Below are 53,634 nucleotides of genomic sequence, written 5' to 3' on the forward strand. Positions count from 1 at the left end.
AGAACCTTGCTCAGCTGTGGAAAATCCCTGCTAGGAAGGAAGAGCTACTGGCTATTACGGATGTCCTCTTTGAGAAGATCGGTCGAGTAACGACACATACAATCCCGCAGATCAGCCATATACCTATCCATTTGCATGCTAGATACAGCAAGGATGAGCTTCTCTCCGCATTTGGTATCGAGAAGCCACGCTCTTGGGTGCAAGGCGTCCGGTGGGTAGAGCATGAAAAATCTGACGTCTTCATGGTTACGATAAACAAGTCAGGCAAGGGATTCAAACCCTCAACCATGTACAACGATCGTGCAATCACTCCAACCATTTTCCAATGGGATAGCCAGAACGAGACGCGTGAGAACTCTCGAGATGGCCAGCGTTACATCAATCATGTCCAGCAGGGCTCATCTGTTCACCTCTTCATCAGGGAGAACAAGGCTGGCGCACCTCCCTATCTTTACGCAGGGCCCATGACTTACGTGAAACACGAGGGCGAGAAGCCCATGAAGATCCTTTGGGAGCTAGAGCACGCCCTTCCTGCAGACGTCTTCCACTACGCCAAAGTCACTGCAAGTTAGGAGAGTCGACCTAGCCTGCGCCATCATGACAACCGACCCCACCGCCAACTGGTATGCGGCCTACGGAATCCAGCACATCAACTTCCTTGCCCAACCCGGCCTGCAAAAAGCTGACTGCCTTTGCGTTCGTCGTCCTCGGCACAGCACCGTTTCTCCTCAAGTCAGGTGACAGGGACTATCTCGGCGGTGAGCAGGCGTCCGGCTTCGATCGTGAGGAGGCCGAGGGTGCCGTGCGGTTGGCGGCGCCTGTCAGTGGGTGAGCCAGGGTTGAAAACGCGGAAGTCGCCGTCCGTCTCGTTCCACGGGATATGGGAGTGGCCGAAGACGACCAGGTCCGCGTCGGGAAAGGCACGGCGCAGGCGGGCGAGACGGCCTGTGGCGGCGCCGCTGTCATGGATCATCGCGACACGCAGCCCCTCCAATTCCAGTTCGAGCTGCTCGGGCGCGCCCCAGGCGGCCACGTCGGGGCCGTCGTTGTTGCCCAGGACAGCGTGGACCGGCGCGTAGGCGGCCAGTTCGTCGAGGACATCAGGGGTACAGACGTCTCCGGCGTGCAGGATCACGTCGGCCGTGCGCAGGTGCTCGGCGACCGCGGGCGGGCAGGATCGCCACCGTCGCGGAGCGTGTGTGTCGGAGATCGCGACCACTCTCATCCGTCCGTCCTTCCTTCACCGTGTCCTCCCCATGGGATCACAGGCCGGCTGGACGATCTGGTGCGCGGCCGTGGAAGGAAATGTCAGTCGGTCAAGGCAGACTTGGGCCGTGGACGGCGAATTCTTCGAGCAGGTGCATGAGGTGGTGCGAGGCGCCCTTCCCCGGGCTCTCGGGGAGCCTCGGATCAAGGTGCGGCACAACGGGATCAAGGTCTGGTTCGGTGAGGCCGTCCGGGAGCACTACGAAGCCCAGGTGATCCGTCCGGACGGGGTTCCGGGGGCTGAGCACTTCGCGCTCGAAGTCGGGTTCCACGCCGAACACGGCAAGGCCGAGGAGAACGACGCGGTCCTGGCCAGGTTGCGGTCCGGCGAGCAGACGTGGCGGGCCGAGCTCGGGGACGACCCCGTGGCGGGGGACTTCCTCGGCCACCGGATCTGGCGTCGGCTCTCGGAGACCTGGCCCGATCCCGCGGATTCGGGCTCCGACCTGGCGTTCGAGGTGGGGGTCCGGTTGGCCGACTACATCCGCGTCATCGAGCCTCTCCGCGGCGAAGGAACCGGACGAGGCCGCCGTTGAGAAGATCCTGATCACTGCACCGGCTCAGTGCCGTTCCAGTTCCCGGTAGTGACGTCTGCGGTCGGCGAGGAGTCGAGCGACCTGCTCGTCGGTGGTGCCGTCCATCCGGTGGAGGTATTCGAGCAGGTGATCGCGCTGAGGATGGCCGCTGTCGGCGACGTACCGGAGGACGGGTTCGACGCCCGCGGCGTAGACGATCCGGTGGGGCATGATGCCCCAGGTGTCGAAGCTCCGATAGGCCGCTTCCCACAGGAGCCAGACGTCCTGGACTCGGCGATGTTCGGCGAGCAGGATCGCGGCGCGCTCGATGCTGGAGTTGAAGCCCCAGATGTGCCCGTGCATGTGCGTCTCCTGGACGAGCAGGAAACGCGCGAACTCGATGTCGGCGAGGCCGGGAAGGCGGATCAGGTCATCGAGCACCTGCTGCCGGTCTTCCCACGCCAGATCAACAGGTAGGCCGTCGTCGTGACCGCCTTCGAAGGCGAGCAGGGACCAGAGTTCAGGGTCCTCCAGCCACCATGCCGGCTCGGGAACCGTGCTGGTGGCTGGAGGATGCCGCGGGACGGACATGTGTGCGCTCCGATCAGGTGTACGCACCCAGCTTCGCACCGCGAGTGGCGGGTCGCCGTCAACGGTCAGGCCGTCGGCGCCAGCGGCATCAGGCATGCTCCTCATCGTCGCCAGGACCGGCGCTCGGTGGGGTGATCCCGATGGCTTCCAGGTTCCGCGCCTCCTGGCTGGCCGGATCGAAGGGCTTCGCCGCGGTGAAGATGACCCGTGCGTTCTCGGGGGTGATCACCTCCACATCGCGGGTGTTCCAGGGGGTGTCCCGTGGGCCGTCGACCGAGTCCGGGCGCAGCGCCCGGCAGGCCTCGACGAGGGAGTCGACCTGGCTGAGCACGCCCGAGAAGCTGAAGCTCACCGCCGGTGTCTGCTCCGGAACGCTCTCCGCCTGGACGAGGAGTACGTCCTGGAACGCCCACCGGCGCAGATGCACCAGCGTGCCGGGGACGCCGAACAGCTCGAAGAATCCGAGCCCGCGAGTCCAGAAGTCCACCGACTCCGCCAGATCGCTCGTGGGGATCGTCACGAACGCGGGCATTCCATAGATGCCGCGGAACGGCTCCGGCGGAACCGCGTCCGGGCCGGGATCGGGCACGGGACTGATCTCGAATGCGTTGTAGTAATCGCTCATGCACCCCACCCTCCAGCCTCACGCGACGTGAGGGTCAAACCCTCACGGGGTGGGGCCGAAACCGTCCGAAGCTCGATCAGACTCGTCGATCCGGCTCATGCCCGCCGTCGTGGCCCTTCGGCTCTGGGTCACCGAGTTCGTCGAACTGCACTTCCAGGTGCCGAACTGTAGGCGGTGTCCGCCGAAGCCTCCTGGCGGTCTGCGATTGCGCTGAGACCACGGCTCATGTTGTTCGGGTCTTCTCTGCCGCATCATCGGCATATGGGCGTACAGCGGCGGGACGCGGCGCGGGTCGTTCTGATCGATTCCAGAGGGCGGGTTCTGCTCTTCAAGTATCTGCTTTCCGAGCCGTGGGCCTGCGAGGGCTGGATGCTGCCCGGAGGGCGCATAGAACCGGGTGAATCGCCTGAGGTCACGGCGTCACGCGAGCTGCTGGAGGAGACCGGGCTGACGCCGGACGAGCTGTGGGGGCCCGTTGCGACGAACTCCGGCGAGTGGTCGCTGGCCGCTCGCCGTTTCACCACAGTGAACTGGTTCTACGTCGCCCGAACCACCGTGACCGCGGTCGACCTGACCGGGCAGTCGGCACCGGAACGTCAGAGCCTTCTCGCCCATCGCTGGTGGAGCTCGGCCGAACTGGAGGCCACACAGGACGTCGTGCTGCCGCCACGGCTGGCTCCGCTGCTGCGTGCGGTGCTCGCCGGTGACCTCGATGCCGAACCGCTGACCCTGCCCTGGCGCTGACCGCCGACCAGGCCGGATCAGCAGGAGGAATCGGTGGACGAAGCCGACGCGAGGGCGAGCTCGATCCGGCGCCTTGTGATGTCGACTTGAACGAGCTTCACCGTGAGGACGTCACCGATCTCTACGGTCCTCCCTGCTGGTGCGGCACCGCTCGACCGGAAACGCCCTCGAACAGAACAGCTCGGCCCCAAGCCCTCACGGGACGGGGACGGCGCCGTCTGAATCCTGACCAGCCCGCCGATCCGGCCCGTGCTCGCTGTCGTGGCCCTTTGACTTCGGGCCGCTGGATTCGTCGAACTGCAGGTCTAGGTGTGAGCTGTAGGCGGTGTTCGACGGATTCGCCTGCCGGTCGGCGGTTTCGTCTGCGGTCGCTACCGGGATCCCGCGAAGACCGATGTTCTTGCGCCCGGACCTAAGCGTCAGGGATCATTGACGATTATGAAGTGGAGATTTGCTGACGTCCCCGACCACGAGGGCTTCGCCGCGCCGATGCTTCCCAACGGCGAACTGCTCCTGTCCGCCGGCGCTTTCACCGACGCCTTCATCGGCTGCCAGGCCGCGTGCTCCTGCGGCTGGATCGACCGGCGCCGTTTCCCGGCCACGCCGGAGGGCGCCAAGAACGCGGAGTACCAGTGGCTGAGCAGGCACATCCCTTCGCTGCTCGCCGCCGCACCTCCTAGAGAACTCGTGATCAAGTCGACCCTCCTGTGCGAGCAGACCATGAAGCTCGCCGCCGAGCGTCCCCTCGCCGCCCTCTCCCTGCTCTCCCAAGTCGAGGCGTGGCAGCGAGCCCTGCTCAACCAGGCCGCCGCTCAAGCCCGGGAGATCGGCGCCTCCTGGGCCGAGATAGGAGAGACGATGGGCATCTCCAAGCAGGCCGCTCACGAACGGTTCAAGGCACACGTGAACACATAAGGACAAGGCGATGGAACAACGGGTCGCCCGGGTCAGGTGGTGGCGAAGGCGGAAAAGGCCTGATCCAGCAGGGCGGCCAGGTCCTCTCCCCCGTTGGACGCGGACCAGTGGGTGACGGCGATGCTCAGGCAGTCGAGAGCGGCGGCGGCGCGGACGGCCGCGACCAAAGGATCGGGCCGGGAAGAGCGGTCGGTGAGGACTCGGGTCAGGGCGGGGAGCCAGCTGGCCTGCTTTTCGAGCTGACGGTTGCGGAGGGCGGGGCTCTCCTGGATGAGGCGGGTGATGGCGAGAGAGCCCGACGGGTCGGCGCGGTAGGCGTCGATGAAGGGGTCGAGGCAGCGGCGGAGGGCCGTCCAATCGCCTTCGCCGTAGGGACGGGCGCAAAGGGCGACGGCGGCTTGTGCGCCCAGGTCGTCCATGGCACCGAGGACCGCTTCCTCTTTGCTGCCGAAGTAGCGCAGGAAGGTGCTGCGTGAGACGCCGGCGGCCGCGGCGACGTCGTTGAGCGTCACCTGGTCGAAGCCTTCTCGGCGGAACAGTTCGATGGCGGCCTGCGCGAGTTCGGCCCGGATCGCCGTACGGGCGATGTCTCTGGTCTTGGCGCGGGTCGGGTCTTCCACCGGCAGAGGCTACCAGCGGTGGCATCTGCTCGCGATATTGAAACTGCGTTGCTACTCTGACACCGAGTTTCACCCTAGATATGTCGATCCAGGCAGGGAATGGCATTTCGCCGGGTCTGGACGCGAGAAGGAGACGATGATGTCCACCGCTGAGGTATCGGGTAGATCGCTGGCCGAGCTCGTCTCCCTTCAGGGGCGGCGCGCGGTGGTGACGGGCGGGGCCCGCGGGCTCGGCAGGGCGATCGCGGAGCGGCTGGCGGAGGCGGGCGCCGACCTGCTGATCGGCGACATCGAGGAGGAGCTCGCCGCGTCCACGGCCAAGGAGATCGCGGAACGCCACGGGGTGCGTGCGATCAGCGCCGCCATGGACGTCACCGACGCGGCGTCCGTGAAGTCGGCCGTGGACCGCGCGGTCACCGAGCTGGGCGGCCTGGAGATCTGGGTGAACAACGCGGGTGTCTTCCCGGCCGTCCCGCTGCTGGAGATGAGCGAGGAGACCTGGGACGAGGTCTTCGCGGTGAACGCGCGCGGCACCTTCGTCGGGGCGCGCGAAGCGGCACGGCAGATGGCCGCCGCGGGCAACGGCGGCGTGATCGTGAACGTCGTCTCCACCGCCGGTTTCCGCGGGAGTGCGCCCGGCCTCGCCGCCTACGTCGGCTCCAAGCACGCGGTGCGTGGCCTCACGCGCGAGATGGCGCTCGAACTCGCGCCGCTCGGCGTCCGGGTGCTCGGAGTGGCGCCGAGCTTCGTTCCCACCGAGGGCAACAAGCTGGCCGCGGCTGCCGCCGGATTCGACCTCGACGGTATCCCGCCGACGGACCTCATGTTCGCGGCTCCGATCGGCAGGGCCGGCGTGCCGGATGACATCGCCAGAGTCGTGCTGTTCTGCGCCTCGGACATGGCGGCCTTCATGACGGGCAGCACGCTGCTGGCCGACGGCGGCACCATGGCCTGACCAGGCCCTGCGTGTCAGCGGTTGAGGTAAGCGAGCACGGCCTGAACCCTTCGGTGGCCGCTGTCGGTGGGAGACAGGCCGAGCTTCGCGAAGATGTTGCCGATGTGCTTGTGGACGGCGTTCAGCGTTATCGCCAGCCGGTCGGCGACGGTCGTGTTGTCGTGGCCCTCGGCCATGAGGGCGAGCACCTCCTGCTCTCGAGGGGTCAGCTCGGCGAGAGGGTCGCGGCTGAGGAGGAGCTGGGAGACGACCTGCGGGTCCATCGCGGTGCCGCCCGCGGCGACGCGGCGCAGCGCGTCGGTGAACTCCGCGACCCGCCCCACCCGGTCCTTGAGCAGGTAGCCGATGCCTCCGCGGCCGTCGGAGAGCAGTTCCCTGGCGTACTCCCGCTCCACGTACTGCGACAGCACCAGCACCGGCAGGTCCTGGTGGAGGCTGCGCGCCTGGAGAGCGGCGTGAATCCCCTCGTCCTTGAAGGTCGGTGGGAGCCGCACGTCGACGATCGTCACGTCGGGGCGGTGCTCGGCGACGGCGGCCAGAAAGCCGGGAGCGTCACGGGCGACCGCGGCGACCTCGAAGCCCTTGGCGGCCAGCAGCAGCTCCAGACCGCTGGACAACAGCACGTTGTCCTCGACGATCACTACCCGCACGGCACCTCCACCTCGATCATGGTCGGGCCTCCCTGAGGGCTGGTGATCAGCACGTCGCCGTCCAGGGCGAGGACGCGGCGGCGGATCCCGGCGAGGCCGGTGCCCAGCGTCTCGTCCGCGCCGCCGACCCCGTCGTCCGTGATCTGAAGCGACAATCCCGTGCCGGTCTGCCGGACGCGCACCTCGGCCCGGGTGGCACGGCCGTGCTTTGCCGTGTTGGTGAGGGCTTCGGCGACCACGAAATAGGCGACCGCCTCCACCGCGGCCGGGACCTTTCCCAAATCCTCGACGTGAACCCGGGTCGGCACGCCGCAGCCTGCGGCCAGCGCTGACAACGCTCCGTCCAGGCCGCGGTCGGCCAGGATCGGTGGGTAGGCGGTGCGGAGCACGTTGCGCAGCTCCGTCATCGCCTCCTCGATTCCCTCGTGTGCCTCTCGCATCAGCTCGGTCACGCCCTCTGGGGCTTCGTCGAGTGCGTCACGGGCCACCCCGAGCCGTATCGCGGTCGCCACCAGCCGGGCCTGTACGCCGTCGTGCAGGTCGCGTTCGATCCTGCGCAACTCCGCGGCGTGGGAGTCCAGGGCTCCCGCGCGGGTCCGGGTCAGCACCTCCACCCGCTGGGTGAGCTGCTGGGCCTCCGACAGCGACAGCACCCTCAGGCAGATCCGGGCGTGTGCGCGTGCCAGCGGCGGACCGCCCCACCAGAACAGCGCGGCCAGCACGACGACCTGCAACGGCGCCGCGGTCAGCGCGGTCGCCCAGTCGTCCACCGGGATCTCGCCCTGCAGCGTCGGTATGGCCTCCGCGGGCAGTGCCCACCACAGCGCCATGGCCCACAGCCCCGTGAAGACGTTGCCCAGGCACAACAACGCGGCCAAGCCGAACGGCAACCCCGTGAGCAGGTGCGTCGGCAACCAGAGCAGACCCCGGCGCGTGGCCGGGGCGGTGCGGATCTCCCATCCGTCACGAGGCTCACCGTGCGGAGGCGTGGGACGGGCCGGGACCGGGACGCCGAGCAGCCGACCGGCGCGTCGCCGGTGCCAGTGCGCCCAGGCGCGCGCCTTCGACGGCCAGACGAGCAGCGGCAGCGCGACGAGGGTGGCGACGGCGGTCACCAGACTGACGAGCAGGTAACCCGCACTGCGCCGCGTCTGCGTCCACCGTTCCCGCATGTCCGATCCCCCGGCCTCTGAGATGAATCCCCAGTATCAGGGCGTATCGGCCAGCGGGCACTACAGCGGGCTGTACCTTCGAGCGGCAGCGGACACCATTCTTCTCCGAGACCGCCGAGCCTAGCTTCGCAGTCATGACGACGAGAAAACCTTTCCGGCGGCTGGCGGCGCTCGCCGCGGCACTGGCCATGGCGGCCTCGGGCGCCGCCGCGCTCGCCACCGCGGACGACCCCTCCCCCGGGCTCACCGCCTACTACGACCAGCACGTCACCTGGACCGGTTGCCGGCAGGGATCGGACGACGAGACCGGCGCCGACCTCGACCGGGCCGGTGCCCGGTGCGCCAAGGTCACCGTGCCGCTGGACTACACCCGTCCGGCGGGCCGGACGATCGAGATCGCCGTGTCGCGGCTGCCGGCGGCCGACCCGTCCCGCCGGATCGGGGTGCTGGTGCTCAACCAGGGCGGTCCCGCCGAGCCGACGCTCAGCATGCCGCTGCAGACGCGCGAGTACATGGACGGAACCGCCGCCCGGTACGACCTCGTCGGAGTGGATCCGCGGTTCGTGGGACGCAGCGAGCCGATCGACTGCGGCTGGCCCACCGGCATCTGGATCCGTTCGGCCGGGACCGACCGGGCCGGATTCGATCGCCAGGTCGCCTTCCAGAAGGACCTGGCCGAACGGTGCTCGCGCCGACACGGCGACGTGCTGCCGTACGCCACCACCCGCAACACCGCCCGTGACATGGACGTCGTCCGCGCGGTGCTGGGCGAGCGCCGGATCTCCTACCTCGGGTACTCCTACGGCGCTTACCTCGGCGCCGTGTACACGCAGATGTTCCCGGGACGCACCGACCGGGTCGTCCTCGACAGCGCCGGTGATCCCAGCCGGTACAGCCCCAGGCTGTACCAGGGCGGCGAACCCGCCCTCGAACAGGCATTGGACGCCTGGGCGTCGTGGGCCGCGGCACGACACCGCGACTACGGCCTGGGCGCGACCCGGAACGCCGTGCTCGCCACCGTGCAGCGGATCGTCAAGGCGGCGGCGAAGCGACCGTTGCGCGTCGGTTCGTACGAGCTCGACGAGCACGTGGTGCCGTATCTGATCTCGGGCGGCGTCGGCAGCGACCGTACGGAAGCCCGCGCCGCGTTCTCGGAGACCGTGAAAGTGCTGGACAGAGCGGCGAGACGGATCACCGTCGCACCGCCCGCGCAGTTGGAGGGACGCCTGCGATTCATCCTCGACGGCGCGAGTTCGCAGTACGGCAGCCCGGCGGCCGCGATCATCTGCGGTGACGTCGCCGCCCCGCACGATCCCGAGGTCTACTGGCGCGACATCCAGCACAACCGGGATCGCCACCCGCTCTTCGGGCCGATCGCCGACAACATCTCCCCCTGCGCCTTCTGGCCCGAGCCGCCCCGCGAGTCACCGACCACGATCGCCAACGACGCCGAGGCGCTGATCGTCTCCGCCACCGGCGACACCGCCACCACCTACCGGGGCAGCCGGGCCCTGCACCGGTCGATGACCGGCTCCCGTCTGCTCACCCTGGACGAGACCATCGCCCATGGCGTGTACGGCGAATACGGCGACGCCTGCGTCGACGGGAAGGTGAACGCCTATCTGGAATCCGGAAGACTGCCCAACGGAAACCCGACCTGCCGGAAGTGACGAGAACGCGGGCCTGCGTCAGGGCTCCGGCTCGGCGCCGGATCCGGTGAGGGTCCAGCTCGCGAGGAGGTCCAGGGCCCGTTTCGAGGGGGACCCCGCCTCCGCGGTGTAGACGAACAGGGTCGTGTCGGGATCCCCTGGCGGAGAAAGGGTTTCGTATTCGACGGTCAGTTCGCCGACCAGAGGGTGGCTGAGCCGTTTGGAGCCGTGGGTGCGCTGGTGGACGCGGTGCTGCTCCCACCAGCGGTCGAACTCGGGGCTGTGTTCACGCAGGTCTTCGATGAGGGCGGCCGTGGCCTGGTCGCCGGGGTCGCGGCCGACCTCCAGGCGTAGGCTCTCGACCGCGGCCCGCGCCTGGTCCTCCCAGTCGACGAACAGGGAGCGGGCGGCCTCGTCGAGGAACATCCAGCGCGCGTAGTTGCGGTGCCGGGGAGCCAGTTGCTCGAAGTCGGTGAACAGCGCTTTGGCCATCCGGTTGGCGGCCAGGACGTCGGTGCGGCGGCCCAGGACGAGGACGGGTTCGCCGTCGAGGGCATCGAGGAGCTGGTAGAGGCCGGGGCGCACGCGCTGGACGCCGCGGGGACGCCGCCGGACGGGGGCCGCGGTCACTCCGAAGAGATCCTGCAGGTGGGCGCGGCCCGCGGCGTCCAGGTCGAGGGCTCGGCCGAGGGCTTCGACGACGGAGGGCGAGGGCGTGATGGGGCGTCCCTGCTCAAGGCGGGTGTAGTAGTCGGTCGACACTCCGGCCAGGAGGGCGACCTCCTCGCGGCGCAGGCCCGGCACCCGGCGGACGCGGCCGTCCGGGGGCAGGCCGGCTCGCGAAGGGTCGCACTGGCTGCGGGCCCGCCTCAGGAAATCAGCCAGCTCACGGTTGGTCTCGGCCACACGTACCAGTCTCGCCGATGCCGGGCGTCCCCGCCTGGACCTGTGAGTCCTAGGTTGCCGCGTCCTCGGTCGCGCAGGGCCCGATATGCGCGTCCACGGCGGGGCCCGGTGGAACACGCTGGAGGCATGCCGCCCCGAGGACTGCTCGGGGCGGCCCCGACACCCGAAGGGCGATCATGACTTTTCCGACAGAGCGACCCGCGATCTGGTTCGTGACCGGCACTTCCCGCGGCCTGGGGCTCGAACTGGTCAGGCAACTGCTGGAGCGAGGCGACAACGTCGCCGCGACGACACGCTCGACCGAGCGGCTGCTCTCGGCACTCGGCGACGACACCGACACGTCCCGTCTTCTCCCGCTCGCCGTCGACCTGCGTGACGAGGCGGCCGTCGAGTCGGCCGTGCGCGAGACCACCGAGCGGTTCGGCGGCCTGGACGCCGTCGTCAACAACGCGGGCTACGGGTTCCTCGCCGCGGTGGAGGAGACCGGCGACCGCCAGGTCCGCGACATGCTCGACGTCCAGGTCGTCGGCGTGTGGAACGTGCTCCGCGCCGCCCTGCCCGTCCTCCGCGAGCGGCGCGGCGGCCACATCGTCAACGTGTCGTCCGTCCTGGGCCTGACCGCCGTTCCCGGCTGGGCGCTGTACTGCGCGGGGAAGTTCGCGCTGGAAGGGCTGAGCGAGGCGCTCGCGGCCGAGATGGCGGAATTCGGCGTCAAGGTCACCATCGTCGAGCCCGGCTACTTCCGCACCGACTTCCTCACCGAGGACTCCCTCGTCCTGTCCACCGAGGCCACCCCGCACTACCCGGCCATCCGCGAGATGATCAGTGACCATCTCAAGCTCCAGGACAGCCAGCTCGGCGACCCGGTCAAGGGCGCCGACGCGATCATCAGCCGAGTTCTGGACGGGGACGGCCCGCTGCGCCAGCTGCTCGGCTCGGACGCCCACTCCTACGCCACCGCCAAGGTCGAAACCCTCCGGGCGAACCTCGACGCCACCGCGCTCAGCGCGCCCGCCACCGACTTCCCCGCCTGACGGGGGCCGCTCCCGCACGCGGACGTCTCCTGCACGAGGCCCGGTGGGGGGCGTTCACAGGCCGGGCTTACGGTGGAGAAAACGCGGTGAAGCGACTCTCTGCCTTGGTGAGGTGCTCCTTTTCATGGGTGCGAAGCGTGCTGTCGTGGTCGGGGGCGGGATCGGCGGGTTGACCGCCGCCGCAGCGCTGCGGACGCGGGGCTGGGACGTGGTCGTCTGCGAGCGGGCGGCGAGTCTGGATCCGGTCGGGTCGGGGCTGAGCCTGGGGCCCAACGCGCTGCGGGCGCTCGACACGATCGGGCTCGGGCAGGGCACGCGGGAGCTCGCCGCCATCGACGGGGTGAGCGGGATCCGGCGCTCCGGCGGGCGCTGGCTGGTGCGCGCGGACGTGACGGCGCCGATGCTCGAGAAGTACGGCGACCTGGCCGTCATCGCGCTGCGGGCCGAGCTGGTCGACCTCCTCTTGACCCGGTTGCCCGAAGGAACCGTGAAGACCTCGACGACGGTCTCCGCGGTCGATCCGGTGAGCGGGTCGGTCACCACCTCCGAAGGGGTGCTGGAGGCCGACCTGGTCGTGGCCGCCGACGGGGTGCGTTCGGTCGTCCGGGAAGCCCTGTTCCCCGGGCATCCGGGGGCCCGCTACTCAGGGGCGACAACCTGGCGGTTCGTGGTTCCGGAACCCGGACGCGGCTTCCGGACGACGGAGACCTGGGGACGCGGAGACGTCTTCGGGGTCATGCCGCTGAGCGGAAAGCGGATCTACTGCTACGCGAGCGCGGTGGCACCGGCCGGACAGACCTTCGCGGACGAGCGGGCCGAGCTGCTTCGGCGGTTCGGTGACTGGCACGACCCGATTCCGGAGCTGGTGGCCGCCGCCGACCCCGCGAAGATCCTGCACAACGACGTCTACTGGATCGCCGACCCGCTGCCCGCCTACCACTCCGGACGGGTCGCGATACTCGGAGACGCGGCGCACGCGATGTCCCCGAACCTCGGACAGGGCGCCTGTCAGGCCATCGAAGACGCCGTCGTGCTCGCGTCCCTGGCCGACCGGCCGGACGGGCTCGCCCGCTACACCGCCGCCCGTCTCCCCCGGACGCGGATGGTCGTCCAGAACTCGCACCGGGTCTCCCGGATGGTCGGCCTCCACTCGCCTCTCGCGACCGCCGCCCGCGACGCGTTCATGTGGGGAGTCGGCCGGTTCGGTTCAGCGGCCCTCATCCGGCAGACGGCCCGCGTCTTCGAATGGACTCCGCCACGGCTTTCGGACAGCTGAGAAGCCCCCGAATGCGAACGGGCCGCCAGACCCGTCGAGCGGGGTCTGGCGGCCCTATCCGGCCGGTCCATGGTCACGCCTTGTCGAAGATGTTCTTGGCCCAGAGGTAGGAGACGGCGGCGAGGCCGACGCACCAGGCGAGGGCGATGTAGCCGCTGTTGCCGATCGGGGTGCCGAGGAGGAGGCCGCGGACGGTCTCCATGATCGGGGTGAAGGGCTGGTACTCGGCGAACCAGCGCAGGACGGTCGGCATGGAGTCGGTGGGGACGAAGCCGCTGCCGAGGAAGGGCAGCAGGATCAGGGGCATCGGGGCGTTGCTGGCGGCCTCGGGGGTCGGGGACTTCAGGCCGAGGGCGACCGACAGCCAGGTGATGGCCACGACGAACAGGGTGAGCAGGCCGGTGGCGGCCAGCCATTCGAGGGCGGTGGCGTCCGGGCTGAAACCCATGGCCAGGGCGACGCCGATCAGGACGGCCATACCGAGGAGCTGCTGGATCACGGCGCCGACGACGTGGCCGGTCAGGACCGCCGGCCGCCAGATCCGCATGGTGCGGAAACGGGCGATGATCCCTTCGTTCATGTCGGTGGCGACCATGACCGCGGTTCCGGTCGCGGCGGTCGCCACGGCCATGAGCAGGATGCCCGGGACGACGTAGTTGACGTAGACGTCGCGGCCTCCGCCCAGGCCGGCGCCGAGGGTGCCGCCGAAGACGTAGACGAACACCAGCAGGAGGATGACGGGCGTGATGACCAGCTGGATGGTCATCGACGGGTAGCGGATCAGGCCCTTGAGCTGGCGCCGGATCATGGTGGAGGAGTCGCGGGCGGCGAGGGTGAGGGTGCTCATCGGTTGATCTCCTGCTTCTGGCCGGTGAGGGTGAGGAAGACGTCGTCGAGGTCGGGGGTGTGGATGCCGAGGTCGGCCGGTTCGACGCCCGCCGCGTCCAGCCGGGCGAGCAGTTCGCGCAGTGACGCGACACCGCCGTCGGAGGGGACCTGCAGCGTGAGCCGGTCGTCGTCGGACGGGTCCACGAAGCCCCGGCCGAGCGCGTCGAGTGCGTCCCTGAGCGCGTCGTCGTCGGCGAACCGCAGCGACACGTGGCCGCCGGGGATGAGCCGCTTGAGCTCTTCGGCGGTGCCCTCGGCGATCAGCAGTCCGTGGTCGAGGAGGGCGATGCGGTCGGCGAGCTGATCGGCCTCCTCCAGGTACTGGGTGGTGAGGAAGATGGTGACGCCGCCCGCGACGAGCTCACGGACGATCTGCCACATTCCGCGGCGGCTGCGCGGGTCGAGGCCGGTGGTGGGCTCGTCCAGGAAGATCAGGCGGGGGTCGCCGACCAGGGTCATCGCCAGGTCGAGCCGGCGCTGCATGCCGCCGGAGTAGGTCGCGGCGGTCTTGCCCGCCGCCTCGACCAGGTCGAAGCGCTCCAGCAGCTCGGCGGCCTTGCGCTTGCCGTCGGCACGGGACAGGTGGTGCAGGTCGGCCATGAGGAGCAGGTTCTCCTCGCCGGTGAGCAGCTTGTCGACGGCCGAGTACTGGCCGGTGACGCCGATCGCGCCGCGCACGTCGTCCGGCTTGCGGGCCAGGTCGAACCCCGCGACCTGGACGGTGCCGCCGTCGGCCGGGATCAGGGTGGACAGGATCTGGACGGTGGTGGTCTTCCCCGCCCCGTTCGGGCCGAGCAGGGAGAAGATCGTTCCTTCGGGGACCGTCAGGTCGATGCCGTCGAGCACCACCTTGTCGCCGTAGGACTTGCGCAGACCGTTCGCTGAGATGGCCGGGTTCGTCATGATGCTGCTCCTCGGGGGGTCGGAGGTCGCGGGTCAGAGGCTGCGGGCGGTGATGTCGCCCTGAATGGTGGTGGCGTGGATGTCGAGCTGGGCGGTGCCGTCGTTCTTGAGGCCGTTGCTGATGCGGCCGGAGGAGGTGCCGGCGTCCAGGGAGGCCGAGACGCCGGGAGCGGCGCCGACCGAGATGTCGCCGGACTGGGTGCGGAGCACGACCTTGCCGCGCACGGCCTCGGCGATCCGGACGGCTCCCCTCATGGTGCTGATCTCCGCGGGGCCGCCCAGACGGCCGACCTCGACGTCTCCGTCGGTCGCGGTGAGGCGGACGCTCGCGGCCTCGTCGATCTTGATCTGGCGGTAGGCGCCGTCGAAGACGATGTCGCCGAGGCGGCCGACGACCCGGAACTCGGTGGCGGCGGCCTTCCCCTCGACCCGGGATCCGGAGGGCAGCTGGACCGTCACCTCGATGGATCCCGAGGGGCCGAGGAGGTCGTTCTTCACCGGGACCTCGATCCGCAGGACTCCGTCGGCGTACTCGACCCTGGTCCGCTCCGCCGTCTTCACGTCGCGTCCCTTCGAGGCGTCCGCGGGCAGGACCTCCACCACGGTGTCAGCGCGGTCTGCGGCGATGAGCTGCACGCGTCCGGCGGGGATGTCGAGGACGGCGGCGATCGGGGCGGGGGTGTCGAACTTCTGCATCGTGCTCTCCTGCGGCTCGTTGTTTCCGATGTTGGAAAAGCTACGTTGCGTTCACAGATTCTTCAAGTAGATCGTTGCCTTGAGGTTGCATACATGCAGCTAGAAAGCATAAAATCATTGCAATAGATCAAGAATAAATGCAACACAAAGAGCCCGATCGTTGCAATGGTGGAGAGTGAACGCTATGCTCGGAGCATCACGGAGCACAAAGGAGAACACGATGCCGGGAGGCAGGCTCACCCAGCAGGAACGCCAGCAGATCGCCTCGGGACTGGCGGACGGCCTCGCCTACGCGGAGATCGCCAGACGTCTCGACCGTCCGACCTCGACGGTCACACGCGAGGTGACGCGCAACGGCGGCCCCACCGGCTACCGCGCCGATCTGGCCCATCGCGCCACCGAACGCCGCACCCACCGGCGCAGGCCCGCCTCGTCCCGGGAGTCGGAGTCGGCCCCCCAGCCGCACGGACGCGACGCCGAGGCCGTCCGCGAGTACGAGGAGACGTTCACCACCGTCATGATGGCCTCGGGCCTGCCCAAGATGATGTCGCGGGTACTGGCCAGCCTCTACACCACCGACGCCGGCAGCCTCACCGCGTCCGAACTCGCCCAGCGCCTCCAGGTCAGCCCGGCGTCCGTCTCCAAGGCGATCACGTTCCTGGAGAGCCAGGACCTCGTCCGCCGGGTACGCGACGAACGCCGCCGCGAACGCTACGTCGTCGACAACGACCTCTGGCACCAGTCGACGATCGCCAGCTCCCAGGCCCTCGTCCAGCTCGCCGAGATCGCCCGGCAGGGTGTCGGCGTCCTCGGCCGCGACACCCAGGCCGCCGGCCGCCTCGAGGTCATCGCCCGCTACCTCGACTTCGTCGCCGAAAGGTTCACCCACGCCGCAGAACAGGCCCGCGAGATCCTCTACACCCAGCCCGGGGAGACCCACGACGGCGAGACCGGCGACCGCCCGGGGTGACGGACCCTCCTCGGCCGGCCGGGCCGCCGCATGACAACGAAGGCGCCGTCCTGGGCGGACGGTCGGCTCAGCGGGGAGTCGAAGAGACCGGGCGGAAAGGCGCGCCGTGCCCCGGGACGATCGACGCGGCGAACTCGAGAACGCGCTCCCGCTGCTTCCGCAGCTCCCCGCGGTCGACCGCGTAGGGGTCGTCCGCGGGGCCCTCGGCCGTCCACCAGAGGTGCGTCAACGCCGCGACGCCGTCGGACGTGCCGACCAGCGTCGTGATGTCCTGCGGCGTGTGGCCGGGAGTGGCGAGCAGCCGCACGCTCGGCGTGAGCTGGACGCCCTCGGCGGGGCGGCCGGTGAAGACGTCGCCTTCGATGACGGACTGGAAGTCGTGCACGGGGACCACCGGGAACAGCGCGATGTTGACGGTGTGGTCGAGGTGGTGGTGGCTGACGACGACGTCGGTGACGTCCTCGGGCCGGACACCGAGCTCGCGCAGCGGGCGGAGGATGAGCTCGCGGTCCGCGACCATCCCGGGATCCACGATGACGACCCGGTCCGCGTCGCGGATCAGGCTCACCGTCCCGGCCACGTGCGGGATGCGTACATAGCCTTCGACGAGGACGTCGAGGCGGGCGGTGGAGGCGAGATCCATCATGCGGTGCTCCTTACCCACTCGCACGAAGCGTCACTCAGCCATGACAGAACGTCACCTGAACCTTCCCCACGCCTGCGGTCCGGCCGCATCGGGGTGTCGGCTCCGTCGGTCCGAAAGCCCGGCCTGTGGACGGGCTGCGAGGGCGCGGCGGTGAGCGGGGACAATGGGTGGATGCGCTACCGCGTCCTCGGCACGACCCAGGCCATCCGTGAGGACGGCTCGTCCGTCCCCCTTGGCGGGGCGCCGCGGCGTGCGCTGCTCACCGCGCTCGCGCTGGAGCCCGGGCGGATGTGGAGTGCCTCGGGGCTGGCGGGCGAGGTGTGGGGGGACGAAGCGCCCGCCGATGCGATCGTGGCTCTGCGGACGCTCGTCGGGCGGCTGCAGAGAGGGCTCGGGCGGGACGCCATCCGGGCGGACGACGGCGGTTACGGGCTCGTCGCCGATCCCGACGACATCGACGCGTACCGCTTCGAGCGGCTGGCCGACGAAGGGGCCCGCGCCCTCGCGGGCGGCGACGCGGAGCACGCCTTCGTTCTACTGGACGAGGCTCTGGCGCTGTGGCGCGGGCCCGCCCTGGTCGACCTGCCGGACGGGGCGGGGTGGAGCGCGCGCTGGGACGCCCGCCGGTCGGCCGCCCTCCGAACCCGGTTGACGGCCGGGCTCGCCCTCGGCCGCGCCGAGGAGCTCCTCCCCGAATTGACCGTGCTGTGCGCCGAGCACCCCCTGGACGAGCCCCTGCACATCCTGCGGCTGCGGGCGCTGCGCGACGTGGGACGGCCCGCGCAGGCGCTGGCGGCGTACGACTCCGTACGGCGTGCCCTCGCCGTCCGGCTGGGCACCCTCCCCGGTCCCGAACTGCGCGCCCTGCACGCGAAGCTGCTGCGACCCCAGCTCGAACCCGAAGCCCCGCCCAGGCCGGAGCCCCTCTCGCAGCCCGGGAACCTCCGCGCCCCTCTCACCGGCTTCGTCGGCCGCGAAGACGACCTCTCCGCCGTCCGGGACGGGCTGGCCCGGCACCGGCTGGTCACCCTCACCGGCGAGGGCGGGGTCGGCAAGACCCGGCTGTCCCTGGAGGTCGCGGCGGCGGAATCGGCCGCCAGGAGCTGGCCCGACGGCGTCTGGACCGTCGAGCTCGCCCCGGTAGAGGCGTACGCCGACACGGTGACCGTGGCGGCGGCCATGGTCACCGCGCTCGGGGCACGGGACACCGCACTCGGAGCACGGGACACCGTGCTGCTCAGCACGAGACCCGAAGAGCTGCGGGCCTCGACCGCGCGGGTCGGTGACGACCCGCGCGTCCGGCTCGCCGAGCACTGCGCCCACCGGCGGATGCTGCTCGTCCTCGACAACTGCGAACACGTCGTCGACTCCGTGGCCGAACTCGTCGTCTGGCTGCTCGCCCGCTGCCCGGGGCTGCGCGTTCTGACCACCAGCCGGGAGCCGCTGGACGTCCAGAACGAAGCGCTGTACTCCGTGGAGCCGCTGCACGGCCCGGCGGCCCTGCGGCTCCTCGCCGAGCGGGGCGCCGCCGCGCGGGCCGGATTCCGCACCGAAGAGGGCCCGGCGGCCTGCGCCGAGATCTGCCGCCGCCTCGACGGGCTGCCGCTCGCCATCGAACTGGCCGCCGCCCGGCTGCGGCTGCTCACCGCACGCCAGATCGCCGACCGCCTCGACGACCGGTTCCGGATGCTCAACGGCGGCAGCAGAGACGTGCTGTCACGCCGGCGAACACTGCGCGCGATCATCGACTGGTCCTGGGACCTCCTCCACCCGAAGGAACGGACCGTGCTGACCACGCTGTCCGTCTTCGCGGGCGGCTGCGACCTGGAAGCCGCCGAAGAGATCTGCGGTTCCGGAGTCCTGGAGGTGCTCGAGTCCCTCGTGGACAAGTCGTTCGTCGTCGCCGTGCCCGACAGCCCCGGCGGGCAGACGCGCTACCGCCTCCTCGAAACCGTCTCCGAGTACGCGGGAGAACGGCTCGACGAGTCCGGCGAGCGGGAGTCCGTCGAGCGCCGTCACCTCGTCCACTTCCGCGAACTGGCGCGCAACACCGACCCGCTCCTGCGCGGGCCGCGCCAGCTCATCGCCTTGGAGCGGCTCGAAACCGAGTACGAGAACCTGCGGGCGGCGCTGCGCCGGGCGATCGCGCTGCGCGACGAGCAGGAGGCGCTGTGCCTGGTCGGCTCCCTCTGCTGGTACTGGTCGCTGCGCAAGTACAAGACGGACGCCCGCACCTTCTCCGCCGCGACCTTCGCCCTGGGGCCCGGCTTCCTCCCGAAACCCGTGCAACCGGGACCGCCGCTCTACGAGAGCTACACCGGCAGCCCGCCCCCGTGGGAACCGGAACTGCTGGAGGAGGCGCGGCGCGGGGCCCGCCTCATCCACCTGGCCAACAGCAACGACGAACACTCCCCGTGGACGGCCGACGCGACCGGCCCGACCCTGCGCGGGATCACCAACGTCTACCGGCCGGGGCTTCCCCAGGTGTGCCGGATTCCGGGATTCCTCTGGTTCTACGCCCTGCTGCTGGCCGGAGACAGGCAACGGCTGGACGAAGCCGTCGACGCCGCCGTGCGCACCTGCCGCGAACTGGACTACGGCTGGGAGCTCGGGCTGCTGCTCCAACAGCGCGGCAACATGCTGGCCGCCGACCCGGAGACCTACCGCGAGTCGCGGCGGGACGCCGACGAGAGCCTGGAGCTCTTCCGGAGCGCCGGCGACTCCTGGGGGACGGCCACCGCCCTGTCCTGCCGGGCCGAAGCCGAGGAGAACCACGGCGAGTACCGTGCCGCGGCCGCGGACTACCTCGAGGCGATACGCGAGGTGGAACTGCTCGGCGCCTGGGCCCAGGTGGGGCCGCTCCGCGCCGGCCTGGGCATGGTCCTCGCGGAACTCGGCGAATGGGAGACGGCGGAACGCCTCCTCCACGAAGCCCTGAAAGAGACCCGCAGGCACGGCTTCACCGAGACCATCCCCCACACCCGGACGCGTCTCGCCCAGCTCCTCGGCAGAACGGGGCGGATCGGCGAGGCGCGCGGCCAACTCGACGCGGCCCGCAGGGAGTTCGCGGGCGGAGTGCCCCCGCTCTTCGAAGGCACCGTGCTGAGCGTCGGATCATGGCTGGACAACCTCGACGGCCGGTACGACGCCGCCTTGGAGAAGGCCAGGGCGGCGATGGCAGGACCGGGCGACCCGCGAGCCTTCCCGCACCTGCCCGTCACCCGCCTGGTGAACGCCGCCCGAGCCCTGGCCGGACTCGGCGGTGCCGAACGAGCCACGACCGCAGCCCGACTGCTCGGCACGTACGATGCGCTACTGCCGTCCGGCTACTTCCCCTCGACCATCGAACGTGAGACCAAAGCGGCCGCCGAACGGGGCGCCCGGGACGTCCTCGGCGACGCCGCGTACGAGGACGCCCACGCCGAGGGCGGCGCCCTCACCGTCGAGGAGGCCACCGCCCTGGTCTGAACCTGAGCTCAGCTCTTTCCGAGGGCCGGATCGGGTTCAGGTGATGGCCGGGCTGCGACGTTCCAGAAGGAGGACGTCGCGCCACCGGCCGTGGTGGCGGCCGATGCGCTCGCGTACGCCGATGGTGCGGAATCCGGCTTTGTGGTGGAGGGCGAGGCTGGCGGTGTTCTCGGGGAAGATCCCGGACTGGACGGTCCAGATGCCGGCGGCGTCCGTGGAGGCGAGCAGGGCCCGCAGAAGGGTGAGTCCTACGCCGCGGCCGCGTGCGGCGGGGTGGACGTAGACGGAGTGCTCGACGACCCCGGCGTAGGCGCACCGGTCGGAGACAGCGACGGCCGCCACCCACCCGGCGACCATCTGGCCGTCGAGGGCGACCAGGCGGTGAGCGGGCAGGTGGGTGGTGTCGAACTGCCGCCAGGTGGGTGCGGTGGTCTCGAAGGTGGCGTCGCCGCCGTCGATCCCGGCCTGGTAGACCGCCAGGACCTGCTCGGCGTGCTGCGGCCGCATGGGCGCGATCGACACCGCGTCGGCGGCCGGGTCCTGGCGGGTCATGCGACCTGTTCCACGCCGAGGTCGGCGAGCAGGCCGCGCACGCGTCGTTCGATCTCCTCGCGGATGGGCCGGACGGCCTCGACGCCCTGGCCCGCGGGGTCGGGCAGCGTCCAGTCGAGGTAGCGCTTGCCGGGGAAGACCGGGCAGGTGTCGCCGCAGCCCATGGTGACGCACACGTCGGAGGCCTGGACGGCGTCGACGGTCAGGATCTTCGGGGTCTGGGCGGAGATGTCGATGCCGACCTCGGCCATGGCCTGCACGACGGCGGGGTTGACGGTGTCGGCGGGCGCGGATCCGGCGGAGCGGACCTCGACGGCGCCCCGGCCGAGGTGGGCGAGGAAGGCTGCGGCCATCTGGGAGCGGCCGGCGTTGTGGACGCAGACGAACAGGACGCTGGGCTTGTCGGACACGAAGGGACGCCTTTCAGGACCGGTGCGCGGTGGTGGAGGTTTCGGGCAGGGGCCGCCCGCCCGGCCGGGTCAGGATCGCCGCCAGCCGGTCGACCGTGGCGGGCACCAGCCGGTAGTACACCCAGGTGCCGCGCCGTTCCCCGTCGATCAGCCCGGCCTCGCGCAGCAGCTTCAGGTGGTGGGAGATCGTCGGCTGCGACAACTCGAACGACGGCGTCAGGTCGCACACGCACACCTCCCCGCCCGCCCGCGAGGCGATCATCGACAGCAGCTGCAACCGCACCGGATCGCCCAGCGCCTTGAACACCCGGGCCAGATCGACGGCCTCATCGGCGGCCAGCGGCGCGCTCAGCAGGCCGGGGCAGCACCCCTCCACGCCGTCCTGCCCGAGGACCCGAAGCTCTTGTTTCGACATGCATCTATATTGACATTCCTCGATCCAGCGTGCAAGTCTGGATAGACAGACATCGATACAACCGCTGAGGAGACCGTCATGTCCCGCGTCCAGCTCGCCCTTCGCGTCGCCGACCTGCAGGGGTCGATCGCGTTCTACTCGCGCCTGTTCAACGCCGAGCCCGCCAAGGTCCGGCCCGGTTACGCCAACTTCGCCATCGCCGAGCCCCCGCTCAAGCTCGTCCTCCTCGAGGGCGAGCAGGGCGAGCCCACCCGCCTGGACCACCTGGGCGTCGAGGTGGACGGCACCGAGCACGTCACCGCCGCCGCCACCCGCCTGGCCGAGGCGGGCCTGGCCACCTTCGAGGAGAACGACACCTCCTGCTGCTACGCCCTGCAGGACAAGGTCTGGGTGACCGCGCCCGGCGCCGAGCCCTGGGAGGTCTACACGGTCAAGGCCGACGCCGACACCCTCGGCAAGAGCGCCGACGGCGCACCCCAGGCCTGCTGCACCACCGACCAGGCGCCCCAGCCCGCCACGGCCGACACCGGCTGCGCCTGCGGCCCCAGCTGACCACCGCTCGACACAGCCGCTCGCCCGACGGCCGCGCTTGAATCCGGGGCCTCGCAGAAACGACCGATTCTGCGAGACCCCGAGCCCTTCGGAACATGCCCGGTTCACCGCGGTCATGGCCCCGGTCGGCCGACAGCCGCATCAGAGGCCCACGTCAGCTCACCGATTTCCCAGAGGCCGACCCGGCCGGCACCGCGCGTCAGGTCGGCCCTGGCCGGAGAGCTTCAGTCAAGGTCGTCGGTGACGTCACCAGGCTGGCCCAAGGCGGAGGCGAGCATGGTGTCGAGTGCTCGCCGAGACGCCTGGAGCTCGGTGATCGCATCGACGACGCGGCCGCGTTCTCGTCGCAGTTCGGTGATCATTCCCGGGCAGGCCGACGGTACGAGCCGCTCGCCTTCGTCGTGAACACAGTGGAGAAGGCGTGCGATGACGACAGTGGGGAGACCGGCGGCGAGAAGTGCCCGGATATGGCGTACCGCGGCCACGTCCGACTCGGAGTACTCGCGGTAACCGTTGGCGAGCCGTGCCGGCCGGAGCAGGCCCTGCTCTTCGTAGTAACGCAGCAGCCGCCGGTTGACTCCCGTCGCGTCGGCGAGGTCTCCGATCCGCATGGGCTCCCTCCGGGGTTGACCTTCACATCGATGTGACGCCCTAACGTCCCCATTGTCACCGATCAGTCGATCAAGGAGGCAGGGATGTCCGGAGTAGTGATCATCGGAGCGGGTCCGGGAATCGGTCAGGCCGTCGCCCGCCGGTTCGCCCGGGAGGGGCTGCCGATCGCCCTCATCGCACGCAACGACGAGACGTTGAGCACCGTGTCCGAGGCCGTCGCCCCCAGCGGAGTGAGGGTCGTCGCCTCGGCGGCCGACAGCACCGACGACGCCGCGCTACGCGCCGCCCTCGATAGGGTGGTCGGCGAGATCGGGCCGCCGGACGTCGTGGTGTACAACGCCGCGATCATCCAGGCCGACGCGCTGGGAGAGCTGTCCGCGCGAGCCCACCTGGACGCCTGGGCGGTCAACGTGGTCGGAGCGGTCACCGCCGCCGCCCACCTCCTGCCCGTGATGGCGCGACGCGGTAGCGGTTCGTTCATCATCACCGGCGGGATGCCCGATCCAAAGCCCCAGTACGTCAGCCTCTCGCTCGGCAAGGCCGGTGTGCGAACCCTGGTGACGCTGCTCGACCGGGAATACGGGCCCTCCGGCATCCACGTGGCGACCGTCACCGTGGACGGCCCCGTCGCCCCGGGCACGGGCTTCGACCCGGACGACATCGCCGAGCACTACTGGCGGCTGCACACCCAGCCACGACACCGGTGGGACCGCGAAATCCTCCACACCGGGCAGGCCACCCCCGGCGAAGAGACCCCCAACGGCGCCGAGGACAGCCGGCGTTGACCGGCACCACGAGTGTGAGATCCGCTCTCAGTCGAGGAGCCTGGCGAGCATGGCCGAGATCTCGGGGGCCACGGGCATGCCTCCGGCGTACCCCACGGTCTTCTCGGTCTCGCAAGGCTCGCGGGCGACATAGACGTGCTCGGTGCGGCCGGTGACGTCCGTCAGGTGGAGGGTGTCCAAAGCCGTGAGCGGCGGTCTTCCATACTCGCCGCAGCGGATTCGCTTCGGTTTCTTCCTGGTGTTCACGGCGGTTCGGACCGGCTCCAGACCGGTGCGGACGGCTTTCTGGGTGCGCAGGGTCAACTGTCCGTTTTTGTCGGCCGTGTAGCGGCAGGCGCGGACGACCGAGAGAGGCGATGGCAGCTTGGGCTCGTCCGAGACGGACCACGCGTCGAAACCTCGGACGATGGGCGGGGCCGGATGCCGGAAGGTGTCCTCGCGCAGATCGATCTGGGTCGAAAGGCAGGCCGCAGGCTCGACCTCGGACGGGTCGAGCGAGGTGTGCTCCGCACGCCACAGGCGGGCGAACTCACGGGTGAGCCGCGTCGCGCCCCGGCGGACCGCCCGGTAGGAGCTCACCTCTCCACGGTTGAACTCGAACGATGCGACGACCCGCCGACCGTCCGGGTAGTGCAGCACCAGGTTCAGCTCCGGGAAACCGACCATGGTCGAGACCCCACCGGGTTCCGTCAGAGGGAGCGCGTCCATGATCTGCTGCAGTTCCTCCACACCTCGGACGATGCGCAGCCGCTCGAACCACGAAGATTTCTCGGGATCGAACGCCTGGCACAGCAGGGCGTGGTCGGCGCCTCTGGGAGCGAGGCTGCGGCTGTAGGCGGGCGCCGTCCGGTCGGGGTCAGGCCAGCCGTGCACGCCGGCGCCCTCGTACGGCTCGGCCGGACAACCCGACGCCTGGTAGTCGAGTGCCGGAATCCTGGGCTCGCCGGCCGGGCCGAAGGGCTTACGGGCCGGGACGGCCGCCTCGCGGATCGGGGCAGAGGGTTTCCGGGCCGGACTCACCGCACCGATCAGGCCGAGAACCATCAAGAGGACTCCGGCCATCGAGGCGACCCGTTTGGCCCGCATGAAGGGCACCTTTCAGCCGTCGAAGGAACCCGTGCTACGTCATGGGTCGCGTGATCATAACGTGGTGAATCCGCCGGATACCCCCTGATATCAGCGGCGCATCGGTCAGGTCGGCTTTCTGGAACGGCTTCTGAGGGCCAGGTCGAGGGTGTCCAGGGTCCAGGTCCAGGAGGCGTCGGCGTCGCGGGGGGTGTGGCGGAAGCCGCCTGCCATCTCCAGGCTCACGTAGCCGTGGAAGGCGCCGCCCAGGAAGCGCACGGCGTCGGTCTGGTCGGACTCCGGGAGGTCGTAGCCGCGCAGGATCGCCCGCATCATCTCCGAGTGCCGGGGGCCCGCGCCGGCGGCGGCGGTCTGCGGGTCGAGGTCGAAGCGGGCCGCGGTGTACCGGCCCGGGTGCTCCTTGGCGTAGTCGCGGTAGACGTCGGCGAAGGCCACCAGCGCGTCCTTGCCCGCGCGGCCGGCCAGCGCGGCGGTGGCCCTGTCCGCCATCTCCTCCAGGGCCAGCAGGGCCACCCGCACCTTCAGCTCTCTCGCGTTCTCGATGTGCGCGTACAGGTTCGGGTCCTTGACGCCCAGCCTGCGCGCGACCGCCGAGACCGTCAGGCCGTCGAAGCCGAGCTCGTCGGCCAGGTCCGCCGCCGTCCGGGTGATGCGTTCGACGGTGAGGCCCCTGCCCGCCATGGATCTCCCTCGATGTAATCGAATAAAGGATTTGCCTAATCATATTAGGCGAACTAGCCTCGCCGCACATGAGAGCCATCACCGAGAGCGATGTCCGCAGGTCGTTCGTCAACTGCTCCAAGGGCGAGGCCAAGCGGGTGAACGTCCCCAGGGACCTGGAGGAGCAGCCCTGGGACGAGCTCGACTTCCTCGGGTGGCGCGATCCCGGCGCCCCCGACCGCGGCTACCTGGTCGTCGACCACGGCGACCGGCTCCTCGGGATCTCGCTTCGGGCCACGTCGGGGGGCTCGCGCGGCTTCACCGCGCGCAGCATGTGCTCGTTGTGCCTGACCACCCACACCAGCGGCGGCGTGGCCCTGATGACGGCGCGCCGCACCGGCGAGGCCGGACGGCAGGGCAACACGGTCGGGCAGTACCTGTGCACCGACCTGGCCTGCTCCCTCTACACCCGGGGCAGGAAGCAGACGGCCGTGGGCGGAGAACTCGCCGAGACCATCTCCGTGGACGAGAAGATCACCCGTATGCGGGCCAACCTGGCCGCCTTCATCGCCAAGGTGCTCGCATAGTCCGGATCGGCGGTTGAAACCGCGCTATGGTCCCCCACCGAGAGGCGGAGGTTCAGATCATGTCGAGGTATATCGCTTTGCTGCGCGGCATCAACGTCGGCCGCAGCGCCCGGATCGGCATGGCGGCGCTGCGGGAGTCGTTCGCCGATCTGGGCCACACCGAGGTGAAGACGTATCTGCAGAGCGGGAACGTGCTCTTCGATTCCAGCCGCCCGCCCGAGGGCCTGGCCGAGGAACTCGAAACACGCGTCGCGGCGGATTTCGGCGTCCCCGCCCGGATCCTGCTGCGTACCGGGAACGACCTGGAGCGCGTCTTCACGGCCAACCCTTTTCTCGACCGCGAATCCGACCCGGCCAAGCTGCACGTCACCTTCCTCAGGGACGTGCCCGCGCCGGAGCGCGTGGACGGGCTGGTGAAGCCGCCCGGCGAGACCGCCGAGTTCTCGCTGGAAGGCCGGGAACTCCACCTTCACTACCCGGACGGATACGGGCGGACCAAGCTCGACAACGCCTTCATCGAACGCAGGCTCGGCGTGGTCGCGACCACCAGGAACTGGAGGACGGTCACCGCGCTCCGCGGTCTCGCGTCCGGTTAGCGGCCCGGTGGTTCAGGGCATCACTCTCGGCGGATCAGGGTGACCAGGCCGGCCAGGCCCTCGTCGCCGTGGCCCTGGGCCACCCGGCGGCTCATCAGCTCCATGTAGGGGGTGAGAAGCCGGGGATCCACGGACTGGTCCTCCGCCGAGGCCAGGAGGGTGTCGTTGCCCGCCGTCATCATGGCGAGGTTGGAGGTGACGCCCTCGGTGTAGTCGCCGCTCGCCAGTTGGTCGGCGATCTCGTGGGCGCTGCCGGCCATGGCTCCGAGCCATTCCACGAGCAGGGAGGCGAGCTCCGCCCGGTCGAGGTCCTTCTCCTCGTGCACCAGGGCGAAAGCATGGGTGATGCCCGCGAACATGCCGGTCATCGCGCTGAGCAGGGCGATGTCGTGCAACGCCGCGTGGCCCGCGTCCTCGCCGACGAACTTCGCTCCGGCGGGGACCTCCAGAAGCTCTCGGTGGCGTTCGAACAGCGCGCGGTCTCCGCTGTAGAGGATGTAGCCGCCGGTCTCCGGCCGGCCGATCATCGGGGGGACCGCCATGATCCCGCCGTCCAGGAGGCGCGCCCCGCGCTTCTCGGCCCACCGGGCGCGCCGCCGGGCCTGGGCGGGAGTGCTCGTGGTCAGGTTGACGAGGTCCTTGCCGAACAGGTCGGCGCCGTCCAGGACCTCGTCCACGGAGGCGTCGTCCAGCAGGCAGAGGATGACGGGGCCGTCCGCCGAGGCCACCGCCTCGGTCTGGGTGGCCGCCACCCGGGCGCCCTCTTCCGCCAGCGGTCCCGCCTTCTGCGGAGTGCGGTTCCAGACGGTCAGGGGATGCCCCGCGGCACGCCACGCGCGGGCGAGCGCGGTGCCCATGTCGCCGAGGCCGAGGAGGGTGACGGGCGTCTTGTCAGCGGTGTCGGTGTCCATGCCGATCAGCGTCGCCTGCGTCCCGACCATGATCAAGTACGCACCTTTTTGTCGGCGGCCACTTTAAAGTAAGTGCATGAGCAGGAGGAACACCTACGTGTGCGGCATCGACGCGGCGATCGACGTGGTCGGGGGCAAATGGAAGGTGCTCATCCTGTGGGCGCTGGAGGCGTCCCCGCGCCGGTTCGGCGAGCTGCGGCGGGACATCCCCGGCATCACCGAGAAAGTCCTCACCTCGCACCTGCGGGAACTGGAGGCCGACGGCATCGTCTTCCGGGAGGAGGCGCTCGAGGGAGCGGTGCGCCGTGTCACCTACGCCCTCACCCCGCTCGGAGTCTCCCTCAACGAGGCGCTGGCTCCGCTCGGCGACTGGGGAAGGAAGCATCTCCTCGGCGGGCAGAGCACACCCGGCGAGGCGCTCGACCGCTCACGCTGAACGGCCGGGACGGGTGGAAGAGGCCCCGGGCTCGGAGCATCGGGGGGAAGTGCCCGAACCCGGGGCCGGCATGCGGGTCAGCTGGAGAGGGGGCAGCCGCCGGTGAGCTTTCCGAGGAAGGAGTTCGGGTCGTAGTAGTGCTCGACTTCGAGGAGGCGGAGGTCGTCGGCGACCTTGGCGACGCTGAGGCCGAACATCTCTATGACCTCGTTGGTGGGGGCGAAGCCCTTGTACTCGCCCTCGAAGGTGCCCCAGTGGCGCCATTTGAAGGCGATGACGGGCGGCGGGGAGAGGACTTCGAGGACTTCCCAGAAGAAGCCCATCGGGAAGGTCTTGAGAAAGACCTTGTGAGAGGACTCGAAGGATTCGGAGGCCGACGGGTAGAAGGGGCTGTCACCGATGAGGATGTTGTAGCTGCCCCTTTCCACGATGTCCGCGGATGACGCCCACTGGCCGCCGTTGGCGTTGGTGCGGAAGTGCTCGGTGACCATCGAGACCCAGGTGGCGGGGTCCTTCTTGTGCGAGACCTCCATTTCGAAGACCTGAACGATGCTCTCCACGATCGCTTCCAGCGATCCGGCCTCCAGCTGCTTCGTCCGCTGCGCCGGCATGATCTCCTGCGAGTAGTGGTAGTCGGGCACGCCTTCGCGCCAGTCCTCGGGCGAGGCGGCGGCGATGACCGCGTCCCTTCCCTGCAGCCACAGCGGAGTCTCGGGAGTCGTCGTCATATCGGGGAAGCCCTCTCATGGAAGAAAAACTCACTTCGATAACAACAAAAGCGAGATTCACATGATCTTGCCGTGCTCTCCGCCGCGCCCGCCATAAGCCAAACCGCCCGCTTCTGGCCAATATGTTCCGGGCAACGCGTCATGCGGCACAGGAGGGGCCGGCCGGGATCCCTAGATTTCGATCATGGTCGTGCACTTTCAGTACGGGAACGGGATCTACCTGAGGTCGGCGCTGATCGCCCTGACGGAGTGGCTCGGGGGAAGCTACGCCGATTGGAGTCGGAAACAGGGAAACCCGCCCCTGTGGCGGCAGTTCTACGAAGTGGCGGACCGCTGCGAGGCGCGGTTCCGGACGCGTTCGGCCGACCGGGTGCTGACGCGGGCGATGGACGTCGCGAGGGAGAGCACTCCGTTCACCGTGGTGAGCGGACCGGATCCCGTTCCTTCGAGCGGCACCCGGAACCTGGTCAGCCGTTACGGGCTCACGCTCTCGTCCGGGAGGCCGCTGCGCTGGTACGCCGAGGACGGCCTCACCCCGCGGACCTTCCCCCATCTGGGCCTCGACGTCTCCTACGAGAGGAGCGGCGAGACGATGTTCTTCATCACCGGCCGGGACGGAGACCTGACGGGCAGGCACTACCTGGTCGTGGCCGACCCCTGGGCCGACCACGGAGCCGAGTTCGGAGAGCTCCTCGCCGCCGTGCTCTCCGGCGGGTTCGAGGTCGGCCCCACCGAGCCCGACGACCTCCGGCTCGACACCCTCGACGAGGCCATCGCAGCAGCCCGGACATGACCTCAGCCGTCGAGAGACGGCCCCACTGCGTCGGGTTTCAGCGCGGAGAGGAGGCGTTCGGCCTCCCGCACCAGGGTCGGGAGGGCTTCGGACGGAGAGGGGTGGCGGGCCAGGAGCATTCCGGCTTCGCAGAGGGCGCCGAAGAGCATGTGGGCCGAGACCGTCACGTCCGTCGTCGCCAGGCGGCCTTCGGCCCGGGCCGCTTCCAGGCCCGCCCTCAGGACGCGTAGGACGTGCGCGTATTCGATCTCGCGCACGGCTTCCCAGCCGAGGACGTGCGGAGCGTCGAGCAGGACGATCCGGCGGAACGAGGCGTCCAGGCAGTGCTCCAGGAACACCCGGATGCCTTGGTGGAGGGCCTGCCAGACATCCGGGTGTCCGGCGGCGACCTCCTCCAAGCGGGCGGTGATCCTCTCCTGTTCCCGGATGAAGGCCGCTTCGAACAGATCTCTCTTGCTCGAGAAGTGGTGGTAGAGCGCGCCCTTGGTGACACCAGCCTCGGCCGCGACGGCGTCCAGGGACGTGGCCGGGTAACCGGCCCGGCCGAAGAGCGCGTGGGCGGCGGCCGACAGGGCCGTCGTGGTGGCTTCGGAGCGTTCGGCCTGGGTTCGTCGGGGCATCTCTGGATTTTCTCCCTTGTTTCCATACCCAGGGTATGCAAGTGTTGATTCGAACACACGTACGAACCCGGGGAGGGGTGAAGCATGAGGCGTTCGGTCATCGCGGTCTACGGGGCCACCGGTCACACGGGTCGGCTCGTCGTCGAGGAACTGCGGAAGCGGGGGTATGAGCCGCTCTTGGCGGGACGGGACCCGGGACTGCCGCGTCCGGTCCGGGCGGACGATCCCGCGGCCGTCCGGGAGCTGGTGCGGGAAGCAGACGTGATCGTGCAGTGCGCGGGCCCGTTCTCCAAGACGGGGCGGGTCATCGCACGGACCGCCGCCGAGGTCGGGTGCCACTACGTCGACCACGCCGTGGAGTCGCATCATGTGCGGTGGCTCTTCGACGAGCTGCAGGAGACGGCACGGCGTAACGGGGTCGCCATGGTCCCCGGGCTGAGCTTCTACGGAGGGCTCGGCGACCTGCTCGCCGGAGCCGTCACGGAGGGGATGGACGAGCTCGACGTGGTGACCATCGCGTATGCCGTCTCGGGATGGCGGATGACGACCGGGGCGAAGGACACGGCAGAGCAGCTCTTCGCCGAGACCGAGCGGATCACCTTCACCGATGGTGAGCAGCGAGTCGGATACGTCGAGCCGCGGAACGTCGTCTTCCCGTTCCCTCCTCCGGTCGGGCCCCGGACGATGATCGCGCCTCTGCCGTCCTGCGACGTCGTGCTGGCACAGCGGCATGTCCGGGCCCGGAACATCGAGGCCCAGCTCACCGCGCACACCTTCACCGAGGATCAGGTGTTCGTCAGCGAGGACGCCGCCCCGGAGGACCGCGCGCGGTCGGAGTTCATGGTGGCCGTTCAGGCGCTCGGGAAGAACAGCGCCGCCGGCCGGATCGTCGGCGAGGATCTCTGGCTGGCCGGAGTGCACGCCTCTGTGGAAGGGGCCGTACGGCTCGCCGAAGGCGAGGTCGGAGCAGGTGTCCACAGCCCGGCCGAGGCGTTCGAGGCCGAGCCGTTCCTCCGGGTTCTGGAAGGGCTGGGAGCGTTCAGCCTTCGGCTGCCGGGGAGGGCCTGATGTTCCTCGTTACGGGCGCGGCGGGCGGCGTCCAGGGTTCTACGGGACGGCTGGTCGCCGAGGCGCTGCTCGCCCAGGAGCAGCCTGTGCGGGCGTTCGTCCGCAGAGACGACGAACGTGCGGCACGTCTGCGCGAACTCGGAGCGGAAATCCACGTAGGAGATCTGCGTGAGATCAACGACGTACGGCCCGCGCTGGTCGGGGTGAGACGGGCGTTCTTCACCTACCCCGTCACGGGCGGCTTGCTGGACGCGACGGTCGTCTTCGCCGCAGCCGCGCGGGAGGAGAACGTCGAGCGGGTCGTCGAAGTGTCCCAGCTCGACGCGCGCATCGAGGCCCGCACGCCGCGGATGCGCCAGCACTGGCTGTCCGAGCAGGTCTTCGACTGGGCCGGAGTGGGCGCCGTCCATCTCAGGGCGGCCGTCTTCCACGAGAACCTGACGGTCCTGGCCGCGCTGTCCGGGTGGCGTGAGCTGGCCGTCCCGCTCGGGCCGCCGAGCACGCGCGTGCCCCTGATCGCGGCAGAGGACGTCGCGCGGGTGGCGGTCGCGCTCCTCCTCTCCCCCGGAGCCGTCGAGCCCGTCGTGCACCTGACCGGCCAGATGCTCTCCGTCGGGGAGGTCGCCGAGGTGCTCCGGGAGGTCTGCGGACTGTCACTGGAGTACGTCGACGCCGATCCCGGGCAGTGGCGCCGTGACCTGCTGGCCGTGCTCGGCGACCCGCACACCGTGGAGCACCTGTCCGCGCTCTGGGAGATCTTCCGGACCACTCCCGAGCACCCGCTCTACCGGGTCACCGAGGCGATCGAGCGGCTCGGCGGCCGGCCGCCGGTCACCTACCGGGAGTTCCTCGCCCACCGGTCGGGACCAGCGGAGACGTGACCGGGGAGGCCGTCCGGGGGGAGACAAATCGGGCAGTGACCTGTCACGCTATGCGCCATGGCTCTCGAACTGACCGATGACGAGGCGATCGTCCTCGATGTTCACCCGCACTGGACGACCCTGCTGAAGGGCGTCCTGCTGCTCCTGCTCATCGCCGTCGTCGGCGGCGCGGCCATCTACTTCATGCCGGACTGGGACCTTCAGGGGCCGCTGCGGATCGGTGCCGCCGTCATCGCGGCCGCCGCGGCGCTGGTGACGTTCACCGGGCCGTTCCTGCGGTGGTTCACCACCCGGTACATCCTGTCCAGCCACCGCCTGGTGCTGCGTACCGGGGTGTTCACCCGCACCGGACGAGACGTTCCGCTCGCCCGGGTGAGCGACGTGCAGTTCACGCAGAGCCTCCTGCAGCGCTTCCTCGGCTCCGGGACGCTGGTCGTGGAGTCCGGCGGGGACAACGGCCAGCTGGTGCTGAAGAACGTGCCCGACGTCGAAGGGATGCACCGGGAGGCGTACGAGCTGATCAACGAGAGGCACACTCCCACGGGGTGAGTTCCGGCGCCGGTCCGCTCACCCTCCGCCGGCGGCGGCTCCCGCGGTGGCCGCCACCATGAGGGCGACCATCGCCCCCTCGATCTGCTCGATCGTCTTCTTGACGGCCGCGCCGACCTCGGCGCCCTCGCCGAGCGCCTCGACGCGGCGCTTGAACTCCTTCTTGTCGAGCTCCGGGAAGACCGCGCGGTTCAGGCCGCACGCCTGGACGATCGCCAGCAGCGTGGCGCTCCGGGCGTCGGCCGGGGCCCCGTTGAGCACGGTGGTCAGGCGGCCGCGCACCTCCAGCTCGGGGAGCGGGTCCGCCTCGGGGTGGCGGGTCACGGGGATGAAGCCCAGGAGGCTGTGGCGCTCCTCGGCCAGAATTCCGCTCGCGACCAGCCTCTCCACCGTCCGCTGACGCAGCTGCGACTTGAGCTTGTTGAACCACCACTGCGTGCGGCGCGGCTTCTCCTCGACGATCCGGGCGAGAACGGCGTCCTCCTCGGGGGTGCCCAGAGGCGTCGGGTCCAGCACGACGATCTCGTCCCCCTTACGGCCCTCGAAGCCGATCCGTCCTGCGACGACCAGCTCGGCCAGGACCGCTCCCACCAGACCGCACTCGACCCTGAGCACGGGGATGACGGGCTTGCCCTTCTCCTCGTGCATGGCCAGCAGAAGGAAGTCCTCCGCGAGGGTCATCCGTGCGTCCTCTCATCGTGTCCGGAGCCTGGCATCCCTTCAGATGTGCCCCGCGCACGACCGGTTCCACGCTTTTGTCCAAGATCTTTGGACGCGCGTGAGCGCCTGCCGCACCCCGGTCGGCAGGCGCTCGGCGGAAGGGAGGTCACTCCAGGGTGAACTCCTTGGCGAGGTCCGACTCGAAGGGCTCGCCGACCTGGGTCAGGCCGCCCTTGGCCTTGGCGTCCGGACGCTGCACGATCGCGACGCGGGTGCCGACCTGGCCGGCCTTGGAGAAGTCGAGGGCCGGCATCAGGCCGTCGCTCTCGAACGCCGACTGGGACTGCAGGGCCTTGTAGATGCCGTCGCGGGTCAGGTCCTTGTTCTCGCAGGCGGTCTTCAGGGACTCGCCGAAGACCTTCGCCGAGACGTAACCGAAGATCACGCCGCTGTCGAGGAGCTCCTTGGGGTACTTCTTCTCGTAGGAGCTCACCAGCTTGGTCATGCCGGGGGTCGTCGCGCTGGGCGGCTGGACGGCACTGACGTAGTAGAAGTTGGCCTCCAGCGCCTTGTCCACCGGCGGGACGAGGATCTGCGGGCTGAAGCCCGGGTTGTTGGAGACGACCGGGACGTTGAAGCCGCCCGCGGCGGCGACGCCCACCAGGGACGCCGACTGGCGGGGGCCCGCGCTGATCATGATGGCCTTGACGCCCTCGGACTTCAGGGCGCTGACCTGCGACGTCATGTCGTTGTCGGTGGGCTTGATGCGCTGCTCGACGACGGTCAGGCCGTGCTTCTCCGCGGCGAACTTCGTGCCCTTCAGGGCGCTCTCCCCGTACTCGCCCTCGAAGTAGACGTGCCCGATCTTGTCGCCCTTCTTCAGGCCCTTCTCCTTGACGAGGAAGTCGACGCCGTTGACCGACTCCAGCTCGTAGACGCCGCCGACGACCTGGACGTAGGGGACCTTGAGGAGCTGGGACGGCCAGGCCGCGGGGACGGTCAGCAGCTTGTCGGTCGCCACGTTCTTGGCGATCGCCGCCATGATCGGGGAGCCGATCACCTGCGGGAGGCCCGCGACCTTCGGCTGGAGCTCGCTGTAGGCGCCGACGGCCTTCTGGACGTCGTAGCCGTGGTCGCGGACGAGCAGCTCGACGTCGCGCCCGCAGACGCCGCCCGCCTGGTTGAGCTCCTCGAAGTACAGCTGCTGCGCCTGGGTGATGCTCTTGCCGAGGGTGGCGTAGACGCCGGTCAGGTCGGTCAGGGCGCCGAGGGTGATCTTGTCGGAGGTGACGCCGGGGCCGGTCTGGACTCCACTGGAGTCGGTGCCGCCGTCCTCGGTCGCCGACTTGCTGCTGCAGCCGGCCGCGGTGACGGCCAGAACGGCGAGGCCGATGACGTATTTGCGCAGTTTCACGGGGTGGTCTCCTTGCGGGGGGTGAGGAAAGGGACACGCAGACCGGAGAGGCCGGCGGGCAGGAAGAGGACGATGAGGACGACGGCCCCGCCGTACAGGTAGCGGGCCGCGTCGGAGGGTGCGACGCCTTCGGACCCGGCCGCCGCGACCAGCGGGAGCGAGTCGCTGTAGCGGGTCAGCAGCTGCGGGAGGAGGGTGACGAACGCCGCGCCGACGATCGCGCCGGTCACGGAGCCGAGACCGCCGATGACGATCATGGCCAGGTACTCGAAGGCCAGGAGGACCCCGAAGTAGTCCGGTACGGCCCGCTGGAACGCCAGCGCCAGCAGCACCCCGGCGAGCCCGGCGTACATCGACGACAGGGTGAACACCGCGCCGCGCATCCGGGCGACGGGCACGCCCAGCACGCCCGCGGCGATCTGCTGGTCGCGGATGAGGTTCATCGCGCGTCCGGGACGTCCGCGCAGCACGCCGTACGCGAACCAGGCGGCCAGCCCGAGCAGGGCGAGGCCGAGGAACCACAGGCGCTCCAGCGCCCCGAACGGCACCCCCATCACGACGAGCTCGGTGGAACCGTCGAAGGGGAGGCCGAAGAGGTTCATCGGCTCCACGGCCCGGCCGTTGTACCCGCCGGTGACCTTCTCGAAGTTGAACAGCACATGCTGCCCCACGAAGATCAGCCCCAGGGAGGCGATGCCGAGGTACACCCCGGACAGCCGGCCCGAGATCGGGCTGAACGCCAGCCCGGCCAGACCCGCCAGCGCGACGGCCAGCACCGCCGCCAGCGGCGTCGGCAGCCCCAGCCCGGCGACGTGCCCGTCGGACTCCCCCGAGAAGTACACGTAGCCGTACGCGCCGACCGCCAGGAAGAACGAGTGGCCCATCGACAGCTGGCCCGTCGACCCGGTGAGCAGGTTCAGGCCGATCGCGCCGATCGCCGCGGCCATCACGAACAGTCCGGCCTGCAGCCAGAACACGTCCAGGTAGAAGGGCGGCAGCAGGAGCAGGAGCAGGAGCAGCGGGGAGAACCGGCGCAGCTCAGACACGGGAGACCTCCCGGGTGCCGAAGAGGCCGGAGGGCCGGACCAGCAGGATGACGATCATGACGGCGTAGGGGGCGACGTCGGTGAGGCCGCGGCCCAGGAACGTCAGGTCGTTCTGGTAGCCGCCCACCAGCGACTCGGTGAGGCCGATGAGCAGGCCGCCGACCAGGGCGCCCGTCATCGAGTCGAGCCCGCCGAGGATCGCCGCGGGGAAGGCCTTCAGCGCCACCAGGGACGTGGTGCGGTCCAGGCCGGGCGTGGGGAACGCGGCGATGAAGACCGCCGCGACGGCCGCCAGGGCGCCCGCCACGCACCACGCCGACATCGAGATGCGGCCCAGGCGGATGCCCATGAGGGCCGCCGTCTCGGAGTCCTCGGCCACGGCCCGCATCGAGATGCCCCACGGGGTGTACTTGAACGCCGTCAGGAAGGCCGCGATCAGCACGGCGGCCACGATGAGCGCCGCGATGCGCGTCTGGGCGATCGTGATGCCGCCGAGGTGGACGACCTTGTCGCCCCACGGGTCGCCGAGCGCCAGGACGGACGTGCCCAGGCGCCGGCTCAGCTCCGCCGTCAGGACGATGTCGATGCCGATCGTCGCGATCGCGATCACGTCGCGCCGCGCCTTGGCCCGCCGCAGGAGGACGAACTCCACGAGCGCGCCGACGGCGGCGGCCACGACGATGCCCGCGGCCAGCCCCCCGACGAACCCGAGGTCGTCATGGAGGGTGGCCGTCACGTAGCCGCCCAGCAGCAGCAGGGACGCGTGCGCGAAGTTCACCACCTCGGTCGCCTTGAAGATGACCACGAAGCCGAGCGCGATGAGCGCGTACACGGCGCCGAGGCTCAGACCGTTGATGAGCAGTTCCAGCAGCCTCGTCATCAGACCTCCTCTCCCAGGTAGGCACGTAGGACCTCGGGGTTGTTCTGGACCTCGGCGGGTGCGCCGGAGGCGATGCGCTTGCCGAAGTCCAGGACGGTGACCACGTCCGCGAGGCGCATGACCATGCCCATGTCGTGTTCGACCAGCAGGACGGAGATGCCGAGCGCCTCCCGTACGGCGACGATCAGGCCCGCCATCTCCAGCCGTTCGGTGGCGTTCATGCCGGCCACGGGTTCGTCCAGCATCAGAAGGCGGGGTTCGCCGCAGAGGGCGCGAGCCAGTTCGACGCGCTTCTGCGCGCCGTACGGAAGGCCGCCTACGGGGACGCCCAGGTAGGGGGCGACGCCCACGAAGTCGGCGATCTCCCGTGCGCGTTCGCGGTGTCGTTCCTCTTCGCGGCGGGCGGTCGGCCACCGCAGACCGGCCCGGACGATGCCCGTCTTCATCAGCCTGTGCCGGCCGAGAAGCAGGTTGTCCTCCACCGTCAAGGCCGCCGACAGCGCGAGGTTCTGGAACGTGCGGGAGATTCCGAGCGCGCCGACGCGGTGCGGGGACATCGCCGTCAGCTCGCGCCGGCCGAAGTGCACGCTGCCTGAAGTGGCCTTGTAGACGCCCGACAGGACGTTGAAGCAGGTCGACTTCCCGGCCCCGTTGGGGCCGATGACGGCGTGGAGCGTCCCCGGCGCCACCGTGAAGCTCACCGAGTCGAGCGCGACGAGCCCGGAGAACCTGACGGTCAGGTCCTTCACTACGAGTTCCGGCACCTCGCTCACCCCTCCCACCTCGAAAGGGCACGGTGGCCGGTGAACACCGGAGCGGGTTCGTCGACGATGCCCAGGTAGCGCTGGCGGACCTCGTCGCTGGCGGCCAGCTCGGCGGCGGGACCGCGCAACGCGACCTGGCCCACGTCCAGCACGTAGGCGTAGTCGGCCAGCCGCAGCGCCAGCGCCGCGTTCTGCTCGACCAGCAGGACCGAGGTGCCCTGTTCGTTGATCTCCGTGATCGTCTTGGCGATGTGCTCGGCCATCAGCGGGGCCAGGCCCAGCGTCGGCTCGTCCAGCAGGAGGACCTTGGGGCGGGCCATGAGCGCGCGGCCCATCGCGAGCATCTGCTGCTCACCGCCCGACAGCAGGGAGGCGCGCTGCTTGCGGCGCTCGGCGAGAACCGGGAAGAGGTCGAAGACGCGCTTCCTGGTGGACTCCGGGGCGTGGAAGCCGCCCACCTTCAGGTTCTCTTCGACCGTCATGCGCCCGAAGACGCGGCGGCCTTCGGGTGCCTGGACGATGCCCGTGTCGACGATGCGGTGCGCGGGCGACGTGCCCAGGCTGATGCCCGAATACGTGATCCTCCCCGAGGAGATGACGCCCCCGTGAAAGCGCAGCGTGCCGGAGATGGCGCGCATCAGCGTCGTCTTGCCCGCGCCGTTGGCACCGAGGACGGTGACGATCTCGCCTTGCGGCACGTCCAAGGAGACCTCGTGCAGCGCGCGTACGGCGCGCCCGTAGGAGACCGTCAGGTCCCTCACGGACAGAGCCGCCTGCGCCTGCGCGGCCGGCGGTTTCAACATGATCCTCCTCACAGACAGTGAGAGGAGAATGCGCCCTATGCCCCGTTCCAGGCGATAGGCGTCGGACCTCTATACACGGTGTCCGATTGGGCGGACGCACAATCGCCCACGCCAGAGCGTCGAATCTTCCAGCGGACGGCCCGGCGGCGGCGGCCGGGTATTGGGCACATGCACAACGGGAACACCCAGCCTCGTGCCGCGGGCCCATGGACCTCGGGAAAGCGTTGGACCAGCATCGGGTCAATGAGCGGACTTCGGCTTCACACCTGGCTGGCGGAACGGCTTCCCGAACTCACGTCACGCCTTTCGGAGGAGCTGCCGCGGCAGGTGCCGTTCTACGCGGAACAGCCCCGGGACGTCCTGGACGGCCCGCTACGGCAGGCGATAGAGGCGAACCTGCGCATCTCCCTGCTGACCCTCCAGGAACGCCGCACGTTCACCGCCGACGAGCGGGCCGAGGTCATCGCCTGGTCGGCCCGCAGAGCCGAGCAGGGAGTACCCCTCGAATCCGTGCTCACCGCCTACCACCTGGCCGTGGAGCTGTGCTGGAAAGCCCTCATGGAAGAAGCCCGCCCCGACGAGGCCGAAGAGCTGGGCGCCCTGGGCCTTCACCTGTTCAACTACCTGCGGGCGGCCGTCCCAGCGGTGACCCTGGCGCACGTACAACGGCACGGAGAACAGCAGGAAGCACGCCGTACGATGCTCGACGCCCTGCTCTCAGGCGCCCCGGCCCATGAACTGACGGCCAAGGCCGGCATCCCTTTGGCCAACTCGTACGAGGTACTCGTCTTTCGCGCCGCGGAAGGCGGAGACATCACGGCCTCCCAATCCGCGTTGGACGCCTACGCCGAAGCACGGGTACTGGCCAGATTCGACGGCGGCACAGGCACGGCGCTCCTGCCCGTTCGGCCTGATCTGCGTCTGGAAGAACTCGTCGCCGGGGTCGTCTCCGTGCCCGAACACCCCGTCACGGTCGCCGCGGCCTTGGCCGAAGGGGCCGAATCCATCCCGTCAGCGCTGCGGGAGGCCACCGAAGTGGCCGAACTCGTCACCCGCCTGGGCCGTCCGCCGGGCCTGTACCGCATGGCGGACGTCCTCCTGGAATACCAGCTGGCCCGCCCCGGCAACGCCTTGGCGCAGCTGGCGACCAAGCTGGACCCGCTGGACGAGCGGCCCGAGCTGATGGAAACCCTCCGCGTCTACGTCGGCAACGGCCACAACCGCCGCCAGTCCGCCCTGGACCTCCAGGTGCACCGCAACACCCTCGACTACCGGCTGCGCAACATCGCCGCCCTCACCGGCCTCGACCCGTCCGGAGCCGAGGGGTTCCGGCTGCTGGCCGCGGCCCTGACCGCGCGCGCCCTGCGCTGAGGTCCGGTTGGTGAGACTCGAGGAGACCCGGCATCCGGAAAGTCGTCAAAGTGGCCTCTGGCGGCCCCTACCCGTTGTGCCTACGCTGGGGCTGAATTATCTAACCAGATTCGGAGATCCCACCATGAGCAAGCGTGCCGCGATCAAGCTGACCGACGAGGAACTCGCCGACTTCCTGGCCAAGGAGCGGAAGGTTCAGATCGCCTCCATCGGCAAGGACGGCGCGCCCCACCTGGTGACGATGTTCTACACATTGTGGGAGGGCAAGATCGCCTTCACCACCTACAAGAACTCCCAGAAGATCCTCAACCTCCAGCGCAACCCCGTGATGACCTGCCTCGTCGAGACCGGCACCGACTACAACGAACTGCGCGGCGCCAGCCTCACCGGGAACGCCCTCATCACCGACGACCCCGCGATCCTCGACCCGGTCGGCCAGGCCGTCGGCCACCAGATCATCGGCCTCGAACCCCCCACCGACCTCACCAAGGCCGACCCCGCCGTCGTCGAGGGCATCCGGCACATGATGCGCAAGCGCTACGCCGTCATCCTGGAGCCCACGAAGATCAGTTCCTGGGATCACGCCAAGTTGGGGTGACGACCGACGGCACCGACGTGTTACCCTCCAGAAGAGGCACAGGTTCTTCCGCTACTCAGCGAGCTGCCTTCTTCTCGGCGCATCCGCCGATCTCCGCGCAATCCGCGCCCCTGTCTGCACCCGAAGCTCTTTCGCGTGCCGTCTCTTCTGGACTCATATGACCATCTCGGTAGAGAACACCGTCCAGACGGCTCTCATCCCCGTGACGGGGATCCTCGCCGTCTCCAACGACAACGCCTACGTCCGGGTCGGCGGCTACACGCCCGGCCCGGACGACGTACAAGTACCGCTCGCACTCGTCCGGAGGCTCGCACTGCGCCCCGGCGACCACGTGACCGGCACCGCCAAGCCCCAGGGCCGGAGCGGCAAGACCGTCCTGGCCACGGTGGACTCCCCGCCTCGGCGCGGCCGCCGGGACTTCTCCCGGCTCACGCCCGTGCACCCCACCGAACGGCTGCACCTCGGGCCCGCCCGTACGGGCCGGATCATCGACCTCGTCGCCCCCGTCGGCAAGGGCCAGCGCGGGCTCATCGTCGCCCCGCCCAAGGCCGGCAAGACCATCATCCTGCAGGAGATCGCCCAGGCGATCACCAGGAACCACCCCGAATGCCACCTGATCCTGCTGCTGGTGGACGAACGGCCCGAAGAAGTGTCCGACCTCCGGCGCAAGGTGCCGGGCGCGGAACTGGCCGCCTCGACGTTCGACCGGCCGCCCGCCGAGCACCTCGCCGTCGCCGAGCTCGCCGTCGAACGCGCCAAGCGGCTCGTCGAGCAGGGCCGCGACGTGGTGATCCTGATGGACTCCCTCACCCGGCTGGGCCGCGCGTACAACCTGGCGGCCCCCTCCAGCAGCAGGATCCTCGCCGGCGGCGTCGCGGCCGGCGCCATTTACCCGCCGAAGAAGTTCTTCGGCGCCGCCCGCGCCATCGAGGAGGGCGGCTCCCTCACCATCCTGGCGACCGCGCTGGTCGAGACCGGCTCCCGCATGGACGAGGTCTTCTTCGAGGAGTTCAAGGGCACCGGCAACATGGAGCTCCGCCTGTCCCGCAGGCTCGCCGAGCAGCGGCTCTTCCCCGCCATCGACCTCGCCGCCTCCGGCACCCGCCGCGAGGAGCTCCTCCTGTCCCCCGTCGAGCACGACCTCACCGGCCGCCTCCGCCGCGTCCTGCACGCCCTCGACGACCGCCAGGCCCTCGAGCTCCTCCTGGACAAGCTCAAGGGGACCACCTCCAACGCCGAGTTCCTGGCCCAGGTGGCCCAGCAGACCGCCCGCTGACCCGGGTCGAAGACCTCCGGATCGCTCAGGCCCCCTCGGCCAGGACCTCCAGGATCTGTTCGCCGTAGCGGTTGAGCTTGTTCTCGCCGACGCCGGTGATGCCGGACAGCTCCTCCAGGGAGGAGGGGCGGCTGGAGGCGAACTCGCGGAGGGTGGCGTCGTGGAAGATGACGTAGGCGGGGACGCCCTGCTCCTTGGCGGTGGCGGCGCGCCAGGCGCGCAGGCGCTCGAACAGCGGACGGGCCTCGTCGGAGAGATCCACCGGAGCGGCCGTCCTGGCCGTCCTCGCGGCCTTCGCGATCTTCGCGGGGCGTTCGGGCTCGCGGCGCATCGGCACCTCGCGGCGGCGTGCGAGCACCTCGGCGCTCGCCTCGGTCAGGACGAGGGTCCCGTAGTCGCCCTCGACGCCCAGCAGACCCTGGGCGAGCAGCTGGCGGACGACGCCGCGCCACTCCCCCTCGCGCAGCTCCGTGCCGATGCCGAAGACCGTCAGCTCGTCGTGCCGGTGCTGCCTGACCTTCTCGGTCTCCTTGCCCAGCAGGACGTCGATGACCTGGCCCGCGCCGAACTTCTGGTTGCGCTCGTTCTTCAGCCGGTAGACGGCCGAGAGGAACTTCTGGGCGGCGATCGTGCCGTCCCAGGACTCCGGCGGAGCCAGGCAGGTGTCGCAGTTGCCGCAGGCCGCGCCCCCGGGCTCGCCGAAGTACGCCAGCAGCTGCGCCCGGCGGCACGAGACCGTCTCGCACAGCGCCAGCATCGCGTCGAGGTGGATCGTGGCCGCGCGCCGGAAGGCGAAGTCGCCCTCCGAGGAGTCGATCATCTTGCGCTGCTGCACGACGTCGGCCAGCCCGTAGGCCATCCAGGCCGTCGACGGCAGGCCGTCGCGCCCGGCGCGGCCCGTCTCCTGGTAGTAGCCCTCGATCGACTTCGGCAGGTCCAGGTGTGCCACCAACCGCACGTCCGGTTTGTCGATCCCCATGCCGAACGCGATCGTCGCGACCATCACCAGGCCGTCCTCCCGCAGGAAACGGGACTGGTGCCGCTCCCTGATCCGGGAGTCGAGGCCCGCGTGGTAGGGCAGGGCGGGGATACCGTTGTTCGCCAGGAAGTCGGCGGTCTTCTCCACCGTGGCGCGCGACAGGCAGTAGACGATCGCCGCGTCGCCCTCGTGCTCGCTGCGCAGCAGCTCCAGCAGCTGCTTCTGCGGGCTGTTCTTGGGGACGATCCGGTACTGGATGTTGGGGCGGTCGAAGCTCGCGACGAAGTGCCGGGCGTCCCCCAGCCCCAGCCGCTCGGTGATCTCGTTGTGCGTGGCCCGGGTGGCGGTGGCCGTCAGCGCGATCCGGGGCACGTCCGGCCAGCGCTCGTGCAGCATCGACAGGGCCAGGTAGTCGGGGCGGAAGTCGTGGCCCCACTGGGAGACGCAGTGCGCCTCGTCGATCGCGAACAACGCGATCTTGCCCTGGTCGAAGAGCTGGGCCGTGGAGTCCAGCTGGAGCCGCTCCGGCGCCAGGTACAGCAGGTCCAGCTCGCCCGTGCGGAACGCCCGCTCGACCTCGCGCCGCTGGTCGAGGTTCTGCGTGGAGTTGAGGAAGGCCGCCCGGACGCCCAGTGCCCGCAGGGCGTCCACCTGGTCCTGCATCAGCGCGATCAGCGGCGAGACCACCACCCCGACGCCGGGTCTGACCAGCGCCGGGATCTGGTAGCACAGCGACTTGCCGCCGCCGGTCGGCATGAGGACCAGCGCATCGCCGCCGGCGACGACATGTTCGATGATCTCCTGCTGGCCTGGCCGGAAGGAGTCATAGCCGAAAACGCGCTTGAGTGCGTCCAGTGCGTCCTGCTCGCCGGGGGAAGTCACCCGGTAAGTCTACGAAGCCGGGGCCGCCCCGCGGGCGGGACCTGTGGATGACTCAGAGGTTGTCGAGCATCCTCTGGAGTTCGTCGAACGTGATGTACCCGTCGTGGTTGAGATCGGCACGCTCGAATCGCTCCTGCGTCTCGGCCTTGCTCCAGACCAGGCCCACTTCGTCCAGGACCAGGGTGAAACCGACGAGGTCGAGCCGCCCCTTCTCCTGCGCGTCGACCGTACGGAAAGCGGTGAGCAGGCCTTCGACTGTCAAAATGGAGCTCCCTTCATTGCCTAGATCATCGAATGATGACACAGGCTGTGACGGTTCACACGGTAGAAAGGGTTCCCTTTCGGGGATACGTCGCCCATGAACCTGGCCGAAATCGACCGCCGGGCGTTCGAAGACGTCGCCGCCGCCGAGTTGCGGGGGCTCGAATTCGTGCTGCCCAGGCTGGGGAAGATCGCCGACCACGGGGTGCTCTGGTTCGGGCTGGCAGGCACTCTGGGACTGACCGGAATTCCCGCGCTGCGCCGGGGCGCGCTGCGGGGAGTGATCGCCATCGGACTTGCGAGTCCCTCGATCAACCTCCTCGGTAAACAGTTGTTTCGGCGCCGCCGCCCTCTCGTTCATAACGTGCCGCCGATGCGGATTCTCCGGATCCCCGGTTCCCACTCCTTTCCGTCCGGGCACTCGGCCTCGGCCGCCGCGTTCGCCACCGCAATGGTCCTGGAAGCACCAAAAAGGGTGTCTTTGCCCGTTGTCGGACTCGCGGCATCCGTCGCCTTCAGCCGGATCTACACCGGCGCCCACTATCCGGGGGATGTCCTGGCCGGAATCCTCTCGGGCGTCGCCGCGGGGCTGACGACCCGGCTGTTTTGGCCCGTCCCGGCGCGGGCCCACGTGGCGCACTTCGACCGGGTGATCGAACACAGGGATCCCCAGGGCGCGGGAGTCGTCGTGGTCACCAACAACGACCCCGAGACCATCGCGGACCTGCGCAACGAACTGCCGCACGCCGAGTTCACGGACTGCCAGGGAGACCTCGAGGGGAAGCTGGAGGAGGCGGCCGGGCGCGCCAGGGTCCTCGCCGTCTGCGGGGGCGACGGAACGGTCGGCACGGCCGCCTCGGCGGCGCTGCGCCACGGCGTCCCCCTGCTCGTCCTCCCCCTGGGAACGCTCAACCACTTCGCTAAGACGCTCGGCATAGAGACCGTCTCGGACGCGCTGGACGCCTACTGGAGCGGCAGCCTGGCGTACGTGGACGTCGCCACGCTGAACAACGTGCCGTTCCTCAACACGGCCAGCTTCGGTGCCTACTCGGAGATGGTGGACAGGCGGGAACGGATGCAGAAGCGGATCGGCAAGTGGCCCGCGCTGGCCGTCGCGGCCTTCCGGGTGCTGCGGCGGGCCACTCCGGTGGACGTCGTCGTGAACGGGGAGCCCCGACAGGTGTGGCTCGCGTTCATCGGGAACTGCGAGTACGGCAAGCGCGGAGCCGTCCCGACCGCACGCGACAACCTCACCGACGCGCTTCTGGACATCCGCCTCGTGTCGGTGAAGAGGCGCCTGCGTCGGCTGCGCGCGCTGGCCGTCGTCCTGGCAGGGCGCATGTGGCCGCTGTCCGACTACGAGTCCTGGGTCTCGCAGTCCCTGACGATCGAGGCCGACGCCCCTCTGCGGGTGGCCCACGACGGTGAAACAGAGAACGCCCGGCCGCCTATCGTCTTCAGAAAGCACCCGAAGCGGCTGTCCGTTTTCGTCCCCATCTGATCAAGTAGCGACGGAGGGTCGTCAGGCCTTCGGGAATAATTTAAACTTCAATCAGTTGAGGCTGGTACCAGGTCAGCGTCACCCAGCCAGAAGGAGGGCGTCATGCCAGCCGTCACCGTGGAAAACCCGCTCACCCTGCCGAGGGTCGGCGTCCCCGACCCCGCCGGCGACACCCCGCGCCCGGTGATCGGCGTGACGAACGCGCCCAAGGGCTTCGAAGGCGAGGGCTTCCCCGTCCACCGGGCCTTCTCGGGCGTGCACCCCCGCCACCTCGACCCGTTCATCATGATGGACCAGATGGGAGAAGTGGACTACGCCCCGGGCGAGCCGAAGGGCACCCCGTGGCACCCCCACCGCGGCTTCGAGACCGTCACCTACCTCATCGACGGCGAGTTCCGCCACCAGGACACCGCCGGAGGCGGCGGCATGATCGGCCCCGGCGACACCCAGTGGATGACCGCGGGCTCGGGCCTGCTGCACATCGAGGCCCCGCCGGAGCACCTCGTCATGAGCGGCGGCCTGTTCCACGGACTGCAGCTGTGGGTGAACCTCCCCGCGAGCGACAAGATGATCGCGCCCCGCTACCAGGACATCGGCGGCGGCCGCATCACCCTGCTGACCACCCCCGACGGCGGCGCGCTCCTGCGGGTCATCGCGGGCGAACTGGACGGACACCGCGGCCCCGGCTCCACGCACACGCCGATCACGATGATCCACGCGACGGTCAGCCCCGGCGCCCGCCTCACCCTGCCGTGGGACCCGTCGTTCAACGGCCTGGCCTACGTGCTGTCCGGACGCGGCACCGTCGGCGCCCAGAACCGTCCGATCAAGGACTCGCAGCTCGCCGTGTTCGGCAAGGGCTCCAGCATCACCCTGGCCGCCGACACCGAGCAGGACTCCAACAAGCCCGCCCTCGAGGTCGTCCTCCTCGGCGGCCGGCCCATCGGCGAGCCCATCGCCCACTACGGCCCGTTCGTCATGAACACCAAGGCGGAGCTCCAGCAGGCCTTCGAGGACTTCCAGGCCGGCCGCCTCGGCGTCATCCCCGCCGAACGGGTCTGACACCTCCCGCACACGAAGGCCGCTTCCCGGACACCGGGAAGCGGCCTTCGCCATCGTGCGTCAGCTGAAGTTCGTCCAGAAGCGGTACTGGTGGTCCTTCACGAAGTCCGTCTACTCCTCGTCCGCGGTGTCGCGGGACGCGTGCCGTCGCTTGTTCCGCTCCTTCAGCCTCATGCCCACGAAGACCAGTACGGCGAGCATCACCACGGCGACCACCACGTTGCTGCCCAGGCCGACGTACGTCTCGACCAGGATCCAGTTCTCGCCCAGGGTGTAGCCGGCCAGGACGAAGAGCGTGTTCCAGATGAGGCTGCCGGTCGTGGTCAGCAGCGCGAAGACGCCGAGCGGCATGCGTTCCACCCCGGCCGGAATCGAGATCAGGCTGCGGAAGATCGGGATCATCCTTCCGAAGAACACCGTCTTGCGGCCGTGCTTGAGGAACCACGCCTCCGTCTTGGCGATGTCCTCGACCTTCAGCAGCGGGATCCGGGCCGCCAGGGCCAGCGTGCGCTCGCGGCCGAGCATCGCGCCCACCCAGTACAGCGCCAGCGCGCCCACGACCGAGCCCATCGTGGTCCACACGATCACCGCCAGCAGGTCCATCTCGCCCTTGGAGGCGGTGAAACCCGCCAGCGGCAGGATCACCTCGCTGGGAAGGGGCGGGAAGAGGTTCTCCAACGCGATCGCCAGCCCCGCCCCCGGTGCTCCGAGGCTCTCCATCAATCCGATCAGCCAGTCCGTCATGCACAAAAGGCTAGAGACGACCGGATATGGCCAGAATGAAGTCCCCGAACAAGATCCGCCGTCCGGCCGGTGGGAGCCGCCTTCGGGGATGGCGGCCCCGCCCGTCAGCGAGGGGTCAGCGGACCGTCAGGCGGTGGTCAGCGGCGGGACCGACGCTCTCCGGAGACAGATCACCTACGAAGAGCGGCACATGAACACGAATCTCAGCAAATGGGGAACGCTCGTCGTCTCCTGTGTGGCGGTACTGGTCCTCTCGGTGGACCTGACCGCGCTGCATCTGGCGATTCCGCTGCTGACGGCCGAACTGGGGCCGTCGGCGACGGAGATCCTGTGGATCGCGGACGGGTACGGCTTCGCGCTCGCGGGGCTGCTGATCACCATGGGGTGGGTCGGCGACCGGGTGGGTCGCAAGAAGCTGCTGCTCATCGGCGCCGCCGCTTTCGGGACGGCCTCCGCGCTGACCGCCTACGCGCACACCACCGAGACCCTCGTCGCGGGACGGGTGCTGCTCGGAGCCGCCGGAGCCACGATCATGCCCTCCGCGCTGGCGCTCGTCCGCAACGCCTTCGACGAGCCGGGCGAACGGACGATGGCGGTCGGCGCCTTCGCGGGCGTCGGCGGGCTCGGCGTGGGGCTCGGACCGCTGCTCGGCGGCGCGCTGCTCGACCGGTTCTGGTGGGGTGCGGTCTTCCTGATCAACGTGCCGCTGATGGCCGTCGTCGTGGCGGCCGGACTGGTGGTGCTGCGGGAGTCCCGCGACCCGCGGCCCGGCGGGCTCGACCCGCTCAGCGTGCTGATGTCGGCGGCCGGCACGGTGGGCGTCATCTACTCCGTGAAGGAGATCGCGGCGGACGGGTTCGGCGCGGCGCGGGCCGCCGCCGGGCTCGGCGCCCTGGTGGTGCTCGTGCTGTTCGTACGGCGGCAGAGCCGGATTCCCGACCCGCTGATCGACGTCCGGCTGTTCCGGATCCCGGCCTTCTCCGGCTCGATCGGGATCAACCTCTTCGCGATGTTCGCACTCGTCGCGCAGTCACTGGTCTTCGCCCAGTTCTGGCAGCTCGTCCTGGGCTGGAGCCCGTTGAAGGCCGGCCTGGCCGGGCTGCCCGGCGCGATCGGCGCGATGGCGGGCGGCGCCGCGCTCGCCCCGCCGCTGATCTCGGCGATGGGCCGGTCCAGGACGATCGCGATCGGCCTGTTCGTCTCCGCCTGCACCTTCACCGCTTTCACCGGCTTCGGAGCCGACCTGAACTACTGGGCGTTCCTGCCGCTCCTCTTCGCCAGCGGGCTGGGCATGGGACTGGCCATGGCCGTCACGTCCGACACGATCCTCGCCTCGGTGCCGAAGGAGCGCGCCGGAGCCGCCTCCGCCATCTCCGAGACGGCCACCGAACTGGGCGGCGCCCTCGGGATGGCGCTGCTCGGATCCGTCGTCAACGCCGTCTACCGGACCAGCGTCACCCTGCCGGGAGGGCTGCCGGAGGACGCCTCGGCGAAGGCCGGGGACTCCCTTCCCGGCGCGTACGAGGCCGCTTCCGCGATCCCCCAGGACGTCGCCGGACGCGTGCTGGACGCCGCCCGCCTCGCCTACGTCGACGCCATGCACGCCGCTCTTCTGTGCAGCGCGTTCCTCGCCTTGGTCTCGGCCGTGGCCGCTCTGCTCTCGCTGCGTTCCGTCCCCAGGGAACTCGAAGAGCAGGTCGTCGACGCTTGAACCCGTCCGGGCGTCCCGCCCCGTCGCCCCCGCGGGGCGGGACGCCCTCCCGTCACAGGTGGGTGATGACCCAGGCGGCCAGGTCGCGGGCGCAGGACTCCACCGAGTCCTTCCACGTCAGGGCCGCCTCCTCGTCCGCGGTGTCGCTGACGTGCTTGACGAGCCGGACGGGCACGCCGGCGGCATGCGCCGCGGACGCGACCGCGTAGCCCTCCATGTCCACGAGGTCGGCGTGCTCGGCCAGGCGCACCCGGACGGCCTCGGAGGAGACGAAGGCGTCGCCGGTGGCCAGGACCGGGCCCTCGTGCCGCAGGTCGAGGGGAAGGCCGGTGGGACGGCCGGTCAGCGCCTCGATCGCCGCGCCGTCCAGATCGTGCTGGAGGACCCGGGAGATCTCATGGGTGCCTTTGATGCCGGACCTCAGGGCGCCGGCCGTGCCCAGATTGACGATCTCGGAGGGGCGGTGGGAGGCGAGGACCCTCGCCACGGCCACCGCCGCGTTGACCTTCCCCATGCCGGTGATCAGCAAGGGGAGATCGTGATTCAGATGGACCGCTTCCTCTTCGGCGGCCACGACCAGGAGAGGGCGGTCGGGGGCGATTATTCCGGTGAGCCGCATATCCGCACGGTAGCGCCCCCGCTCGACCACGTCAGTGCTCTCCCGAGAAGTGTTCGCGCTTCTCTGAGAAGTGCTCGGGAGAGACTTCCAGGAACAGCGCGGCGGCCTGGACGGCGACCGGACCGTCCGGGGAGCCGATCCGGCCCTCGCCCTGGACGTAGATCTTGCGGCCGTCGACGCCCGTGCACCACGCCTTGAGGTGGACGACGCTGCCGACCGGCACGGGAAGCCGGTAGTCGGTCTCGAGCCGGCCCGTCACCGCCATGCGCCCCAGGTTCCAGGCGGCGGTGCCGAGGACCTCGTCCATGGCCGTGGCAAGGAGGCCCCCGTGCGCCAGGCCGGGCGAACCCTGGTGGCTCTCCGTGACGGTGAAGTGGCCGTAGACGGCCTGGCCGTCGCTGCTCGTCCGCTGGAACCGCAGCCCGCTCTCATGGTCCTGGCCGCAGCCGAAGCAGCCCTCGTACACGGCCGTGACCAGGAGCTCCTCCGGGTTGAGGAGGTCGAGCCTCTGGTCCGGTACGGAGGCGCCCGGGGGCGGGGTGGTGGCGGGCGAAGCGGTCATGGCCGTCCTTCATCGGTTATGCCTTGTCCATCATGTGTGGTCACGACATATTACTTTTGCGTATTCCGACAAAAAGAACAGGGATCCTGTGGTGCGGGTCATAGCACCACGCGCCCCGCAGGTAGCAGGCTCTGGATGAGCCTCATGACTTTCGTCCTGATCCAGGGGGTGCGTAGAGTGACGCGCGTCGGAGGTGACGGGTGAACCGGGATCAGAGGGCACAAAGCCTGGACGCGCTCGGGGACGCCCTCGGGGCCAGGCTGGCCGCCATCCCCGGCGCGCCCAGGACCGGCCTCGAACTGCGGGTGCGCTGGCTTCTGGCGACCGTCGTCGCCGTCGCCAACGGCATCGGCGCCGCCGTCGTACTGGTCTTCGTGCTCGTGGTCCTGCCGAACCCGAACGAGGTCGACGACGCCTACCGGAACGTCGACCTGATCAACCTGCTCGCCTTCCTCTCCTATCCGGTGATCGCGGGTCCGGCCGCGGTGTGGTGGGGGCTCAAGCTCTTCGCCCCCGTACGGCGGCTCGTCAAGGAACAGGGGACGCCCGACAGGGAACAACGCCACGCCGTCCTCCTCGGCCCCGCGCGACTCACCCTCATCCAAGCCGTGCTGTGGGGCGTCGGCACTCTGGGATGGACCGCTTTCAACGCCCGGTACGGGCCGCTGATGGCACTCAAGGTGTCGATGACGTGCCTCCTGGGCGCGATCACCACGATGGCGACGGTGTACCTGCTCGCCGAACGCCTGCTGCGACCCGCGGCGGCCCTCGTCCTCGCCGTACAACCCCCGCGCGAACACTTCATGTCGCGCGTGACGACCCGCGCGATGCTCGCCTGGGCGCTCGGAACCGCGGTTCCGCTGCTCGGCCTGGTCGTCATCGCGATCGTCGCCCTCGTCGACCCGAACTTCGACCAGCTCGAAGTCTCACGGTCCAGCCTCGTCCTGGGCGTAGTGGCGCTGACGGTCAGCTTCCTGGTGACGTTCGAGGCGGCACGGGCCGTCGGAGACCCGATCCGCAACGTCCGCGACGGCATGGCACGGGTCGCGAAAGGCGACCTGGAAACGGGCATCACCGTCTACGACGCGAGCGAACTCGGGCAGATGCAAGCCGGATTCAACAGCATGGTCACAGGACTGCGCGCCCACGAACGCCTCCAGGACCTCTTCTCCCGCCACGTCGGCAGCGACGTCGCGAAACTGGCGCTCAACTCCGACATCTCCCTCGGCGGCGAGATCAAGGAAGTCGCCGTGCTCTTCGTCGACCTCGCCGGATCCACCAAGATGGCGGCCGAACGGCCCCCGGACGAGGTCGTCACGCTGCTCAACCTGTTCTTCGGCGTCGTCGTGGACTGCGTGAACCGCAACGGCGGATGGATCAACAAGTTCGAAGGCGACGCCGCCCTCGCCATCTTCGGCGCACCGGCCCCACTGGAACAGGCCGGCGGGCACGCCCTCGCGGCCGGACGGGAAATGGCCACCCGGCTGCCCCTGGAAGTACCCGAGGTGACCGCCGGGATCGGCGTCTCCGTCGGGACCGTCGTCGCCGGATACATCGGAGCCGAGCAGCGGTTCGAGTACACCGTCATCGGCGACCCCGTGAACGAGGCGGCCCGGCTCAGCGACCTGGCCAAGACGACCTCACCGCTACACGTCCTGGCCTCGGCGGAGACACTGGAGGACTGCGACCCGCTGGAAGCCTTCCGCTGGGAGACCGGACAGGCCGTCACACTGCGCGGACGCCCCCAGCCGACGATCCTCGCCCACCCCCGGACGGCCGGCGAGCCCGAACCACCCCTTCCGGAACTGGTGGCCCGGGCCCGTGGCCAGATCAAACGGCGCGTCCGGCTGTTCCCCTTGTTCTCCCTCTTCCCCACCTCGCAGCGGGACTCCGACTCCTCCTGACGGGTCCTTCCTCAGAAGGACGCGAACCAGCGGACCGCCTTGGCCGTGCCCGCGAGGTTCGAACCCAGGTGAGGCGAACCCCCGTAGGTCGTCGCGGGCAGCCTGCGCAGCGTCGACTTCAGCCAGGCGTGGCACGAAGTGCTGTTGGCCGGGGCCACCTGCTCGTCGCGGGAGTCGTAGTAGAGGCGGACGGGCACCTTGGGCGTCCAGTCCCGGCAGATCGCGTCCTCGTCGCGGAGCGCCTTCGCGAACCTTCCGGAGGGCTTCTCCAGCAACGCGAAGCCTCGCGGAGTGAGCAGTTCGGCCAACGTGTCGGGAAGGCCCTTGAGCATGACCTCGCCCGGAGTCGAGCCGTCGAAGTACTTCTCCACACGGCTCGCGTACGGCTGCTTGAAGACCTCTTCGGGACGGTCGTAGATGGAGGCCTTCCAGTTCCAGGAGACCAGCAGGTACGACGTGTAAGCCACCGACAACTTCGGCTGCGCCTTGCCCGTGAGCATCGACGGGATCAACACCCCCTTGATGTCGTACGCGCCGCTGATGGGGGCGACGGCACGGAGGCGGAACCACTTCTTACCCCTCTGGAGCTCACGGGCCAGACCCAGTGCGGCCGAAGCACCCTGCGAGAAGCCCGTCACGAAGACGTCGCGGCGTGCCTCACGACCCTTGCGGGGCAGGAATTCGCGAGCGGCACGGAGCATGTCCAGCGAAGCCGTGGTCTCGGTACGGACGTCCATCCACGGATGCCTGCCGGGGCCCAGCCCCAGACCGAGGTAGTCGGGAGCCGTGGCGGCGAAGCCCGCCGCCCCATAGGTGAGGGGAGCACCCTGCACGAAACCGTCCTCCGGAGAGGTGGAGGGTGCGTCAGGGCGGTAGCTCGCCGTCCCGTGGGTGTAGGAGACGAGCTTGAGGCGCTTGTTCCCGTTCCTCGGGACGACCAGGAGGCCGCTCGCCTTCGTCGGCTTCCCGTACCCGTTCACCGTCCGGTAGACGAGCCGGTAGGTGTCGACGCCGTACTTGACCTTTTTGGAGTCGAACCCCTCAGCTTTGAGCCGCTTCTTCGCCTGGACGGCGGTGTAGGTCTCGAGCTTCTTCGCGGACAGCAGCTCGCCCCGCTCCCGCCCGGAACCCGGCTTCTGCCCGACGCCCGGCTCCCGCCCGACGCCGGGCTTCTGCCCGATGCCGGGCTCTCGCCTTTCACCCGCGAAGGCCCCTGCCGGGAGCAGCGCCCCCAAGGCGACGGCGACCGCCGTGACCGCCGCCGTTCCCCTTACCGGTCTCATGTGCCCTCCTGGAAGTCGATCGGCCTCCAATCTCATCCGCAGGCCGCCGACCGCACATCACGCCTGGGGCAGACCTCTCCCCTGCCCCTCCCGAGGGGCTTCCCTCCCTCTCCCGAGCGAGCAGTCCGGGCTCCGCCCGTCGCAGGAGCCCGCAAGTTCACCGCCCGAACGAGTTGTCCACAGGCCGCTGAGCGATCTTGCTCGGGATATCGCATGCTGACGCCATGGACATCCACCTGACCTTCACCAGACCGCAGGAGCACGACGGCAGGCAGGTCTGCGAGCTCGACCTCTCCGCCGACAAGCTCGTCATCGGCGACGGCACCTTAAGAGCCCTGGACAAGGGCGCCGTCGTGGGCGAGGTCGCCCTCACCGACCTCGCGGTGGTCGACCTCCCGGGCCGCCGCTCCATCACCGAGCTCCGCAAACGCCACCCCAACGCCTACACCCCGTGGACACCCGAAGAGGACGCCCGCCTCCTGGCCCTCATAGGCCAGGGCGAACCCCTGGAATCCCTCACCAGCCGTTTCGGCCGGGGAAAGAACGCCATCCTCGGCCGCCTCTTCAAGCTCGGCGTCTTCAGC

General features: G+C 69.6%; 59 protein-coding genes (1 of these 59 only partly in view). 27 read left to right on the forward strand and 32 right to left on the reverse strand.

The window, feature by feature from the left end:
• Positions 1–572, forward strand: a 572-nt coding sequence (locus ABD327_RS19290; RefSeq protein WP_344451890.1) for a DUF3427 domain-containing protein, incomplete at its 5' end; no start/stop codon positions are given.
• A 161-nt stretch (positions 573–733) separates the two neighbouring features.
• Here the strand turns inward: ABD327_RS19290 and ABD327_RS19295 are convergent.
• Positions 734–1,225 carry a metallophosphoesterase family protein gene (locus ABD327_RS19295; protein WP_344451891.1) on the reverse strand — a complete coding sequence of 164 codons (492 nt, stop codon included), beginning with the start codon at positions 1,223–1,225 and terminating at the stop codon, positions 734–736.
• 109 nt (positions 1,226–1,334) lie between these two features.
• Between ABD327_RS19295 and ABD327_RS19300 the strand changes: the two genes are divergently transcribed.
• On the forward strand, positions 1,335–1,802 hold the full coding sequence (locus ABD327_RS19300; RefSeq protein ID WP_344451892.1) for a hypothetical protein: 468 nt from the start codon (positions 1,335–1,337) through the stop codon (positions 1,800–1,802).
• Between the two features lie 24 nt (positions 1,803–1,826).
• Here ABD327_RS19300 and ABD327_RS19305 read toward each other — a convergent pair whose 3' ends face one another.
• Both ABD327_RS19305 and ABD327_RS19310 read right to left on the reverse strand, forming a co-directional pair.
• On the reverse strand, positions 1,827–2,372 hold the full coding sequence (locus ABD327_RS19305) for a hypothetical protein (protein WP_344451893.1): 546 nt from the start codon (positions 2,370–2,372) through the stop codon (positions 1,827–1,829).
• Positions 2,373–2,460: 88 nt separating this feature from the next.
• On the reverse strand, positions 2,461–2,997 hold the full coding sequence (locus tag ABD327_RS19310; RefSeq protein WP_344451894.1) for a VOC family protein: 537 nt from the start codon (positions 2,995–2,997) through the stop codon (positions 2,461–2,463).
• Positions 2,998–3,258: 261 nt separating this feature from the next.
• Between ABD327_RS19310 and ABD327_RS19315 the strand changes: the two genes are divergently transcribed.
• Entirely contained in the window at positions 3,259–3,741 is a 483-nt protein-coding gene (locus ABD327_RS19315; RefSeq protein ID WP_344451895.1) for an NUDIX hydrolase, read from the forward strand.
• 438 nt (positions 3,742–4,179) lie between these two features.
• Entirely contained in the window at positions 4,180–4,656 is a 477-nt protein-coding gene (locus tag ABD327_RS19320) for a hypothetical protein (protein WP_344451897.1), read from the forward strand.
• Between the two features lie 32 nt (positions 4,657–4,688).
• On the opposite strand, the gene ABD327_RS19325 is transcribed toward ABD327_RS19320, so the two are convergent.
• Complete coding sequence (locus tag ABD327_RS19325; protein ID WP_344451898.1) at positions 4,689–5,276, reverse strand: TetR/AcrR family transcriptional regulator; 588 nt, start codon at positions 5,274–5,276, stop codon at positions 4,689–4,691.
• Positions 5,277–5,415: 139 nt separating this feature from the next.
• Here ABD327_RS19325 and ABD327_RS19330 point away from each other — a divergent pair, with 139 nt between their 5' ends.
• Complete coding sequence (locus ABD327_RS19330) at positions 5,416–6,231, forward strand: SDR family NAD(P)-dependent oxidoreductase (RefSeq protein WP_344451899.1); 816 nt, start codon at positions 5,416–5,418, stop codon at positions 6,229–6,231.
• A 14-nt stretch (positions 6,232–6,245) separates the two neighbouring features.
• Here ABD327_RS19330 and ABD327_RS19335 read toward each other — a convergent pair whose 3' ends face one another.
• Together ABD327_RS19335 and ABD327_RS19340 are read right to left on the reverse strand one after the other, a co-directional pair.
• Positions 6,246–6,881, reverse strand: a complete 636-nt coding sequence (locus ABD327_RS19335) for a response regulator transcription factor (RefSeq protein WP_344451900.1) — start codon at positions 6,879–6,881, stop codon at positions 6,246–6,248.
• Complete coding sequence (locus ABD327_RS19340; protein WP_344451901.1) at positions 6,872–8,053, reverse strand: sensor histidine kinase; 1,182 nt, start codon at positions 8,051–8,053, stop codon at positions 6,872–6,874. Before ABD327_RS19340 ends, ABD327_RS19335 begins: the two co-directional genes overlap by 10 nt.
• Before the next feature lie 134 nt (positions 8,054–8,187).
• On the opposite strand from ABD327_RS19340, the gene ABD327_RS19345 reads away from it, so the two are divergent.
• The gene (locus ABD327_RS19345) at positions 8,188–9,723 is read left to right on the forward strand and encodes an alpha/beta hydrolase (protein ID WP_344451902.1); all 1,536 of its coding nucleotides are present in this window, start codon (positions 8,188–8,190) and stop codon (positions 9,721–9,723) included.
• A gap of 18 nt (positions 9,724–9,741) precedes the next feature.
• Here ABD327_RS19345 and ABD327_RS19350 read toward each other — a convergent pair whose 3' ends face one another.
• Positions 9,742–10,608: a helix-turn-helix transcriptional regulator gene (locus tag ABD327_RS19350; RefSeq protein WP_344451904.1), complete on the reverse strand. Its 867-nt coding sequence runs from the start codon at positions 10,606–10,608 to the stop codon at positions 9,742–9,744.
• Positions 10,609–10,820: 212 nt separating this feature from the next.
• On the opposite strand from ABD327_RS19350, the gene ABD327_RS19355 reads away from it, so the two are divergent.
• Both ABD327_RS19355 and ABD327_RS19360 read left to right on the forward strand, forming a co-directional pair.
• Positions 10,821–11,642, forward strand: coding sequence for an SDR family oxidoreductase (locus ABD327_RS19355; protein ID WP_344451905.1), 822 nt, complete (start codon positions 10,821–10,823; stop codon positions 11,640–11,642).
• A gap of 124 nt (positions 11,643–11,766) precedes the next feature.
• Positions 11,767–12,918, forward strand: a complete 1,152-nt coding sequence (locus ABD327_RS19360; protein ID WP_344451906.1) for an FAD-dependent monooxygenase — start codon at positions 11,767–11,769, stop codon at positions 12,916–12,918.
• Between the two features lie 73 nt (positions 12,919–12,991).
• Here the strand turns inward: ABD327_RS19360 and ABD327_RS19365 are convergent, their stop codons facing one another.
• Genes ABD327_RS19365 through ABD327_RS19375 form a run of 3 tightly spaced genes read right to left on the reverse strand, consistent with a single transcriptional unit; the run spans position 12,992 to position 15,405 of the window.
• The gene (locus tag ABD327_RS19365; protein WP_344451907.1) at positions 12,992–13,765 is read right to left on the reverse strand and encodes an ABC transporter permease; all 774 of its coding nucleotides are present in this window, start codon (positions 13,763–13,765) and stop codon (positions 12,992–12,994) included.
• Positions 13,762–14,709 (reverse strand): ATP-binding cassette domain-containing protein, encoded by a 948-nt coding sequence (locus ABD327_RS19370; protein ID WP_344451908.1) that lies wholly within the window; start codon positions 14,707–14,709, stop codon positions 13,762–13,764. The genes ABD327_RS19365 and ABD327_RS19370 overlap by 4 nt, the downstream gene beginning before the upstream one ends.
• A gap of 33 nt (positions 14,710–14,742) precedes the next feature.
• The gene (locus ABD327_RS19375) at positions 14,743–15,405 is read right to left on the reverse strand and encodes a DUF4097 family beta strand repeat-containing protein (RefSeq protein WP_344451910.1); all 663 of its coding nucleotides are present in this window, start codon (positions 15,403–15,405) and stop codon (positions 14,743–14,745) included.
• 220 nt (positions 15,406–15,625) lie between these two features.
• Here ABD327_RS19375 and ABD327_RS19380 point away from each other — a divergent pair, with 220 nt between their 5' ends.
• A complete protein-coding gene (locus ABD327_RS19380; RefSeq protein ID WP_344451911.1) occupies positions 15,626–16,375 on the forward strand; it encodes a helix-turn-helix domain-containing protein in 750 nt (249 codons plus the stop codon).
• Positions 16,376–16,442: 67 nt separating this feature from the next.
• On the opposite strand, the gene ABD327_RS19385 is transcribed toward ABD327_RS19380, so the two are convergent.
• Positions 16,443–17,021: an MBL fold metallo-hydrolase gene (locus tag ABD327_RS19385; protein WP_344451912.1), complete on the reverse strand. Its 579-nt coding sequence runs from the start codon at positions 17,019–17,021 to the stop codon at positions 16,443–16,445.
• Positions 17,022–17,192: 171 nt separating this feature from the next.
• On the opposite strand from ABD327_RS19385, the gene ABD327_RS19390 reads away from it, so the two are divergent.
• Complete coding sequence (locus ABD327_RS19390) at positions 17,193–20,489, forward strand: ATP-binding protein (RefSeq protein WP_344451913.1); 3,297 nt, start codon at positions 17,193–17,195, stop codon at positions 20,487–20,489.
• A 36-nt stretch (positions 20,490–20,525) separates the two neighbouring features.
• On the opposite strand, the gene ABD327_RS19395 is transcribed toward ABD327_RS19390, so the two are convergent.
• Genes ABD327_RS19395 through ABD327_RS19405 form a run of 3 tightly spaced genes read right to left on the reverse strand, consistent with a single transcriptional unit; the run spans position 20,526 to position 21,866 of the window.
• Positions 20,526–21,041, reverse strand: a complete 516-nt coding sequence (locus ABD327_RS19395; protein ID WP_344451914.1) for a GNAT family N-acetyltransferase — start codon at positions 21,039–21,041, stop codon at positions 20,526–20,528.
• Positions 21,038–21,451, reverse strand: a complete 414-nt coding sequence (locus ABD327_RS19400) for an arsenate reductase ArsC (protein ID WP_344451915.1) — start codon at positions 21,449–21,451, stop codon at positions 21,038–21,040. Before ABD327_RS19400 ends, ABD327_RS19395 begins: the two co-directional genes overlap by 4 nt.
• Before the next feature lie 13 nt (positions 21,452–21,464).
• Positions 21,465–21,866: an ArsR/SmtB family transcription factor gene (locus ABD327_RS19405; RefSeq protein WP_344451916.1), complete on the reverse strand. Its 402-nt coding sequence runs from the start codon at positions 21,864–21,866 to the stop codon at positions 21,465–21,467.
• Between the two features lie 78 nt (positions 21,867–21,944).
• Between ABD327_RS19405 and ABD327_RS19410 the strand changes: the two genes are divergently transcribed.
• A complete protein-coding gene (locus ABD327_RS19410; RefSeq protein ID WP_344451917.1) occupies positions 21,945–22,418 on the forward strand; it encodes an ArsI/CadI family heavy metal resistance metalloenzyme in 474 nt (157 codons plus the stop codon).
• A gap of 224 nt (positions 22,419–22,642) precedes the next feature.
• On the opposite strand, the gene ABD327_RS19415 is transcribed toward ABD327_RS19410, so the two are convergent.
• Positions 22,643–23,029, reverse strand: a complete 387-nt coding sequence (locus tag ABD327_RS19415) for a MerR family transcriptional regulator (RefSeq protein WP_344451918.1) — start codon at positions 23,027–23,029, stop codon at positions 22,643–22,645.
• 84 nt (positions 23,030–23,113) lie between these two features.
• On the opposite strand from ABD327_RS19415, the gene ABD327_RS19420 reads away from it, so the two are divergent.
• Positions 23,114–23,815: an SDR family NAD(P)-dependent oxidoreductase gene (locus ABD327_RS19420; RefSeq protein WP_344451919.1), complete on the forward strand. Its 702-nt coding sequence runs from the start codon at positions 23,114–23,116 to the stop codon at positions 23,813–23,815.
• Positions 23,816–23,842: 27 nt separating this feature from the next.
• Here the strand turns inward: ABD327_RS19420 and ABD327_RS19425 are convergent, their stop codons facing one another.
• A complete protein-coding gene (locus ABD327_RS19425) occupies positions 23,843–24,901 on the reverse strand; it encodes a hypothetical protein (RefSeq protein ID WP_344451920.1) in 1,059 nt (352 codons plus the stop codon).
• Between the two features lie 105 nt (positions 24,902–25,006).
• Entirely contained in the window at positions 25,007–25,582 is a 576-nt protein-coding gene (locus ABD327_RS19430; protein ID WP_344451922.1) for a TetR/AcrR family transcriptional regulator, read from the reverse strand.
• A 68-nt stretch (positions 25,583–25,650) separates the two neighbouring features.
• Between ABD327_RS19430 and ABD327_RS19435 the strand changes: the two genes are divergently transcribed.
• Positions 25,651–26,148: an FBP domain-containing protein gene (locus ABD327_RS19435; RefSeq protein ID WP_344451923.1), complete on the forward strand. Its 498-nt coding sequence runs from the start codon at positions 25,651–25,653 to the stop codon at positions 26,146–26,148.
• Positions 26,149–26,207: 59 nt separating this feature from the next.
• Positions 26,208–26,744 (forward strand): DUF1697 domain-containing protein, encoded by a 537-nt coding sequence (locus tag ABD327_RS19440; protein ID WP_344451924.1) that lies wholly within the window; start codon positions 26,208–26,210, stop codon positions 26,742–26,744.
• A 20-nt stretch (positions 26,745–26,764) separates the two neighbouring features.
• On the opposite strand, the gene ABD327_RS19445 is transcribed toward ABD327_RS19440, so the two are convergent.
• Positions 26,765–27,655, reverse strand: coding sequence for an NAD(P)-dependent oxidoreductase (locus ABD327_RS19445; RefSeq protein WP_425547163.1), 891 nt, complete (start codon positions 27,653–27,655; stop codon positions 26,765–26,767).
• Between the two features lie 76 nt (positions 27,656–27,731).
• Between ABD327_RS19445 and ABD327_RS19450 the strand changes: the two genes are divergently transcribed.
• Positions 27,732–28,091, forward strand: a complete 360-nt coding sequence (locus ABD327_RS19450; RefSeq protein WP_344451926.1) for a winged helix-turn-helix transcriptional regulator — start codon at positions 27,732–27,734, stop codon at positions 28,089–28,091.
• 77 nt (positions 28,092–28,168) lie between these two features.
• Here ABD327_RS19450 and ABD327_RS19455 read toward each other — a convergent pair whose 3' ends face one another.
• Positions 28,169–28,819 carry a hypothetical protein gene (locus ABD327_RS19455; RefSeq protein WP_344451927.1) on the reverse strand — a complete coding sequence of 217 codons (651 nt, stop codon included), beginning with the start codon at positions 28,817–28,819 and terminating at the stop codon, positions 28,169–28,171.
• Positions 28,820–29,003: 184 nt separating this feature from the next.
• On the opposite strand from ABD327_RS19455, the gene ABD327_RS19460 reads away from it, so the two are divergent.
• Entirely contained in the window at positions 29,004–29,612 is a 609-nt protein-coding gene (locus ABD327_RS19460) for a hypothetical protein (RefSeq protein WP_344451928.1), read from the forward strand.
• 2 nt (positions 29,613–29,614) lie between these two features.
• On the opposite strand, the gene ABD327_RS19465 is transcribed toward ABD327_RS19460, so the two are convergent.
• A complete protein-coding gene (locus ABD327_RS19465; RefSeq protein WP_344451929.1) occupies positions 29,615–30,232 on the reverse strand; it encodes a TetR/AcrR family transcriptional regulator in 618 nt (205 codons plus the stop codon).
• Positions 30,233–30,316: 84 nt separating this feature from the next.
• Between ABD327_RS19465 and ABD327_RS19470 the strand changes: the two genes are divergently transcribed.
• From ABD327_RS19470 to ABD327_RS19480, 3 genes are read left to right on the forward strand one after another with little or no spacing between them, the layout of a single operon-like run.
• Positions 30,317–31,300 carry a saccharopine dehydrogenase NADP-binding domain-containing protein gene (locus ABD327_RS19470; RefSeq protein WP_344451930.1) on the forward strand — a complete coding sequence of 328 codons (984 nt, stop codon included), beginning with the start codon at positions 30,317–30,319 and terminating at the stop codon, positions 31,298–31,300.
• Positions 31,300–32,181 (forward strand): NmrA family NAD(P)-binding protein, encoded by an 882-nt coding sequence (locus ABD327_RS19475; RefSeq protein WP_344451931.1) that lies wholly within the window; start codon positions 31,300–31,302, stop codon positions 32,179–32,181. Before ABD327_RS19470 ends, ABD327_RS19475 begins: the two co-directional genes overlap by 1 nt.
• Positions 32,182–32,238: 57 nt before the next feature.
• Complete coding sequence (locus tag ABD327_RS19480; protein WP_344451932.1) at positions 32,239–32,730, forward strand: PH domain-containing protein; 492 nt, start codon at positions 32,239–32,241, stop codon at positions 32,728–32,730.
• Between the two features lie 18 nt (positions 32,731–32,748).
• On the opposite strand, the gene ABD327_RS19485 is transcribed toward ABD327_RS19480, so the two are convergent.
• The 6 genes from ABD327_RS19485 to ABD327_RS19510 form a co-directional block, all read right to left on the reverse strand.
• Entirely contained in the window at positions 32,749–33,411 is a 663-nt protein-coding gene (locus ABD327_RS19485) for a GOLPH3/VPS74 family protein (RefSeq protein ID WP_344451933.1), read from the reverse strand.
• A 145-nt stretch (positions 33,412–33,556) separates the two neighbouring features.
• On the reverse strand, positions 33,557–34,804 hold the full coding sequence (locus tag ABD327_RS19490; protein WP_344451934.1) for an ABC transporter substrate-binding protein: 1,248 nt from the start codon (positions 34,802–34,804) through the stop codon (positions 33,557–33,559).
• A complete protein-coding gene (locus ABD327_RS19495) occupies positions 34,801–35,850 on the reverse strand; it encodes a branched-chain amino acid ABC transporter permease (protein ID WP_344451935.1) in 1,050 nt (349 codons plus the stop codon). Before ABD327_RS19495 ends, ABD327_RS19490 begins: the two co-directional genes overlap by 4 nt.
• Positions 35,843–36,730, reverse strand: coding sequence for a branched-chain amino acid ABC transporter permease (locus ABD327_RS19500; RefSeq protein ID WP_344451936.1), 888 nt, complete (start codon positions 36,728–36,730; stop codon positions 35,843–35,845). The genes ABD327_RS19495 and ABD327_RS19500 overlap by 8 nt, the downstream gene beginning before the upstream one ends.
• Positions 36,730–37,494: an ABC transporter ATP-binding protein gene (locus tag ABD327_RS19505; protein ID WP_344452121.1), complete on the reverse strand. Its 765-nt coding sequence runs from the start codon at positions 37,492–37,494 to the stop codon at positions 36,730–36,732. Before ABD327_RS19505 ends, ABD327_RS19500 begins: the two co-directional genes overlap by 1 nt.
• Before the next feature lie 5 nt (positions 37,495–37,499).
• On the reverse strand, positions 37,500–38,297 hold the full coding sequence (locus tag ABD327_RS19510; protein ID WP_344451937.1) for an ABC transporter ATP-binding protein: 798 nt from the start codon (positions 38,295–38,297) through the stop codon (positions 37,500–37,502).
• A gap of 243 nt (positions 38,298–38,540) precedes the next feature.
• Here ABD327_RS19510 and ABD327_RS19515 point away from each other — a divergent pair, with 243 nt between their 5' ends.
• The 3 genes from ABD327_RS19515 to rho all read left to right on the forward strand — a co-directional run bounded on the left by ABD327_RS19515 (position 38,541) and on the right by rho (position 41,542).
• Positions 38,541–39,668 (forward strand): PucR family transcriptional regulator, encoded by a 1,128-nt coding sequence (locus ABD327_RS19515; protein ID WP_344451938.1) that lies wholly within the window; start codon positions 38,541–38,543, stop codon positions 39,666–39,668.
• A 124-nt stretch (positions 39,669–39,792) separates the two neighbouring features.
• Positions 39,793–40,266 (forward strand): pyridoxamine 5'-phosphate oxidase family protein, encoded by a 474-nt coding sequence (locus ABD327_RS19520; protein WP_344451939.1) that lies wholly within the window; start codon positions 39,793–39,795, stop codon positions 40,264–40,266.
• 157 nt (positions 40,267–40,423) lie between these two features.
• Positions 40,424–41,542: a transcription termination factor Rho gene (gene rho / locus ABD327_RS19525; RefSeq protein WP_344451940.1), complete on the forward strand. Its 1,119-nt coding sequence runs from the start codon at positions 40,424–40,426 to the stop codon at positions 41,540–41,542.
• A 25-nt stretch (positions 41,543–41,567) separates the two neighbouring features.
• Here the strand turns inward: rho and recQ are convergent, their stop codons facing one another.
• Together recQ and ABD327_RS19535 are read right to left on the reverse strand one after the other, a co-directional pair.
• On the reverse strand, positions 41,568–43,403 hold the full coding sequence (recQ, locus tag ABD327_RS19530; protein ID WP_344451941.1) for a DNA helicase RecQ: 1,836 nt from the start codon (positions 43,401–43,403) through the stop codon (positions 41,568–41,570).
• A gap of 52 nt (positions 43,404–43,455) precedes the next feature.
• Positions 43,456–43,665 (reverse strand): EF-hand domain-containing protein, encoded by a 210-nt coding sequence (locus ABD327_RS19535; protein ID WP_344451942.1) that lies wholly within the window; start codon positions 43,663–43,665, stop codon positions 43,456–43,458.
• A gap of 96 nt (positions 43,666–43,761) precedes the next feature.
• Here ABD327_RS19535 and ABD327_RS19540 point away from each other — a divergent pair, with 96 nt between their 5' ends.
• Together ABD327_RS19540 and ABD327_RS19545 are read left to right on the forward strand one after the other, a co-directional pair.
• Positions 43,762–45,165: a bifunctional phosphatase PAP2/diacylglycerol kinase family protein gene (locus ABD327_RS19540; RefSeq protein ID WP_344451943.1), complete on the forward strand. Its 1,404-nt coding sequence runs from the start codon at positions 43,762–43,764 to the stop codon at positions 45,163–45,165.
• Positions 45,166–45,267: 102 nt separating this feature from the next.
• Complete coding sequence (locus ABD327_RS19545; RefSeq protein WP_344451944.1) at positions 45,268–46,227, forward strand: pirin family protein; 960 nt, start codon at positions 45,268–45,270, stop codon at positions 46,225–46,227.
• A 111-nt stretch (positions 46,228–46,338) separates the two neighbouring features.
• Here the strand turns inward: ABD327_RS19545 and ABD327_RS19550 are convergent, their stop codons facing one another.
• Positions 46,339–46,971, reverse strand: coding sequence for a DedA family protein (locus ABD327_RS19550; protein WP_344451945.1), 633 nt, complete (start codon positions 46,969–46,971; stop codon positions 46,339–46,341).
• A gap of 190 nt (positions 46,972–47,161) precedes the next feature.
• Here ABD327_RS19550 and ABD327_RS19555 point away from each other — a divergent pair, with 190 nt between their 5' ends.
• Positions 47,162–48,682, forward strand: a complete 1,521-nt coding sequence (locus tag ABD327_RS19555; protein ID WP_344451946.1) for an MFS transporter — start codon at positions 47,162–47,164, stop codon at positions 48,680–48,682.
• Positions 48,683–48,734: 52 nt separating this feature from the next.
• On the opposite strand, the gene ABD327_RS19560 is transcribed toward ABD327_RS19555, so the two are convergent.
• Positions 48,735–49,301: a nucleosidase gene (locus ABD327_RS19560; protein WP_344451947.1), complete on the reverse strand. Its 567-nt coding sequence runs from the start codon at positions 49,299–49,301 to the stop codon at positions 48,735–48,737.
• Between the two features lie 31 nt (positions 49,302–49,332).
• A complete protein-coding gene (locus tag ABD327_RS19565; protein WP_344451948.1) occupies positions 49,333–49,863 on the reverse strand; it encodes a PaaI family thioesterase in 531 nt (176 codons plus the stop codon).
• A gap of 200 nt (positions 49,864–50,063) precedes the next feature.
• Here ABD327_RS19565 and ABD327_RS19570 point away from each other — a divergent pair, with 200 nt between their 5' ends.
• On the forward strand, positions 50,064–51,767 hold the full coding sequence (locus tag ABD327_RS19570) for an adenylate/guanylate cyclase domain-containing protein (protein WP_344451949.1): 1,704 nt from the start codon (positions 50,064–50,066) through the stop codon (positions 51,765–51,767).
• An 11-nt stretch (positions 51,768–51,778) separates the two neighbouring features.
• On the opposite strand, the gene ABD327_RS19575 is transcribed toward ABD327_RS19570, so the two are convergent.
• The gene (locus ABD327_RS19575) at positions 51,779–53,050 is read right to left on the reverse strand and encodes an alpha/beta hydrolase family protein (protein WP_344451950.1); all 1,272 of its coding nucleotides are present in this window, start codon (positions 53,048–53,050) and stop codon (positions 51,779–51,781) included.
• A 224-nt stretch (positions 53,051–53,274) separates the two neighbouring features.
• Between ABD327_RS19575 and ABD327_RS19580 the strand changes: the two genes are divergently transcribed.
• Positions 53,275–53,634, forward strand: partial view of a hypothetical protein gene (locus ABD327_RS19580; protein WP_344451951.1) — the 5' portion only. It continues 6 nt past the right edge of the window; 360 of the gene's 366 nt are visible here — the first part of the coding sequence; the start codon lies at positions 53,275–53,277; its stop codon lies beyond the right edge, outside the window.

Origin of the sequence: Actinocorallia aurantiaca (assembly GCF_039533685.1) — a bacterium.
Classification (GTDB): Bacteria; Actinomycetota; Actinomycetes; order Streptosporangiales; family Streptosporangiaceae; genus Actinocorallia; species Actinocorallia aurantiaca.

What these genes read in the sequence shown, in the direction of transcription:
- ABD327_RS19295 (WP_344451891.1), bottom strand. Translation starts at nt 1,225, where the DNA reads ATGAGAGTGGTCGCGATCTCCGACACACACGCTCCGCGACGGTGGCGA.
- ABD327_RS19305 (WP_344451893.1), bottom strand. Translation starts at nt 2,372, where the DNA reads ATGTCCGTCCCGCGGCATCCTCCAGCCACCAGCACGGTTCCCGAGCCG.
- ABD327_RS19310 (WP_344451894.1), bottom strand. Translation starts at nt 2,997, where the DNA reads ATGAGCGATTACTACAACGCATTCGAGATCAGTCCCGTGCCCGATCCC.
- ABD327_RS19315 (WP_344451895.1), top strand. Translation starts at nt 3,259, where the DNA reads ATGGGCGTACAGCGGCGGGACGCGGCGCGGGTCGTTCTGATCGATTCC.
- ABD327_RS19320 (WP_344451897.1), top strand. Translation starts at nt 4,180, where the DNA reads ATGAAGTGGAGATTTGCTGACGTCCCCGACCACGAGGGCTTCGCCGCG.
- ABD327_RS19330 (WP_344451899.1), top strand. Translation starts at nt 5,416, where the DNA reads ATGTCCACCGCTGAGGTATCGGGTAGATCGCTGGCCGAGCTCGTCTCC.
- ABD327_RS19340 (WP_344451901.1), bottom strand. Translation starts at nt 8,053, where the DNA reads ATGCGGGAACGGTGGACGCAGACGCGGCGCAGTGCGGGTTACCTGCTC.
- ABD327_RS19345 (WP_344451902.1), top strand. Translation starts at nt 8,188, where the DNA reads ATGACGACGAGAAAACCTTTCCGGCGGCTGGCGGCGCTCGCCGCGGCA.
- ABD327_RS19360 (WP_344451906.1), top strand. Translation starts at nt 11,767, where the DNA reads ATGGGTGCGAAGCGTGCTGTCGTGGTCGGGGGCGGGATCGGCGGGTTG.
- ABD327_RS19365 (WP_344451907.1), bottom strand. Translation starts at nt 13,765, where the DNA reads ATGAGCACCCTCACCCTCGCCGCCCGCGACTCCTCCACCATGATCCGG.
- ABD327_RS19370 (WP_344451908.1), bottom strand. Translation starts at nt 14,709, where the DNA reads ATGACGAACCCGGCCATCTCAGCGAACGGTCTGCGCAAGTCCTACGGC.
- ABD327_RS19375 (WP_344451910.1), bottom strand. Translation starts at nt 15,405, where the DNA reads ATGCAGAAGTTCGACACCCCCGCCCCGATCGCCGCCGTCCTCGACATC.
- ABD327_RS19380 (WP_344451911.1), top strand. Translation starts at nt 15,626, where the DNA reads ATGCCGGGAGGCAGGCTCACCCAGCAGGAACGCCAGCAGATCGCCTCG.
- ABD327_RS19385 (WP_344451912.1), bottom strand. Translation starts at nt 17,021, where the DNA reads ATGATGGATCTCGCCTCCACCGCCCGCCTCGACGTCCTCGTCGAAGGC.
- ABD327_RS19390 (WP_344451913.1), top strand. Translation starts at nt 17,193, where the DNA reads ATGCGCTACCGCGTCCTCGGCACGACCCAGGCCATCCGTGAGGACGGC.
- ABD327_RS19395 (WP_344451914.1), bottom strand. Translation starts at nt 21,041, where the DNA reads ATGACCCGCCAGGACCCGGCCGCCGACGCGGTGTCGATCGCGCCCATG.
- ABD327_RS19405 (WP_344451916.1), bottom strand. Translation starts at nt 21,866, where the DNA reads ATGTCGAAACAAGAGCTTCGGGTCCTCGGGCAGGACGGCGTGGAGGGG.
- ABD327_RS19410 (WP_344451917.1), top strand. Translation starts at nt 21,945, where the DNA reads ATGTCCCGCGTCCAGCTCGCCCTTCGCGTCGCCGACCTGCAGGGGTCG.
- ABD327_RS19415 (WP_344451918.1), bottom strand. Translation starts at nt 23,029, where the DNA reads ATGCGGATCGGAGACCTCGCCGACGCGACGGGAGTCAACCGGCGGCTG.
- ABD327_RS19420 (WP_344451919.1), top strand. Translation starts at nt 23,114, where the DNA reads ATGTCCGGAGTAGTGATCATCGGAGCGGGTCCGGGAATCGGTCAGGCC.
- ABD327_RS19425 (WP_344451920.1), bottom strand. Translation starts at nt 24,901, where the DNA reads ATGCGGGCCAAACGGGTCGCCTCGATGGCCGGAGTCCTCTTGATGGTT.
- ABD327_RS19430 (WP_344451922.1), bottom strand. Translation starts at nt 25,582, where the DNA reads ATGGCGGGCAGGGGCCTCACCGTCGAACGCATCACCCGGACGGCGGCG.
- ABD327_RS19435 (WP_344451923.1), top strand. Translation starts at nt 25,651, where the DNA reads ATGAGAGCCATCACCGAGAGCGATGTCCGCAGGTCGTTCGTCAACTGC.
- ABD327_RS19440 (WP_344451924.1), top strand. Translation starts at nt 26,208, where the DNA reads ATGTCGAGGTATATCGCTTTGCTGCGCGGCATCAACGTCGGCCGCAGC.
- ABD327_RS19445 (WP_425547163.1), bottom strand. Translation starts at nt 27,655, where the DNA reads ATGGACACCGACACCGCTGACAAGACGCCCGTCACCCTCCTCGGCCTC.
- ABD327_RS19450 (WP_344451926.1), top strand. Translation starts at nt 27,732, where the DNA reads ATGAGCAGGAGGAACACCTACGTGTGCGGCATCGACGCGGCGATCGAC.
- ABD327_RS19455 (WP_344451927.1), bottom strand. Translation starts at nt 28,819, where the DNA reads ATGACGACGACTCCCGAGACTCCGCTGTGGCTGCAGGGAAGGGACGCG.
- ABD327_RS19460 (WP_344451928.1), top strand. Translation starts at nt 29,004, where the DNA reads ATGGTCGTGCACTTTCAGTACGGGAACGGGATCTACCTGAGGTCGGCG.
- ABD327_RS19465 (WP_344451929.1), bottom strand. Translation starts at nt 30,232, where the DNA reads ATGCCCCGACGAACCCAGGCCGAACGCTCCGAAGCCACCACGACGGCC.
- ABD327_RS19470 (WP_344451930.1), top strand. Translation starts at nt 30,317, where the DNA reads ATGAGGCGTTCGGTCATCGCGGTCTACGGGGCCACCGGTCACACGGGT.
- ABD327_RS19475 (WP_344451931.1), top strand. Translation starts at nt 31,300, where the DNA reads ATGTTCCTCGTTACGGGCGCGGCGGGCGGCGTCCAGGGTTCTACGGGA.
- ABD327_RS19480 (WP_344451932.1), top strand. Translation starts at nt 32,239, where the DNA reads ATGGCTCTCGAACTGACCGATGACGAGGCGATCGTCCTCGATGTTCAC.
- ABD327_RS19485 (WP_344451933.1), bottom strand. Translation starts at nt 33,411, where the DNA reads ATGACCCTCGCGGAGGACTTCCTTCTGCTGGCCATGCACGAGGAGAAG.
- ABD327_RS19500 (WP_344451936.1), bottom strand. Translation starts at nt 36,730, where the DNA reads ATGACGAGGCTGCTGGAACTGCTCATCAACGGTCTGAGCCTCGGCGCC.
- ABD327_RS19510 (WP_344451937.1), bottom strand. Translation starts at nt 38,297, where the DNA reads ATGTTGAAACCGCCGGCCGCGCAGGCGCAGGCGGCTCTGTCCGTGAGG.
- ABD327_RS19515 (WP_344451938.1), top strand. Translation starts at nt 38,541, where the DNA reads ATGAGCGGACTTCGGCTTCACACCTGGCTGGCGGAACGGCTTCCCGAA.
- ABD327_RS19520 (WP_344451939.1), top strand. Translation starts at nt 39,793, where the DNA reads ATGAGCAAGCGTGCCGCGATCAAGCTGACCGACGAGGAACTCGCCGAC.
- rho (WP_344451940.1), top strand. Translation starts at nt 40,424, where the DNA reads ATGACCATCTCGGTAGAGAACACCGTCCAGACGGCTCTCATCCCCGTG.
- ABD327_RS19540 (WP_344451943.1), top strand. Translation starts at nt 43,762, where the DNA reads ATGAACCTGGCCGAAATCGACCGCCGGGCGTTCGAAGACGTCGCCGCC.
- ABD327_RS19545 (WP_344451944.1), top strand. Translation starts at nt 45,268, where the DNA reads ATGCCAGCCGTCACCGTGGAAAACCCGCTCACCCTGCCGAGGGTCGGC.
- ABD327_RS19550 (WP_344451945.1), bottom strand. Translation starts at nt 46,971, where the DNA reads ATGACGGACTGGCTGATCGGATTGATGGAGAGCCTCGGAGCACCGGGG.
- ABD327_RS19555 (WP_344451946.1), top strand. Translation starts at nt 47,162, where the DNA reads ATGAACACGAATCTCAGCAAATGGGGAACGCTCGTCGTCTCCTGTGTG.
- ABD327_RS19560 (WP_344451947.1), bottom strand. Translation starts at nt 49,301, where the DNA reads ATGCGGCTCACCGGAATAATCGCCCCCGACCGCCCTCTCCTGGTCGTG.
- ABD327_RS19565 (WP_344451948.1), bottom strand. Translation starts at nt 49,863, where the DNA reads ATGACCGCTTCGCCCGCCACCACCCCGCCCCCGGGCGCCTCCGTACCG.
- ABD327_RS19575 (WP_344451950.1), bottom strand. Translation starts at nt 53,050, where the DNA reads ATGAGACCGGTAAGGGGAACGGCGGCGGTCACGGCGGTCGCCGTCGCC.